52 protein-coding genes (2 of these 52 cut by a window edge) are annotated in these 56,585 nt (G+C 66.1%); 20 read left to right on the plus strand and 32 right to left on the minus strand.

What is annotated here, in order from left to right:
- The 3 genes in view from HMPREF2550_RS04120 to prpD are tightly spaced (at most 50 nt apart) and all read right to left on the minus strand, a layout consistent with a single transcriptional unit that may run on beyond the window.
- Positions 1–237, minus strand: the 5' end (the start) of a protein-coding gene (locus HMPREF2550_RS04120; protein ID WP_070789896.1) for a bifunctional 2-methylcitrate synthase/citrate synthase. Its footprint begins 903 nt before the window's first position; only the first 237 of its 1,140 coding nucleotides appear in the window; its start codon is at positions 235–237; its stop codon lies beyond the left edge, outside the window.
- A 50-nt stretch (positions 238–287) separates the two neighbouring features.
- The gene (gene prpB / locus HMPREF2550_RS04125) at positions 288–1,208 is read right to left on the minus strand and encodes a methylisocitrate lyase (protein WP_070789898.1); all 921 of its coding nucleotides are present in this window, start codon (positions 1,206–1,208) and stop codon (positions 288–290) included.
- Positions 1,209–2,720, minus strand: coding sequence for a 2-methylcitrate dehydratase PrpD (gene prpD, locus HMPREF2550_RS04130; RefSeq protein WP_070789899.1), 1,512 nt, complete (start codon positions 2,718–2,720; stop codon positions 1,209–1,211).
- A 196-nt stretch (positions 2,721–2,916) separates the two neighbouring features.
- Here prpD and HMPREF2550_RS04135 point away from each other — a divergent pair, with 196 nt between their 5' ends.
- Entirely contained in the window at positions 2,917–4,179 is a 1,263-nt protein-coding gene (locus HMPREF2550_RS04135; RefSeq protein WP_070789901.1) for a short-chain fatty acyl-CoA regulator family protein, read from the plus strand.
- Positions 4,180–4,191: 12 nt separating this feature from the next.
- On the opposite strand, the gene HMPREF2550_RS04140 is transcribed toward HMPREF2550_RS04135, so the two are convergent.
- From HMPREF2550_RS04140 to upp, 3 genes are read right to left on the minus strand one after another with little or no spacing between them, the layout of a single operon-like run.
- Positions 4,192–5,598 carry an NAD(P)H-quinone dehydrogenase gene (locus HMPREF2550_RS04140; RefSeq protein ID WP_070789903.1) on the minus strand — a complete coding sequence of 469 codons (1,407 nt, stop codon included), beginning with the start codon at positions 5,596–5,598 and terminating at the stop codon, positions 4,192–4,194.
- Positions 5,599–5,648: 50 nt separating this feature from the next.
- Positions 5,649–6,851: an amidohydrolase gene (locus HMPREF2550_RS04145; RefSeq protein ID WP_141760523.1), complete on the minus strand. Its 1,203-nt coding sequence runs from the start codon at positions 6,849–6,851 to the stop codon at positions 5,649–5,651.
- Positions 6,852–6,906: 55 nt separating this feature from the next.
- On the minus strand, positions 6,907–7,542 hold the full coding sequence (upp, locus tag HMPREF2550_RS04150; RefSeq protein ID WP_070789904.1) for a uracil phosphoribosyltransferase: 636 nt from the start codon (positions 7,540–7,542) through the stop codon (positions 6,907–6,909).
- Positions 7,543–7,636: 94 nt separating this feature from the next.
- Here upp and HMPREF2550_RS04155 point away from each other — a divergent pair, with 94 nt between their 5' ends.
- The 5 genes from HMPREF2550_RS04155 to HMPREF2550_RS04175 are packed head-to-tail and all read left to right on the plus strand — an operon-like array spanning position 7,637 to position 12,768.
- Positions 7,637–7,918 carry a hypothetical protein gene (locus HMPREF2550_RS04155; RefSeq protein WP_070789906.1) on the plus strand — a complete coding sequence of 94 codons (282 nt, stop codon included), beginning with the start codon at positions 7,637–7,639 and terminating at the stop codon, positions 7,916–7,918.
- A complete protein-coding gene (locus HMPREF2550_RS04160; protein ID WP_246819754.1) occupies positions 7,915–8,943 on the plus strand; it encodes a C40 family peptidase in 1,029 nt (342 codons plus the stop codon). The genes HMPREF2550_RS04155 and HMPREF2550_RS04160 overlap by 4 nt, the downstream gene beginning before the upstream one ends.
- Positions 8,944–8,994: 51 nt before the next feature.
- A complete protein-coding gene (locus HMPREF2550_RS04165; protein WP_070764643.1) occupies positions 8,995–10,233 on the plus strand; it encodes a hypothetical protein in 1,239 nt (412 codons plus the stop codon).
- 49 nt (positions 10,234–10,282) lie between these two features.
- Entirely contained in the window at positions 10,283–11,434 is a 1,152-nt protein-coding gene (locus tag HMPREF2550_RS04170) for a trimeric intracellular cation channel family protein (RefSeq protein ID WP_038588659.1), read from the plus strand.
- 50 nt (positions 11,435–11,484) lie between these two features.
- Positions 11,485–12,768, plus strand: a complete 1,284-nt coding sequence (locus tag HMPREF2550_RS04175; protein WP_246819755.1) for a D-alanyl-D-alanine carboxypeptidase family protein — start codon at positions 11,485–11,487, stop codon at positions 12,766–12,768.
- On the opposite strand, the gene HMPREF2550_RS04180 is transcribed toward HMPREF2550_RS04175, so the two are convergent.
- From HMPREF2550_RS04180 to HMPREF2550_RS04205, 6 genes are all read right to left on the minus strand, one after another.
- Positions 12,719–13,813: a YhjD/YihY/BrkB family envelope integrity protein gene (locus HMPREF2550_RS04180; protein WP_070764644.1), complete on the minus strand. Its 1,095-nt coding sequence runs from the start codon at positions 13,811–13,813 to the stop codon at positions 12,719–12,721. The genes HMPREF2550_RS04175 and HMPREF2550_RS04180 overlap by 50 nt on opposite strands.
- Positions 13,814–13,896: 83 nt before the next feature.
- Positions 13,897–14,901 (minus strand): tryptophan--tRNA ligase, encoded by a 1,005-nt coding sequence (trpS, locus tag HMPREF2550_RS04185; RefSeq protein WP_070789907.1) that lies wholly within the window; start codon positions 14,899–14,901, stop codon positions 13,897–13,899.
- A gap of 232 nt (positions 14,902–15,133) precedes the next feature.
- On the minus strand, positions 15,134–15,337 hold the full coding sequence (locus tag HMPREF2550_RS04190) for a biotin synthase auxiliary protein BsaP (protein ID WP_070764645.1): 204 nt from the start codon (positions 15,335–15,337) through the stop codon (positions 15,134–15,136).
- Positions 15,337–16,383 (minus strand): biotin synthase BioB, encoded by a 1,047-nt coding sequence (gene bioB / locus HMPREF2550_RS04195; protein WP_034997388.1) that lies wholly within the window; start codon positions 16,381–16,383, stop codon positions 15,337–15,339. Before bioB ends, HMPREF2550_RS04190 begins: the two co-directional genes overlap by 1 nt.
- Positions 16,384–16,502: 119 nt before the next feature.
- Positions 16,503–17,291: a trimeric intracellular cation channel family protein gene (locus HMPREF2550_RS04200; RefSeq protein WP_246819756.1), complete on the minus strand. Its 789-nt coding sequence runs from the start codon at positions 17,289–17,291 to the stop codon at positions 16,503–16,505.
- 2 nt (positions 17,292–17,293) lie between these two features.
- Positions 17,294–18,214: an exodeoxyribonuclease III gene (locus tag HMPREF2550_RS04205; RefSeq protein WP_070789909.1), complete on the minus strand. Its 921-nt coding sequence runs from the start codon at positions 18,212–18,214 to the stop codon at positions 17,294–17,296.
- 91 nt (positions 18,215–18,305) lie between these two features.
- Here HMPREF2550_RS04205 and HMPREF2550_RS04210 point away from each other — a divergent pair, with 91 nt between their 5' ends.
- Both HMPREF2550_RS04210 and HMPREF2550_RS04215 read left to right on the plus strand, forming a co-directional pair.
- On the plus strand, positions 18,306–20,480 hold the full coding sequence (locus tag HMPREF2550_RS04210; protein WP_070789910.1) for an NADP-dependent isocitrate dehydrogenase: 2,175 nt from the start codon (positions 18,306–18,308) through the stop codon (positions 20,478–20,480).
- A 176-nt stretch (positions 20,481–20,656) separates the two neighbouring features.
- A complete protein-coding gene (locus tag HMPREF2550_RS04215; RefSeq protein WP_070764650.1) occupies positions 20,657–22,135 on the plus strand; it encodes an RNA-binding domain-containing protein in 1,479 nt (492 codons plus the stop codon).
- A gap of 147 nt (positions 22,136–22,282) precedes the next feature.
- On the opposite strand, the gene ppc is transcribed toward HMPREF2550_RS04215, so the two are convergent.
- Complete coding sequence (ppc, locus tag HMPREF2550_RS04220) at positions 22,283–24,931, minus strand: phosphoenolpyruvate carboxylase (RefSeq protein ID WP_070789912.1); 2,649 nt, start codon at positions 24,929–24,931, stop codon at positions 22,283–22,285.
- 216 nt (positions 24,932–25,147) lie between these two features.
- Between ppc and HMPREF2550_RS04225 the strand changes: the two genes are divergently transcribed.
- Together HMPREF2550_RS04225 and HMPREF2550_RS04230 are read left to right on the plus strand one after the other, a co-directional pair.
- Positions 25,148–26,470: an O-acetylhomoserine/O-acetylserine sulfhydrylase gene (locus HMPREF2550_RS04225; RefSeq protein WP_070789915.1), complete on the plus strand. Its 1,323-nt coding sequence runs from the start codon at positions 25,148–25,150 to the stop codon at positions 26,468–26,470.
- Complete coding sequence (locus HMPREF2550_RS04230) at positions 26,471–27,619, plus strand: homoserine O-acetyltransferase MetX (protein WP_070789917.1); 1,149 nt, start codon at positions 26,471–26,473, stop codon at positions 27,617–27,619.
- Here HMPREF2550_RS04230 and HMPREF2550_RS04235 read toward each other — a convergent pair.
- From HMPREF2550_RS04235 to HMPREF2550_RS04265, 7 genes are all read right to left on the minus strand, one after another.
- A complete protein-coding gene (locus tag HMPREF2550_RS04235; protein WP_070789919.1) occupies positions 27,607–28,266 on the minus strand; it encodes a metallophosphoesterase family protein in 660 nt (219 codons plus the stop codon). The two genes, HMPREF2550_RS04230 and HMPREF2550_RS04235, sit on opposite strands and share 13 nt — an antisense overlap.
- A gap of 9 nt (positions 28,267–28,275) precedes the next feature.
- On the minus strand, positions 28,276–29,967 hold the full coding sequence (locus tag HMPREF2550_RS04240; RefSeq protein WP_070789921.1) for an ABC transporter permease: 1,692 nt from the start codon (positions 29,965–29,967) through the stop codon (positions 28,276–28,278).
- Positions 29,968–30,014: 47 nt separating this feature from the next.
- Entirely contained in the window at positions 30,015–31,076 is a 1,062-nt protein-coding gene (locus HMPREF2550_RS04245; protein ID WP_070789922.1) for an ABC transporter substrate-binding protein, read from the minus strand.
- Between the two features lie 60 nt (positions 31,077–31,136).
- Complete coding sequence (locus HMPREF2550_RS04250) at positions 31,137–32,135, minus strand: ABC transporter ATP-binding protein (protein WP_070789924.1); 999 nt, start codon at positions 32,133–32,135, stop codon at positions 31,137–31,139.
- Entirely contained in the window at positions 32,132–32,974 is an 843-nt protein-coding gene (locus HMPREF2550_RS04255) for a CYTH domain-containing protein (RefSeq protein ID WP_210400212.1), read from the minus strand. The genes HMPREF2550_RS04250 and HMPREF2550_RS04255 overlap by 4 nt, the downstream gene beginning before the upstream one ends.
- Positions 32,975–33,045: 71 nt before the next feature.
- Positions 33,046–33,363 (minus strand): DUF3017 domain-containing protein, encoded by a 318-nt coding sequence (locus tag HMPREF2550_RS04260; protein ID WP_246819757.1) that lies wholly within the window; start codon positions 33,361–33,363, stop codon positions 33,046–33,048.
- Positions 33,364–33,367: 4 nt separating this feature from the next.
- The gene (locus tag HMPREF2550_RS04265; protein WP_070789925.1) at positions 33,368–34,231 is read right to left on the minus strand and encodes a bifunctional methylenetetrahydrofolate dehydrogenase/methenyltetrahydrofolate cyclohydrolase; all 864 of its coding nucleotides are present in this window, start codon (positions 34,229–34,231) and stop codon (positions 33,368–33,370) included.
- A 23-nt stretch (positions 34,232–34,254) separates the two neighbouring features.
- Here HMPREF2550_RS04265 and HMPREF2550_RS04270 point away from each other — a divergent pair, with 23 nt between their 5' ends.
- Positions 34,255–34,725 (plus strand): tRNA (cytidine(34)-2'-O)-methyltransferase, encoded by a 471-nt coding sequence (locus HMPREF2550_RS04270; protein WP_070789927.1) that lies wholly within the window; start codon positions 34,255–34,257, stop codon positions 34,723–34,725.
- 1 nt (position 34,726) lies between these two features.
- On the opposite strand, the gene HMPREF2550_RS04275 is transcribed toward HMPREF2550_RS04270, so the two are convergent.
- A complete protein-coding gene (locus tag HMPREF2550_RS04275; RefSeq protein ID WP_070789929.1) occupies positions 34,727–35,371 on the minus strand; it encodes an MOSC domain-containing protein in 645 nt (214 codons plus the stop codon).
- A 103-nt stretch (positions 35,372–35,474) separates the two neighbouring features.
- Between HMPREF2550_RS04275 and HMPREF2550_RS04280 the strand changes: the two genes are divergently transcribed.
- Positions 35,475–36,449: a chymotrypsin family serine protease gene (locus HMPREF2550_RS04280; RefSeq protein WP_070789931.1), complete on the plus strand. Its 975-nt coding sequence runs from the start codon at positions 35,475–35,477 to the stop codon at positions 36,447–36,449.
- Here HMPREF2550_RS04280 and HMPREF2550_RS04285 read toward each other — a convergent pair.
- From HMPREF2550_RS04285 to HMPREF2550_RS04300, 4 genes are all read right to left on the minus strand, one after another.
- Positions 36,446–37,795, minus strand: coding sequence for a PH domain-containing protein (locus HMPREF2550_RS04285; RefSeq protein ID WP_070790206.1), 1,350 nt, complete (start codon positions 37,793–37,795; stop codon positions 36,446–36,448). The genes HMPREF2550_RS04280 and HMPREF2550_RS04285 overlap by 4 nt on opposite strands.
- A gap of 5 nt (positions 37,796–37,800) precedes the next feature.
- Complete coding sequence (locus HMPREF2550_RS04290) at positions 37,801–38,250, minus strand: PH domain-containing protein (RefSeq protein ID WP_070790204.1); 450 nt, start codon at positions 38,248–38,250, stop codon at positions 37,801–37,803.
- Between the two features lie 292 nt (positions 38,251–38,542).
- Complete coding sequence (locus HMPREF2550_RS04295) at positions 38,543–41,680, minus strand: error-prone DNA polymerase (RefSeq protein ID WP_070789933.1); 3,138 nt, start codon at positions 41,678–41,680, stop codon at positions 38,543–38,545.
- 33 nt (positions 41,681–41,713) lie between these two features.
- A complete protein-coding gene (locus HMPREF2550_RS04300) occupies positions 41,714–42,271 on the minus strand; it encodes a mycothiol transferase (RefSeq protein ID WP_070764664.1) in 558 nt (185 codons plus the stop codon).
- An 88-nt stretch (positions 42,272–42,359) separates the two neighbouring features.
- On the opposite strand from HMPREF2550_RS04300, the gene HMPREF2550_RS04305 reads away from it, so the two are divergent.
- The 6 genes from HMPREF2550_RS04305 to HMPREF2550_RS04330 all read left to right on the plus strand — a co-directional run bounded on the left by HMPREF2550_RS04305 (position 42,360) and on the right by HMPREF2550_RS04330 (position 47,918).
- The gene (locus HMPREF2550_RS04305; RefSeq protein WP_070764665.1) at positions 42,360–43,412 is read left to right on the plus strand and encodes a helix-turn-helix transcriptional regulator; all 1,053 of its coding nucleotides are present in this window, start codon (positions 42,360–42,362) and stop codon (positions 43,410–43,412) included.
- 70 nt (positions 43,413–43,482) lie between these two features.
- Entirely contained in the window at positions 43,483–44,376 is an 894-nt protein-coding gene (locus tag HMPREF2550_RS04310) for a MetQ/NlpA family ABC transporter substrate-binding protein (RefSeq protein ID WP_070789935.1), read from the plus strand.
- Positions 44,377–44,408: 32 nt separating this feature from the next.
- Positions 44,409–45,299 carry a MetQ/NlpA family ABC transporter substrate-binding protein gene (locus HMPREF2550_RS04315; protein ID WP_070789936.1) on the plus strand — a complete coding sequence of 297 codons (891 nt, stop codon included), beginning with the start codon at positions 44,409–44,411 and terminating at the stop codon, positions 45,297–45,299.
- On the plus strand, positions 45,299–46,330 hold the full coding sequence (locus tag HMPREF2550_RS04320; protein WP_070789937.1) for a methionine ABC transporter ATP-binding protein: 1,032 nt from the start codon (positions 45,299–45,301) through the stop codon (positions 46,328–46,330). The genes HMPREF2550_RS04315 and HMPREF2550_RS04320 overlap by 1 nt, the downstream gene beginning before the upstream one ends.
- Positions 46,327–47,007 carry a methionine ABC transporter permease gene (locus HMPREF2550_RS04325; RefSeq protein WP_038588584.1) on the plus strand — a complete coding sequence of 227 codons (681 nt, stop codon included), beginning with the start codon at positions 46,327–46,329 and terminating at the stop codon, positions 47,005–47,007. Before HMPREF2550_RS04320 ends, HMPREF2550_RS04325 begins: the two co-directional genes overlap by 4 nt.
- 131 nt (positions 47,008–47,138) lie before the next feature.
- Positions 47,139–47,918 (plus strand): HAD family hydrolase, encoded by a 780-nt coding sequence (locus HMPREF2550_RS04330; protein WP_083319775.1) that lies wholly within the window; start codon positions 47,139–47,141, stop codon positions 47,916–47,918.
- On the opposite strand, the gene HMPREF2550_RS04335 is transcribed toward HMPREF2550_RS04330, so the two are convergent.
- From HMPREF2550_RS04335 to HMPREF2550_RS04345, 3 genes are read right to left on the minus strand one after another with little or no spacing between them, the layout of a single operon-like run.
- Entirely contained in the window at positions 47,884–48,816 is a 933-nt protein-coding gene (locus tag HMPREF2550_RS04335; RefSeq protein WP_083319790.1) for a sucrase ferredoxin, read from the minus strand. The genes HMPREF2550_RS04330 and HMPREF2550_RS04335 overlap by 35 nt on opposite strands.
- Positions 48,817–48,845: 29 nt before the next feature.
- Positions 48,846–50,375 (minus strand): Y-family DNA polymerase, encoded by a 1,530-nt coding sequence (locus tag HMPREF2550_RS04340; RefSeq protein WP_070789943.1) that lies wholly within the window; start codon positions 50,373–50,375, stop codon positions 48,846–48,848.
- Complete coding sequence (locus HMPREF2550_RS04345) at positions 50,376–51,077, minus strand: hypothetical protein (protein WP_246819759.1); 702 nt, start codon at positions 51,075–51,077, stop codon at positions 50,376–50,378.
- Between the two features lie 114 nt (positions 51,078–51,191).
- Between HMPREF2550_RS04345 and HMPREF2550_RS04350 the strand changes: the two genes are divergently transcribed.
- A complete protein-coding gene (locus HMPREF2550_RS04350; protein ID WP_038588575.1) occupies positions 51,192–51,599 on the plus strand; it encodes a hypothetical protein in 408 nt (135 codons plus the stop codon).
- Here HMPREF2550_RS04350 and HMPREF2550_RS04355 read toward each other — a convergent pair.
- Together HMPREF2550_RS04355 and HMPREF2550_RS04360 are read right to left on the minus strand one after the other, a co-directional pair.
- Positions 51,596–52,264 (minus strand): response regulator, encoded by a 669-nt coding sequence (locus HMPREF2550_RS04355; RefSeq protein ID WP_070790209.1) that lies wholly within the window; start codon positions 52,262–52,264, stop codon positions 51,596–51,598. The two genes, HMPREF2550_RS04350 and HMPREF2550_RS04355, sit on opposite strands and share 4 nt — an antisense overlap.
- 10 nt (positions 52,265–52,274) lie before the next feature.
- The gene (locus HMPREF2550_RS04360; RefSeq protein ID WP_070789947.1) at positions 52,275–53,480 is read right to left on the minus strand and encodes an ATP-binding protein; all 1,206 of its coding nucleotides are present in this window, start codon (positions 53,478–53,480) and stop codon (positions 52,275–52,277) included.
- A gap of 122 nt (positions 53,481–53,602) precedes the next feature.
- On the opposite strand from HMPREF2550_RS04360, the gene HMPREF2550_RS04365 reads away from it, so the two are divergent.
- Positions 53,603–54,721 (plus strand): PspC domain-containing protein, encoded by a 1,119-nt coding sequence (locus tag HMPREF2550_RS04365; RefSeq protein ID WP_070763187.1) that lies wholly within the window; start codon positions 53,603–53,605, stop codon positions 54,719–54,721.
- 16 nt (positions 54,722–54,737) lie between these two features.
- Here HMPREF2550_RS04365 and guaA read toward each other — a convergent pair whose 3' ends face one another.
- Both guaA and HMPREF2550_RS04375 read right to left on the minus strand, forming a co-directional pair.
- Positions 54,738–56,291, minus strand: a complete 1,554-nt coding sequence (guaA, locus tag HMPREF2550_RS04370) for a glutamine-hydrolyzing GMP synthase (protein WP_083319776.1) — start codon at positions 56,289–56,291, stop codon at positions 54,738–54,740.
- 43 nt (positions 56,292–56,334) lie between these two features.
- Positions 56,335–56,585, minus strand: partial view of a Rib/alpha-like domain-containing protein gene (locus tag HMPREF2550_RS04375; RefSeq protein WP_141760524.1) — the 3' portion only. Its footprint extends 2,791 nt past the window's final position; 251 of the gene's 3,042 nt are visible here — the last part of the coding sequence; its start codon lies off the right edge, out of view — the gene reads right to left on this strand; it ends in the stop codon at positions 56,335–56,337.

Here is a 56,585-nt window from a genome sequence, read left to right on the forward strand (position 1 = left end):
CTCGTCGATGTCGCGGTTGGTCATGCAACCGTTGCGGAACTCCTCGCGGCCTGTCTCGTCCGGCAGCTCGCCGTGCCACAGCAGGTAGGCGACCTCCTCGAACGTGCAGTTCTCGGCCAGCTCCTGGACCGGGTAGCCCTGGTACAGCAGGGAGTTGGTCTCCGGGTTGACCTTGGAGATGGCGGTGTAGTCGGCGACGACGCCGGCGAGGCCCTTGCGGATTTCCTGATCAGACATGATGTGTGCTCCTTATGTGTGAAATGGGTTAGGGGTTGAGTGCTTCAGGCCTACTCGAAGGTGGACTTGTAGCTGTCCTTGGAGTAGGTGAAGACGGACTGGTCGAACTGGTTGTACTCGTTGTAGCGGACCAGCTCGTAGAGGCGCGAGCGGTGCTGCATCTTGTCCAACCATTCGGTCTGGATGCCGGTTTCTGCGATGTCGCGCAGCATCGCCTCGGTCTGGCCCATGGCGATGCGGAAGGTGGTCACCGGCCAGATCACCGCGTTGTAGCCGAGACCCTGCAGGGTGTCGGCCGAGAGCAGCTCGGTCTTGCCGAACTCCGTCATGTTGGCCAGAAGCGGCGTGTCGACGGCAGCGCGGAACTTGGCAAAGTCCTCCTCCGAGTACAGCGCCTCGGTGAAGATAAGGTCCGCGCCAGCGTCGGCGTAGGCTTTCGCACGTTCGATGGCCTCGTCGATGCCTTCGATGCCGGCGGCGTCGGTGCGGGCGCAGATGACGAACTGGTCGTCGGAGCGCTCGCGCACCGCGGCGGTGATGCGGCGGACCATCAGGTCGCGCGGCACGACTTCCTTGCCGTCGAGGTGGCCGCAGCGCTTCGGGTTGACCTGGTCCTCCAGGTGCAGCGCGGCCAGGCCGGCGGCCTCGAACTCGGCGACGGTGCGGGCGGCGCTCATGGGCTCGCCGAAGCCGGTATCCGCGTCGATAAGCACCGGCAGGTTGGTGGCGCGGGCGATCTGGCCGCCGCGGTTGGCCACCTCAGACAAGGTGGTCAGGCCGATGTCCGGCAGGCCGAGGTCGTTGGCCACCACCGCGCCGGAGACGTAGACGCCTTCGAATGCGCCGATGTCTTCGATCAGGCGCGCGGTCAGCGGGTTGAACGCGCCCGGCAGCTTCGTGATAGTCTCCGCCTCCAGCGAAGCCCGCAGTGCTTTACGACGCTCATGCGGTGTTTTTTCTGGCGCAAACATTTAGAAGATGCCTCCCGGGATCTCAGGTGCGTTTGCCTTCGCCTCGTCGCCCACCACAACGTTGAGCTCGGACAGGTCGGTGAGGTTTTCCAGGTCCTGCACGGCTGCGAGGAAGCGGTCCTGCTCCTCCGGGGTCACGATGCCCTCGGCCAGGGTGCGGAACTTCTGGATGTAGTTCTCGCGCTCGAACGGGCGGGCGCCGAACGGGTGGGCGTCGGCAACTGCCATCTCATCCTCGATGACGGTGCCATCTGCGAAGGTGATGACGGCGCGGCAGCCGAAGGCCTTCTCGTTCGGGTCCTGCGAGTGGTAGCGGCGGGTCCACTCCTCGTCCTCGACGGTGGAGACCTTGTGCCACAGTTCAACGGTCTCGGGGCGGCCGGCGCGCTCCGGGGTGTAGGAGTTGACGTGGTGCCAGGTGCCGTCCTCGAGCGCGACGGCAAACATGTACATAATCGAGTGGTCCAGGGTCTCGCGCGAGGCCTTCGGGTCCATCTTCTGCGGGTCGTTCGCGCCGGTGCCGATGACGTAGTGGGTGTGGTGCGAGGTGTGCAGGACGACCGACTCGATGTCGGTGGTGGACTTGCCGGCATCCGCGATGGTCTGCTTCATGCGGCGCGCCAGGTCGATCGGGGCCTGCGCCTGGTACTCGGCGGAGTGCTCCTTGGTGTAGGTCTCCAAAATCGCGCGCTTGGCCTCGCCGTCTGCGGGCAGCGGGACGATGTAGGTGCGCTCCGGGGAGTGCAGCATCCAGGCGATGAAGCCGTCCTCGCCCTCCCAGATCGGGGCCGGGGCACCCTCGCCGCGCATGGTGCGGTCAACGGCCTCGATGCCCATCTTGCCGGCGAACGCCGGGGCGGAGGCCTTCCAGGAGGAGATCAGGCCCTTGCGAGACTGACGGGTCGCGGTCGTGGTGTGCAGCGCCTGGCCGACGGCCTGGTAGATGGTGTCCACGTCCAGCTCGAGCATGGTGCCGATACCTGCGGCAACCGACGGGCCGAGGTGGGCGACGTGGTCGATCTTCCACTCGTGCAGGCAGATGCCCTTGACCAGGTTGACCTGGATCTCGTAGCCGGTGGCAATGCCGCGGATCAGCGCCTTGCCGTCGAGCCCCTTGTGCTGGGCCACGGCGAGCAGCGCCGGGATGTTGTCGCCCGGGTGGGAGTACTCGGCGGCGAGGAAGGTGTCGTGGAAGTCCAGCTCACGCACGGCAGTGCCGTTGGCGAAGGCGGCCCACTCCGCGGAGAAGGAACCGTCGATGCCGAAGACCTGCGCGCCGCTCTCGGCGACCGGGTGTGCCTCGGCCATCGCGCGGGCGGTGGCGACGGGGCGGCGGCCGTAGGAGGCGACCGCGACCGACGCGTTGTCGATGATGCGGTTGATGATCATCTCGCGGGTGTCTTCCGGGACCTCGACCGGGTCAGCGGCAACCTTGGCCACCTTGTACGCAAGGTGCTCTTCGATGGGGAAGTCGTCGGCGGACTTCCGGGTGCGAACTTCATGGTTGATCATTGTGGGTGCAACTCCTCGGCTTGTGTGGGGACGAGTGGGCGTCGATAAGCGAGCGCCCTGTTGTTGCAACTCATACTAGGGGCGCGAATGTGTGCCAGGTCATTCTCCAATGTGTGAAAATTAGTGTCACGGGCGAGTAAGCTTTGTAAACTTTGTAAACACACAGTTCAGGACAGGGAAGCAAAGGCAAAACGCGATGGCCAAGCACTACGCGGGGGCACGAATTCACACGCTGCGCGCGACCGAAGGGCTGACTCAGGTGGACATGGCGCGCAAACTCGGCATCTCCACCAGCTATCTCAACCAGCTCGAGAACGACCAGCGGCCGCTCACCGTCACCGTGCTTTTGCAACTCACCCAGGTCTTTGGCCTCGACGCCAGTTACTTCTCCCCCGCCTCCGAACAGCGCGTCGCCGGCGAGCTCGCCGAGCTGCTTCCCGACGTCCCCGACGCCGACCTCGCCGACATCGCCCTGCGCTACCCCGCCGTCGCCGAGGGCATCAAAGCACTGCCTGGGTTGCTCGCCGGCACCGCCAACAACCCGCACATCGTGGTGCGCGACTTCTTCCAGCAGCACAACAACTACTTCCACGACCTCGACAGCGCCGCCGAGGACTTCGCCGCCGGTGCGCACGCCCGCCAGCTTCGACTGACCCGCATCGCCGGCGCGCTCGACCGCGACTACGGCTACACCGTCCGCTTCAACCAGGCCACCGGCGGCGAGCGCTCACTCGCGGACGCCGCCAGCCGCGAAATCCGCGTCCGCACCGGCCTCACCGAAGCGCAGCAGTGTTTTGAGCTGTCCTACCACTATGCGCGCATCGCGCACCGCTCGCTTATCGACGCCCACGTCTCCCCCATCGCCGCCCCCCGCGCCCGCCAACTGGCCCGCCACGGACTCGCGCAATATTTCGCCGCCGCCGCCACCATGCCCTACTCGCTCTTTTTGGAGGCGGCTGAAGAGACCCGCTACGACATCGACGTCATCTCCGCCCGCTTCGGCACCGGCTTCGAATCCACCTGCCAGCGCCTCGGCACCCTGCAGCGCCCCGGCGCCGCCGCAATCCCCTTCGTATTCATCCGCACCGACCGGGCGGGCAATATTTCGAAGCGGCAGTCCACCACCTCGTTCCACTTCTCACAACGCGGCGGCACCTGCCCCCTGTGGGTCGTGCACCGCGCCTTCGAAACACCAAACCGCGTCACCCGGCAGGTCTCCGTCATGCCCGACGGGCGCACGTACATGTGGGTGGCGCGGATGGTGCAGGGCCCGGCCGTGGAATTCGGCGCGCCCCGGAAAGAAAACGCGGTGACGCTCGGCTGCGACGCAGCCCACGCCGACCGCATGGTCTACGCCGACGGGCTCGACCTCTCACCGGACTCCGCCACCCCGATCGGGCCCGGCTGCGAGACTTGCCCGCGGCACGAATGCCCGCAGCGGGCGTTCCCGGCGCTGTGAACTAGTCCAGGTCTAGTCCAGGTCCGACTTCTTCACCAGGCGGCGCGCCGCCTCCGTCACGGACCCGGACAGCGACGGGTAGACCGCCATGGAATTGGCCAGCTGCGCGACAGTGAGGTTGTTCGCCACCGCGATGGTCAGCGAGTGGATGAGCTCGGAGGCGGTCGGCGCGACAATCACGCCACCGACGACCTGGCCGGAGCCCTTGCGGGCGAAGATCTTGACAAAGCCGTGCTGCAGCGAGCGCATCTTCGCGCGCGCGTTGGTGGCCAGCGGTAGCTTGTACACGTCGGCGGCGATCTTGCCGTCCTTGATCTCCTGCTCGGTCACACCGACCGCCGCGATCTCGGGGCGGGTGAATACAGCGTTGCCGACAGTCTTGATGCGCAGCGGTTTCACGCCCTCGCCGAGCGCGTGGTCGACGGCGATGCGGCCCTGCTGCGCGGCGACAGAGGCGAGCGGCATGAGGTCGGTGCAGTCGCCCGCGGCGTAGATACCGGCGACGTTGGTGCGGGAAACACGGTCGACGTGGATGTGGCCGGACGGGGTGGTCTCCACGCCCGCAGCTTCCAGGTTCAGGTCGGCGGTGTTCGGGATCGAGCCAATCGACATCATCACGTGCGAGCCCTCGATGGCGCGCCCGTCAGTGGTGTGGACGACCACGCCGTCACCGGTGTTTTCCACGCGGTCGACGCGCGCGTCCTTCTCCAGCTGCACGCCCAGGTTGCCCAGGACGGTCTCGAGCACGTCGGCGGCGTCCGCGTCGTCGTGCGGCAGAATGCGGTTGCGCGAGGCGACCATGGTCACCTTCACGCCCAGCTCAGCGAAGGCGGAGACGAACTCCGCACCGGTCACACCAGAGCCGACCACGATCAAGTGGGTGGGCATCTCGATCAGGTTGTACATCTGGCGCCAGTTGAGGATGCGCTCCCCATCCGGCTCCGCCCCCTTGAGCACGCGCGGGCTCGCGCCGGTGCAGACGAGCACCATGTCGCAAGTGATTTCCTCGGTCGTGCCGTCGGCAAGCTCGACCTCGAGGCTGTGGGTGGTGTGTCCCTTCTGCTCGTCGGAAAAGCGCGCCCGCCCGTCGATAAACTGCACGCCCACGCGGTCGAGCTGCTCGCGGATGTCGCGCGACTGCTCTGCCGCCAGCGCCACGACGCGGTTGTTCAGCGCGCTCAGCGCCAGCTTCGCCTCGCCCAGGCCGTGGTTGAGCCCCATGTCGTCGGCGCGGCGCAAGTCCGTCTTAATGTTGGCACCCGCAATGAAGCTTTTCGACGGCACCACGTCCTTCCGGATCGCCGAACCGCCCGCACCCTGGTCTTCGACCACGACGATCTCCGCGCCGTAGTTCGAGGCGACCAGCGCCGCCTCGTAGCCCGCCGGGCCTCCACCAACAATGACGATCTTCTTCGACACCGAGTTCTTCTCCCCTTATGTACGTGAATCTAGATTTTTCCTGAGCCAGTCTACCGGCCAGGCGCAGGCGACGCTGATTGCGCGTTGAAGTACTGCTCCACCACCGAGCCGAAGAAGCGCACGCCGACGGCAATCGCGCGCTCGTCGATGTTCAGGTTGCCCTGGTGCAGGTCGTACTTCTCGCCCGCTCCGCTCCACGCACCGAGGCGCACCATCGCGCCCGGGACGTGTTCGAGGTACCAAGAGAAGTCCTCCCCGCCGGAGGACTGCGGGGCCGTGACGATCGCGTGCGGGTCGACTGCGCGGCCGGCGGCGACGGCGAGGGCGGTCGCCGCGTCGTCGTTCAGCACCGGCGGCACCCCGCGCACGTAGTCGAGGTGGTACGTGCAGCCAGTCGGGGCGACGACCAGGTCGATCAGGTCCGTGAGCAGGTCCTCGAGGCCGCGCCAGGTGGTGATGTCGGCGGTGCGGATCGTGCCTTCGAGCACGCCCGCCTTCGGGATCGCGTTCGGCGCGTCGCCTGCATCCACGTGTCCGAAGACCAGCACGGTGCCGGTTCGCGGGTCCACGCGGCGCGAGAGCAGCGCCGGCAGCTGGGTGATCAGCGCGCCAAGCGCGTAGACCACATCGGCCGTCAGCTGCGGGCGCGAGGTGTGCCCGCCCGGCCCCTCGACGCGCAGGCGCAGCACGTCCGAGGCCGAGGTGATCGCCCCGGCGCGCACGCCGACCTGGCCGACGCGCAGCTTCGGCTCCGCGTGCAGCGCGTAGATGGTGCGCACGCCCTCGAGGCCGCCCCACTTGATCACGTCGAGCGCGCCGCCGCCCATGACCTCTTCGGCCGGTTGGAAGATGATGCGGACGCCGTGGGGTAGGTCGACGTCGGCAAGCGCGCAGGCGAGCGCCAAAGCCACGGTGGTGTGCACGTCGTGGCCACAGGCGTGCGAGACGCCCTGCACGGTCGAGGCGAAAGGCAGACCGGTCTGCTCGGTGACCTTCAGCGCGTCGATGTCCGCGCGAAACGCGAGGCGATCGCCGGTCTCCGGGCCAATGTCGACGTACAGGCCGGTGCCGGGAAAGGGTACGGGCTGCAGGCCGTGGGCAACCAGCACGCCGTGGAGGAACTTGGTCGTCTCCACCTCTTCGTTGGACAGCTCCGGGTGCGAGTGCAGATGGCGACGCCACCCCAAAATCTCGTCGTGGTGCTGCGCCACCCAAGCGTCGACGGCCGCGGCGATTGATGCCGTTTCTGCCACTGCGCCTCCTTCTGCCTCGATCTAGGTGTTGAACGTGTTAAGTCTACGCGCACCCTTACACGTCAATGTTGCGCGGCCCGTACAGGCGATCGCCCGCATCGCCCAGGCCCGGCACGATGTAAGCCTGCTCATTGAGGCTCGGGTCAATCGCCGCAGTAATCAGTCGGACCGGCCCGCCATGGGCCTTGAGCTTCTCGACGCCCGGCTGCGCACTCACCATGCACACGCACGTAATATCGTCCGCCCCGCGCGCCACGAGCAGGTCGATCGCGTGGATGAGCGAGCCGCCGGTGGCCAGCATCGGGTCGACCAAGAACACCGGCTGACCGGACAGGTCCTCCGGCAGCGCCTCCAAGTAGGGCACCGGCTCGTGCGTCTCCTCGTTGCGCGCCATGCCGATGAAGCCGACCTGCGCGTCCGGGATCATCGACAGCGCCGGGTCAATCATGCCGAGGCCCGCGCGGATGATCGGCACGATGATCGGCGGGGTGCGCAGCCGCGAGCCGCGCGCGGTGGCCACGGGCGTGGCGGTGTCGAAGGTCTCCACCTCGAGGTCGCGGCAGGCCTCGTAGATCAGCATGGCACCGAGGTCAGCGAGGGCGGCGCGGAAGGCGGCGTTGTTGCTGCGCTCGTCGCGCATAATCGTCAGGCGGGAGGCGGCCAGGGGGTGTTCCACAATCGTGATGTCCATAGGCACCAATGGTAGACGAGGTGCTTTCCCGCCTTTGAAAAACTTTTTTGGCGCCCGAGGGAACCGGGCGTGTGTTGCGTGCGTCTAACAATGCATGGACGTATTTGAACTTGAAGCCTCGCTCGTAAACTCGCACACCGACTCGCTGCGCGCCGACGCCGTCGCGCTCAACCACCTCACCCACCTGCCCATCCCGGAATTTGGCCCCGTGGCCAACTTCGCCCGCGCCGTCGATAGCGCCATTGCCTGTGCCAACGGCAAGGCCGACGAGCTGCGCGAGGCCGCCCACCGCATCGCCGGCAACATGGACTTAACCGCGCAGGCGGCCTACCACGTCGACGAGACCACCGGACAGTGTCTGGAGGGAGGACTGTGAGCACACAGACACTCGGTGCCGCGCTGACCCAATTTGCCAAGCACCCCACGGTGGACGCCACGCTCAACGTGGTCAAAGGCTCCCCCATCGACCCGGTCTACGCCATGGGCAAGATCCTCGGGGCCTGTCCCGAGCCGATCCCTACCCTGCCGCCGTTTTCCACCCCGGGCTTCGACGACTTCGCCGCGCTGGCCGCCATGGTCGGCGGCGACCCGCAGCGTTTCCAGGAGGCCGCCGTGTCCCTGGCCGCGCAGCGCGACGAGATCAGCGACCTGGTTGTCGCCGGCGGCGTTTACGTCGCCACGGCGGTCGCGGAGCTTATCGCCACCGCCAATTCGATGGTCCGCAACGCGCTCGCCGCCGCCGGTGCTGCCACTGCGGGCGGCCCGCTCGCCCAGCTCGCCGCGGCCGCGCCCGTCGTCAGCGCAGGCCTGACGCGGGCCGGGCTCATCCTGGATACGCTCGGCAAGGATTTGGATAGCCTAGCCAACCAGCTCAACGAGACAACGGCGGCGCGTCAGGCACAGCAGGCGCTTAAGGCGTCGCCAATTGCCCAGCAGGCCGAGCATACGCTGCGCTCGCTTGCCGACGCCCCACAGGTCACCCCCACCGCCGCCTCCACAGATGTCGCCCCGCCGGAGCCGAACCAGCCGGTCTCCGACGAGCTGGGCGAGCGCCCCAACGCCGCGGGCAACGCCGCAGTGCAGGCCGCAAAGTCGCAGCTAGGCACCCCGTACGTGTGGGGCGGCAGCCAGCCGGGCGGCTTCGACTGTTCAGGGCTGACCTCCTGGGCCTACAACCAGGCCGGGGTAGACATCCCGCGCACCGCCGCGGAACAAGCCATCGGCCAGCAGGTCGCCTACGAGGACCTGCAGGAAGGCGACCTGGTGGTGTGGGACGGGCACGTGGCCATGTACGCCGGGGACGGGATGATGATCGAGGCGGGCGACCCCGTCCAGCTCAACCCGGTGCGCACCGAAAACATCGGCATGCCGTTCCGCGGCTTCTGGCGGCCGACTGCCTAGCGCGCGGGCTGGGTGTGGTGCGCGCGCTGGGTTTTAGTAGAGTTTGCGTTCATGAGCACGCGCGCAATCCTCCCCGTGAAAATCTCGCTGACCCAGGGCGACTTCTACACCCTGTGGGCTCCTACCTGGAAGGAACACGGCGCCGAATGGCAGGCGTTCCTGGGCGATGACGAATCCGTGTTGGTGTTCGACTCACCAGCCGAGCTGCTGGCGTACCTGAACACCCACGCCAAGCACGACCTGAGCGACCACCCGAAGTGGAAGGCCTTTAGCGCCCAGGGCGACGACCGGGTTGTTCCGGATGAGAAGCACACCTTCGACATCATCGGCGCGCCCGAGTACTTGGCTGGGCGCCCGAGCCATGTGAACGTGTCGTCGTTAAGCGGCGTGCTGCAGGTCGCGCGCTCCCTGGCTGATGTGGCGAGCGCCGAGCAAGCGCAGATCTTCTTCGCCTCCCACTCGGTGCTGGGCAACGTCGCCCGCGGCTCGGAGCACTACTCCGGCGACAACGGCATGGACGAGTGGTCCGGCGTCGGCCACGTCGTGCTGGCGAATTGGAAGGACGTTGTCGCCTCGCTGGATGACTCGGTGCGCCGCGTCCCAGCTAGCGAGCTCGACGCGACTGCGGTCAGCGCCGCTCAAAGCGCCATCGAATCCGCCGAGGCCGCCCGCGCGCAGGCGAAGCAGGCGGAAGAGTCCAAGGCGCGGGAGCAGGCCGCTGCCGCCGACCCGTACGACTCCACGCTGTGGGCCACCGCTGGCATCGACCCGGTGAAAATCTCGGTGCAGGGCAAGAGCGTCTACACGCTGCGCACCTACCTGGGCTCCACCCCGGTGTTCTTGGGCAAGTTCGGCGAGATCTTCACCTTCCCCACCGGCAAGCACCTCACCCGCTGGATCCTGGAGCACGACGACCACGACCTGGGTGGGGTATCCACCTGGCCGGATGTGGTCAGCGCGGCGAACGCGGGCACGCTGAAGGTGGAGGTCCACCCGGACAACTCCTATTCCTTCAACGGCCTGGCTGAGGACATTGCGAAGGGCGTCGACGCGGTGGACACCCAGCAGATGGCGAAGGCCTACGAGCTGCTTGCCGACGCCGCCGACTGGGCCAAGGACGACTCCCTCAACGAGTTCCTGCTGGCTAACCCGCGCTTCCAGGACTACCTGGCGTACATGCTCGGCTCCACTGAGGCCGCCGGTTACGTGCCGTCCGCACCGTTTACGGATAAGGCGCAGAGCTGGCGCGAGATGGAAGACCAGCTGATCAAGCGTTTCTCCAAGTTCTAGGTCGCACTCTTCGGCCGCCGCCACTGGTCATCTCTTAGAATGTGGTGTTATGACTGCCGACCAAGTCGATCCGCTCATCACGTCCATCTACCGCTGGTTTGACGTATCCGGTGTGCTGCTGATGGGCGTCATCGGCGGCACGCTCGCCCGCCACCGCGGCTACGACATCATCGGCTTCTTCTTCATCGCCATGCTGTCGGCCCTCGGCGGCGGCATGCTTCGCGACGTCCTGATCAACGAAGGCACCGTCGCCGCCATGAGCCAACCGGAGTACCTCATCCTCGCGTTCACGGGCGCGCTGATCGCCCGCTTCACCTACTTCAAGGGCAAGGCCTGGGAGTTCCTCCAGAGCCACGGCGACGCGCTGGTGTCCGCGCTGTGGGCGTCGACAGGCGCATCGAAAGCGATCCAGTACGGGCTGCCAATTCTGCCCACGATCATGATGGGCGTGTTTACCGCGACCGGCGGCGGCATGCTTCGCGACGTCGTCACCGGCGGCGTGCCCTCCATCTTCGGCGACAACCAACCCACCGTCATCCCCGCGGTCGCCTGCTCGCTGATCACGCTGCTCGGCAGCGCCACCGGGTATATGGCGCTCGGCATGATCCTGGGACCCGTGGTGAGTTTTGCGCTGTTCCTCATCGGTTACTACGGCAACTGGCGCGTGTCCACCAACTCCGAATACGCCCCGGTCAACCAGGGCGCGGCCCAGGTGGCCACGCTGGCGAAGAAGGCGGAGCACCGCTCCCGCGCCGTCGCCCGCGAGCTGGAGCCGACGCGCGTGCGCTCCTGGCGCCACCGCCAGATGGAAAAGGCGCTGCAACGCCGGATCGAAAACGAGGTAAAGAAGGGCAAGCGCCGCTCCACCGCGCAGCACGAGGCGAACGATTTCCTCGAGGATTTCACCACCGAGTTCGCCGCGATCGACCCGTCGATGCTCGCTGAGGCGGGCATCCCGCAGCCCGAGTACGCCAAAGAGGAAGAGAGCCTGTTCGACGGCCTCGGCGTCGACCTCGCCGGCGACTCCTACGACGACTACGACGCAGAAACCCACACTACCGGCCAGTTCGAGGCCGTCGATCCGGAGACGGTGGCGATGCACAACGACATGTTGGACACGATCCTCGCCGACGAAAAACTCACCGACGAACTGATCGAACGCCTCGCCGCCCGCTACGCGCAACGCGATAAGGAGGCGTAGCGCGTGCCGCGCCACTGCCCCGCGTGTCCGGCGGCGTAGCATCAGTCCCTGTGCCTGGAAACGCTCATCTTTCACTCTGTCTCTCCGCGCTGCTGCTCAGCGCCCCGCTCGCGCTCGCTTCCCCGGCTGCCGCACAAGAACCCGATCCGCTGACGGAGTGGCCCCTGGAGCCGGTTGAGGGCTACTTCGCCGACAACGGCGAATGGATCCCGCCTGTGCGCATCGAGGCACCCAACACCGATAATTGCCCGAACGCGCAGCACCCGCCCCGGGCCGTGTCCACCTCGGAGCGGCTCGCGCCGGGCGCGCCTACCCCGCCCCCACTGCCGCAGGACTACGAGGGCCCGTGCGGCGTCAGCGCCCCGGCGGGCTACGAGGTCCCCGACGACGTCTACGCCTCGGCCTGGCTCGTCGCCGATGCGGACACCGGCGAGGTCGTGGCAATGAAGGATCCGCACGGGCGCTACCGGCCTGCGTCGGTGATCAAGGTGCTCCTCGCGCTCGTCGCCATCAATGAGCTCCCGCTGGACAAGCAGGTCACCGTCTCGGCGGAGTCCGCGGACCAGGAAGGCTCGCGCGCAGGCCTCGGCGCGGGCGGCATCTACACCGTCGACGATCTGCTGCATGGTCTGCTCATGTCGTCCGGCAACGACACGGCGCACGCGCTCGCCCAGGAGCTCGGCGGCGACGAGGAAACCCTGCGCAAGGTCAACGCGCTCGCCCACGAGTTGGGCATGCGCGACACCTTCGTCGCCTCCTACTCCGGGCTCGACGCCCCCGGCATGTCGTCTTCCGCCTGGGACCTGGGCCTGGCCTACCGCGCCGCCTTCAACAACCCAGTCTTCGCGGCGACGGTCGACACGGAGTCCTACCCGTTTCCTGGCTTCGACGATGTGCCCGGCTTCGAGATGTGGAACGACAACCAGCTCTACCTGCAGGACCCGGACGGGATCGGCGGCAAGACCGGGTTCACCGACGACGCGAACCACACCTTCGTCGGCGCCGTCAACCACGACGGCCGCCGCCTTTTTGCCGTCGTCCTCGACACCACGATCGGTAAGCACCGCGCGTGGGGCCAGGCGCAGGAGCTGCTCCACGCCGCCTACCCGATCGCCGCAGGTGCGGGCGTCGCCTCGCTTATCGACGCCGCGCCAACCCCCACCCCCACGCCTACTCCCACCCCGACCGCTGCCCCTGCAATAGAAGAAACACCGGCAACAATCCCGTGGCTGTCCATCGGGATCGTCGCCGGTGTCACCGTGCTCGCGCTTGTGGCGCTTGTGCTTAGTCTCGGGTCAAGAGGGAAACGACCCCGACACCGAGCGCGCCAATAGCCGCGCCAACACCGACCGCCTTGCCGGTACCAGTGCTGCGCGTTTCCTGGCGGGCGGCACCCGCGCGCACGTTAATCACTGCGGGCTCCGGCACCTCTGCCGGTGCCAGGCGCAGGCTCTCCTCCGTCGTCGCCGTCCAGGCGGAGACGTAGAGCACCACGCGCCAGATCAGGTACATCACGACCATCAACGAGATCAACGGGCCGAAGATGGCACCGGCCGGGTTGCCCGTCAGCGAGCTGATGATCACGCCGGCGAACTGCTTGATCACCTCGAAGATGACCGCGCCGAGCAGTGCGCCCTTCATACCGGATTTCACCGGCACCTTCGTGCGTGGCAGGAACATGACCACCCACAGCATGACCAGGAAGTTCGCCAGCACGCCGACGAGCAGGCCAACCACCCACACCAGCACACGAGCGCCCGGTACCTCGTCGAGACCGACGTACTCAAGCAGGGTATTAGTCCAGCTGGACACGCCCAGCGCCGTGACCGCAAACGCGACGACGAACAGGACGATCAGGCCAATGAGGCCGAGCAGGTCCCACAGCTTCTTCGTCACGAAGTTGCCGCCCTCGTCCGCGTCCAGGTTCCACATGGCGGACACACCGACGCGCAGGTTATTCATCCAGCCCAGGCCGGACCACAGGGTGGTGAGCAAACCGATCCCGGCCACGGCCCCGCGCTGATCAATCGCAGAGGCGATCAGGTCGTTAACCATCTCGCCCAAGTCCCCGTCAATGCTTTGGGTGACCTGATCCTGAATCTGCTGCATTAAGTCAGGCCGCGCGTTGAGGAAGAAACCAAGGCCAGCGAACACCAGCATCAAAAGCGGGAACAGCGACAGCACGGAGAAGTACGTCACTCCGGCGGCGAACTGGTTACCGCCCTGCGTAGCGAAGCGCTCGTTCATGCGCATCAGGTGGCCGACGGCCGGGGCCTTCTCCGCGAGCTCGTCAGCGGCGCCCTCCTGCTGCTGCTTCGTTGCGCGTTCGATGCCATGGTCGTCGGTGTACGCCTTGGTTGGCGACGTCGATGTTGCCATACGGCAGTCCTTCCTCAAGTTCAGTGAGCTGGTGTCAGGAACTCAATCGTAGAGGAAAGACGCAGCCGTCGATAAGCGAGCGCCTAGGCGCGCTTGAGAAAACCGGTCTTCTCGTAGACCTCGGCGAGCAAAGGCGCAGCCACCTCGCGGGCGCGGGCCGCACCGCGGGCCAGGATCGCCTCGAGCTCCGCGCGATCCGCCATCAGCTCCTCGTAGCGGGCGCGCAGCGGCGTGGTGAAGGCCTCGAGCGCGTCCGCGGTGTCCACCTTGAGCGCGCCGTAGCCCTGCCCCTCGTAGCCGGCGACCAGGTCGTCGATGGACTTGCCCGTCAGCGCCGACTGGATGACCAAGAGGTTCGACACGCCCGGCTTGTTCTCCTTGTCGTAGGCGATCACGCCGTCGGTGTCGGTGACCGCGGAGCGGATGCGCTTCGCCGAGGTCTTCGGCTCATCCAGCAGATTAATCAGGCCCTTCGGGTTCGCGCCCGACTTGCTCATCTTGGAGGTCGGATCCTGCAGGTCGTAAATCTTCGCCGCGCCCTCCGGGATGAAGCCCTCCGGCACCACGAAGGTCTCGCCGCGCTTGGCGTTGAAACGCTCCGCCAGGTTGCGGGTCAACTCCAGGTGCTGGCGCTGGTCCTCCCCCACCGGCACCAGGTGCGGCGAGTAGAGCAGGATGTCCGCCGCCATCAGGACGGGGTAGGTAAACAGGCCCACCGAGGTGCGGTCCTGGCCCTGCTTGAGGCTCTTGTCCTTGAACTGCGTCATGCGGCTGGCCTCGCCGAAACCGGTCAGGCACTGCAGCACCCACGTCAGCTCGGCGTGCTCCGGCACGTGCGACTGCACGAACAGCGTGGACTTCTCCGGGTCAATGCCCAGCGCGATCAACTGCGCGCAGCCGGCGATCGTGCGCTGCCGCAGCTCCTCCGGGTCCTGCTCCACCGTGATCGCGTGCAGGTCGGGGATGAAGTAGAACGCCTCGTAGTCGTCCTGCAGGTCGATCCACTGCTTCAGCGCACCCAGGTAGTTCCCCAGGTGGTAGGAGTCGGCGGTGGGCTGGATTCCGGAAAGGACGCGTTGCTTCGACATGGCTCCTTAGTCTATCCGTAGCGCGGGCGGAAGAGCGGGTTTGGGTGGGAAAACTCCCGGAGGTTCAGTCTCCGCCGCCCTTCACTTTGGCTAGACGCACCACTAGGGTTTTGGCATGACAAACGCGCCGTTGGACAAATCAGGAGCGGAGCTGAGCTCGCGACCCAGAGTGGCGGAAAGAGGCTGCTGAACTGGACGCAGCCATCCGACTTCACTGAGCCCTCTAGGACCGCTACCGCTCCAGCCACTCCGAGCGCAGCAGCCCGTGGCGGGAGCAGCAGGCCTCCCACCCGAAGGGGCTGATCTTCACCACCATGCGGCGCTCGCAGACCGGGCAGATCCGCGGCGCGTCGTAGGGGCGGTTCGGGTTGACGGGCAGCTGGAGCTCGCCGGACAGGATGGCGTCGGCAAGTTCAGTGCTGTCGGGCACGCGCATTAGAGGGCCTTGATGGTGTCGTAGAGCGCGCCGTGGCCGGACTTCATCTTCTGGCCGACCGGGGTAATGCCCAGGTCGAGCACGCGGTCGACGGCCTCGCGATCCTGCTCGATCGGGCGGCCCAGGGTGGTCAGGTAGTTGCCGCCGATAATCGCGTTGGCGCCGCCAAGGAGGCCGGCTTCGGTGCCGTCGTCGCCAAGCGCGAGCTCGGTGCCGCCGGCAAAGCGCAGCTGGGCGGTCGGCATAGCCAGGCGGAACGCGGCCACGGCGCGCAGCGCCTCGCCCTGCGGAACCAGCGGGCGGTCCTCAAACGGGGTGCCCGGGCGCGGGTCGAGGAAGTTCATGGGCACCTCGTGCGGCTCAATCTCAGCGAGCTGGGCGGCAAACTCGGCGCGCTGCTCCAGGGACTCACCCAGGCCAATGATGCCGCCGCAGCAGGTTTCCATGCCCTCTGCCAGCACGTACTCGAGGGTGTTCTTGCGCTCCTCCCAGGTGTGGGTGGTCACCACGTTGGGGAAGAAGGACTTCGCGGTTTCGAAGTTGTGGTTGTAGCGGGACACGCCCATCTGCTTAAGCTGGCGTGCCTGGTCCTGGGTGAGGATGCCCAGGGAGGCGGAAATAGAGATGTCCACTTCCTCTTGGATGGCGGTGACCGCTTCGGCGACCTGGTCGAGCAGCTGCTGGGTCGGGCTCTTCACGGCGGCGACGATGCAGAACTCGGCCGCGCCCATCTTCTCGGATTGCTTGGCGGCCTCGACGAGCTCGTTGATGTCCAGGGTCACGGCGCGGACCGGGGACTCGAACAGTCCGGACTGGGAGCAGAAGTGGCAGTCCTCGGGGCAGCCGCCGGTCTTCAGGGAGATGATGCCCTCGAGCGAGACGTCCACGCCGCAGTGCTTGATACGGGTTTCGTGCGCGATCTCCAGCAGTTCCTTCAGGTCCTCGTCCGGAACTTGGAGGACCTGGAGGATCTCCTCCTGGTTCAGGCCTTCGCCCTTTTCCAGAGCCTTTTCGCGGGCGATATCAAGAATTGGTGCATGTGACATGGGTAATACTCCGTTCTCAATGTAATGACTGACAAAAGGCTACCGCATACCTTGAACACCGTTCAGTCAATCCCCGAAAAAAGCCCCGCTTCCCCAAATCTGGGGGCGGGGCGCGCGTCTTAGTTTTCTGAGCCGCGGCGCTCGCTGCGCGGAGGCAGCCGCATCTTCCGCAGGCCCCGGTACGCCGTCCGGGCACCCGGGATGCGTCGGGCACGCTGATACAAAAACGTGGTCAGCGCGTCGCGAGGATCATAGGCGGCCGCCGCCTCCTCGTCGTACTCGTAGACGGGCAGGCTCCAGCCCCGCTTCAGGGAGAGCAGGCGCACTCCGAGGACTGTCGCCAGTGTGGCCAAGATGACCACCCATTCGTGCGCGCCCAGCCAGTCAAGCCCCCACCACACCATGACGCCGATAACGGCGGCCGAGGCGTACATCTCCTTGTGGAAGACGAGCGGGACGCGGTCCGAGAGCACGTCGCGGAGCACGCCGCCGAACACGCCCGTGGTCACCGCCGCCACGCACGCGATGATGAAACCGTGCCCGTGGCTCACCGCAGTCTGGATGCCCAGCACGGCGAAAGTGGCCAGCCCGATCGCGTCGGCGACCAAGAAGCTGCGCCGCAGCCGCACCATCAGCCAACTCACCCGCACCGTCACAGCCGCGGCGATGATCACGGTGAGCAGGTAGAGCGGCTGCTCCACCCAGGTCACCGGGTAGGTCCCCAGAATGACGTCGCGGACCGTGCCGCCGCCAAGCGCGGTGAGCGCGCCCAGGGTGATCACGCCGAACAGATCCATGCGCATCCGCCCGGCCGCCACCGCCGCGGTCATCGCCTCGGCGACGATGCCGATGACGTAGAGAATGATCAGCAGGTGCTCAGTACTGAAGCTGGCAATCATATCGGTCATACTCAGCCCTCCGCGTACTCAACCAGCAGCGGCGAGTGATCCGACCAGCGCAACTCCACCGCCCCGGCCTTCTCCACCCAGCTGCGCTGGGCACGGGCGAGCATGTCTGCGGTGGCTGCCTGGTAGTCGATGCGCCACCCCGCGTCGTTATTAAAGGCCTGGCCGCGGTACGTCCACCACGTGTACGGCGCGCCCTCCGGCGACAAGCGACGGGCGACGTCGAACCACACCGGCTCGGTCGCGGCCGTGCGCAGGGCCGGTACGTCAGACACGCCGTACTCGACCGCGCCCGCCCAGCCGGCGGCCGCCTTGTCCTCTATATCCTGCGCCGCCTCGTCCGGGAACGCACCGAAGACCGAGTCCATGAACGCGCGCTCCGAAGGCAAAAAGCCGGACTTCTTCCGGTTCGTCTTCCAATTCTTCAGGTCCTCGCGGCGGTGGCAGATGTTCCAATCGCCACCGATGACCATCTGCTTGTGCTCCGCGGCCCACTCGCGCAGAAGCGGCTCGAAGCGGTCTAAGAACTCGTACTTCTCGTCCTGCTTCGCGGTCTCAGCCGCACCCGACGGCAGGTACAACGAGGCGACGCGCTCCCCGCCCGGCAGGGTGGCGGCGATGAGCCGGCCGGCGGTTTCGAAGCCGGGGAGGCCGATGTGGGCGTCGATAAGCGGGCGCTTCGACAAAATGCCAACCCCGGCCCGGCCCTTGGCCTCGGCGGGCGCGACGATGAGCTCCCAGCCCTCATCGAGCGCCGGGGCGAGCGCGGCGCGCGCCTGCTCCTCGGTCGCGCGGACCTCCTGCATCAGCACCACGTCGGCGGGCGTGTGCCGCAGCCACTCCAACATCCCGAGATTTTCCTCGTTGCGGACCTTCGTGGCGGCCCGAATCCCGTTGACATTCACAGAAGCGATAGTGAGACTCATGCCCCCGAGACTACCTATTACAGGACAAGCGGTATGCAAAAGCTGTACGCTGAAGAGTTGAATACTGCCAACCTGAATTATGAGGAGCACAATGGCTAAGATCATCTGGACCCGCACCGACGAAGCGCCGCTGCTGGCGACCTACTCTTTCAAGCCGATCGTGGAGGCTTTCGCTTCCCAGGCAGGCATCGATGTCGACACCGCCGACATCTCGCTCGCCGGCCGCATTATCTCCCAGTTCCCGGAGCGCCTCGGCGACAAGAAGGTCGACGACGCGCTCGCACAGCTCGGCCAGCTGGCGAAGACGCCCGAGGCCAACATCATTAAGCTGCCGAATATCTCCGCTTCCCTGGTGCAGCTGAAGAAGGCCATCGCTGAACTGCAAGCCGCGGGCTTCGACATCCCGGATTACGAGGACGCGCAGGAGAAGTACGACGCCGTCAAGGGCTCCGCCGTCAACCCGGTACTGCGCGAGGGCAACTCCGACCGCCGCGCCCCGGAGGCCGTGAAGAACTACACCAAGAAGCACCCGCACTCCATGGGCGAGTGGTCGAAGGACTCCAAGACCAACGTCGCCACCATGGATGCCGGCGACTTCCGCCACAACGAGAAGTCCGTCATTATCCCGGCCGAGGACACCCTCACCATCAAGATGACCGACGGCACCGTGCTCAAGGAGGGCCTAAAGGTCCAGGCCGGCGAGGTCATCGACGCGACCTACATGTCCGCCGCCGCCCTCGACGCCTTCCTGGAGGAGGCCGTCAAGCGCGCCAAGGAGGAGGGCGTGCTCTTCTCCGCGCACCTGAAGGCCACCATGATGAAGGTCTCCGACCCGATCATCTTCGGCCACGTCGTGCGCGCCTACTTCAAGCCCGTCTTTGACAAGTACGGTGCCGAGCTCCTCGAGGCCGGTCTCGACGGCGAGAACGGCCTCGGCGCCATCCTCGACGGCCTGTCCGAGCTGGAGAACGGCGAGGAGATCCGCAAGGCGTTCGAGCAGCAGCTTGCCGACGGCCCCGCGCTCGCCATGGTCAACTCCCACAAGGGCATCACCAACCTGCACGTGCCCTCCGACGTGATCATCGACGCCTCCATGCCCGCCATGATCCGCACCTCCGGCCACATGTGGAACGCCGACGACCAGGAACAGGACACCCTGGCCGTGATCCCGGATTCCTCCTACGCTGGCGTCTACCAGGCTGTTATCGACGACTGCCGCGCCAACGGCGCCTTCGACCCGACCACCATGGGTACCGTCCCGAACGTCGGCCTCATGGCGCAGAAGGCTGAGGAGTACGGCTCCCACGACAAGACCTTCAAGATCCCGGCCGACGGCACCGTCCAGGTCGTTGCGTCGAACGGCGATGTGCTCATCGAGCACGACGTCGAGGCCGGCGACATCTGGCGCGCCACCCAGACCAAGGACGCCCCGATCCAGGACTGGGTCAAGCTGGCCGTCAACCGCGCCCGCCTCTCCGGCATGAAGGCCATCTTCTGGCTCGACGAGGAGCGCGCGCACGACCGCAACCTTATTGAGCTGGTGAACAAGTACCTGCAGGACCACGACACCGAGGGCCTGGACATCTCCATCCAGTCCCCGATCGAGGCCACCAAGACCTCCGTCGAGCGCATCCGCCGCGGCGAGGACACCATCTCGGTGACCGGCAACGTGCTGCGTGACTACAACACGGACCTCTTCCCGATCCTCGAGCTGGGCACCTCCGCGAAGATGCTCTCCGTCGTCCCGCTCATGGCCGGCGGCGGCCTGTTCGAGACCGGTGCCGGCGGCTCCGCGCCGAAGCACGTCCAGCAGGTCCAGGAAGAAAACCACCTGCGCTGGGACTCCCTTGGCGAGTACCTCGCACTGGCGGAGTCCTTCCGCCACGAGAAGAACACGAACGGCAACGACCGCGCCGGCGTCCTCGCCGCCGCGCTGGACAAGGCCACCGAGCAGCTTCTCGACGAAGGCAAGTCCCCCTCCCGCAAGGTCAATGAGATCGACGACCGTGGCTCCCACTTCTGGCTCTCCCTGTTCTGGGCAGAGGCACTGGCCGCCCAGACCGACGACGCCGAGCTGGCCTCCGTGTTCGAGCCGATCGCCAAGGACCTGCGCGACAACGCCGAGACCATCGACGCAGAGCTCCTGGACGCCCAGGGCAACGCTGCCGACCTTGGCGGCTACTACTGGCCGGACGAGGAGAAGACCTCCGCGGTCATGCGCCCGTCCGCAACGTTTAACAAGATCATCGACGCGCTGGAGAAGTAAGCGTTAGGTCTTCACTGTCCAGGCCCCGGTCGCTGCGTTTTCGCGGCGGCCGGGGCTGTTTTCTTGCTCCGTAACCGGAAAAGGGTGCCAAAACGACCCCAGAACACCCCCAAAACCTTCGCTGCCTGCGGAAACGTTTTCTTGCCTCTTTCTTGCTTCTAGAGGATACTTGAGGCATGTCGCCACTTAATTCCACGTCGGAGCCTCAACTCATTGCCAGGATTAAACGATTCCTCGCTTTGCCTGCGGAACTCCCCTGGCTGGAGTTTAAGGAAAACAGCGCCACGACCGGCCCGGAGATCGCCAAATACGTGAGTGCGCTGGGCAACTCGGCACGCCTTCATGATGAACCAGCAGGCTATCTGATCTGGGGTGTAAGTGACGCTCATGAGATCGTAGGCACTTCGTTCCAATGGGAGACCACGAAAGGCAAGGGCAACGAAGACCTTTTCCCGTGGCTGCAGCGTGTAGTCTCCCCCACGCCAACTCTCTCCTTCGAGGCGGTCACAATCGAAGGCAAAACTGTGGTACTCCTCCGGATTCCGGCTGCACTCTCGGCCCCTTACGCCTACGACGGAACTCGGTACTTCCGACAGGGCAGTTACACCAAGAACCTGATGGACTTTCCAGATCGCGAACGCGAGTTGTGGAGGAAGCTCAACCAGTTCGAGTTTGAAACCAGCAATGCCGCAGAAGGCCTCGAGCCCGAAGAGATCACCGAGCTCCTCTCCTCCGACGCTTTCTTCAACAACCGGCCGGAATTGCCGCGCAATGTTGGCAGCGCCCTCGTCGACACAATGCGAGCGGCGGAAGCGATTACATATTCCCACGAATCGGGCTGGTGCATTCCCGCTTGGTCCGCACTGATGTACGCGCGCTCCCTCAAAGACTTCCCTCAGCTCGCCAGCTTGGCCCCACGCGTGATGCATTTCGACGACACGTCGAGGAAACAGCTGCAACGAGAGTGGGAGTTTGATGAGGGATACGCCACGTCGTTTAGCAAGATTGTCACCTTGGTGAACACAGTAAGGCCTGGTGGGGAGACCATCGATTCAAGCGGACGCCGAGTTGAAACTCCGCTGCTACCGACGGTGGCATTTCGCGAAGTGTTTGCGAATGCGCTCATGCACCAGGACCTAGAGCAGCGCGGTCAATACTTAACCGTTGAGGTGTTCAGTGATCGAGTCGAAGTGACCAACCCTGGAACCCCGTTAGTCGATCCCCAGCGTTTTATTGACTCGGCTTCTACAACTCGCAATCCACGCCTCGGCGAAGCGCTTCGCCTGGCACACTTCGTCGAGCAACGTGGAAGCGGTTGGGACAAGATCGTTGCATCGCTGGAAGCAGAGCACTTTCCGCCGGCGCTCATTCGATCAAATGGCACAACCACCGTCACGCTGAGTGCCTACCGCCCGTTCAAGCTGATGACTACGGATGAAAAGATCGAAGCTGTCTACCAGCATGCGTGTCTTGGCTTTCTGGATAATCGCGCCGTCACGAATGCATCGGTGCGAAGTCGCTTCGGTCTCAGGGATACGCAGACCGCCCAGGCGACCCGGCTCATTAACGCCACGGTGGATGAAGGCCTCATCCGGCTCTACGACCCGAATGCCGGAGCTCGCAACCGCCGTTATGTCCCTTTCTGGGCCGAATAGTTTTCTTGCTCGGTAACCGGGAAAGGGTGCCAAAGTAGCCCGAAAACCACTCCAAAAACTCTCCTACCTGGAGAAATGTTTTCTTGCCTCTTTCTTGCTTCTTGAGCGGGTTGCAGGGGCCCGCCCCGCGCCCCAGCCGCCAAAAACCTACCCCGCGTTGCGCAGCGCGGTGGCCAGCCCGTTCATGGTGACCTGGATGGTCTTGGAGACGAGGAAGGTCTCGTCGCCGGCGCGGTAGCGGCGCAGCAGCTCGAGCTGGACGGCGTTGAGCGGCAGCAGGTAGGGGTAACGGCGCTTGAGCGAGCGGGCCTGGCGCTGGTTCTCTGCAACAAGGTCAGCGTGTCCGGTGATGCGGAAATAGACCTGCTTGGTGCGCTCGAACTCGTCGGCAATGAGCGTGTAGATGCGCTCAGCCACCTCGCGGTCTTCCACCAGGTCGGCGTAGAGGCGGGCCAGCGACAGCTCGGCCTTGGCCATGACCTGGGCCATATTCGACAGTACGGAGCGGAAGAACGGCCAGTCGCGGTAGAGTTCGCGCAGGTCGTCCCAGCGCTCTTCGCTCTCGCCCGCCCAGCGCTCGACCGCGGTGCCGACGCCGAACCAGCCGGGCACGTTGGTGCGCGACTGCGCCCAGGACAGGACCCAGGGGATGGCGCGAAGATCAGAAATCGCGGTGGTCTGTTTGCGCGACGCGGGGCGGGAGCCGAGGTTGAGCTCGCCGATCTCGTGCAGCGGGGTGGATTGGGTGAAGTAGTCGATGAATCCGGGGTCGCCGATCAGTTCGTTGTACTTTTCGCCGGAGTAGGCGGCAAGGGTGCGCATGATGTCGTAGGCGCGGGTCGGGTCGGCGATCGGCTCGGTGTCCAGCAGAGAGGCCTCAAGGGTGCCGGCGACGAAGGCCTCGAGGTGGCGGCGCGCGGTCTCGGGAGAGCCGTACTTGGCGGAGATGATCTCGCCCTGCTCGGTGATGCGGATGGAGCCGGCGACGGCACCCTTGGGTTGGGCGAGGATGGCGTCGTAGGTGGGCCCGCCTCCGCGGCCGACTGCCCCGCCGCGGCCGTGCGCGAGCCGAAGGCGGATGCCGTGTCGGTTGCAGAGCTCGACGAGGGCGAGTTCGGCGTCGTAAAGCGCCCAGTTGGCCTGCAGGTAGCCGCCGTCCTTGTTGGAGTCGGAGTAGCCGAGCATGACCTCCTGGACGTCGCCGCGGGCGCGCAGGTGCTCGCGGTAGAACGGCAGCGACCAGAGGTCCTCGAGGATGCGGGCGCCGTGCGCAAGGTCCTCGATAGTCTCGAAGAGCGGGACGACGTTGACGCTGCCCAGGCCGACTTCTTTGAGTAGGACCATGGGCTCGAGGATGTCGGAAACCGTCCCGGTCATGGCGATGATGCACTGCGCGATCGCACCCTGGCCCAGGTCCCGGACGGCGCGGGCGGCGGCGGTGAGGATGCCCATTTCCTTGCGCGTGTCGTCGCTAAGCTGGGCTGAGGCGCGCAGCAGCGGGCGCGGGGTGCGCAGCTCATCGACGAGCACCTCCACGCGGTCCTCTTCCACAAGCGCGGTGTAGTCCTCACACACGCCGGCAACGCGGAGCACCTCGGCTACGACCTTCTCGAAGGATTCGGAGTTCTGGCGCAGGTCGAGCGTGTAGAGGTGGAAGCCGAAGGTAGTCACCGCGGAGCGCAGGCGCCCCAGCCGGTCGTCGGCGATGATGGCGCCGCCGTGCGCGCGCAGGGAGGCGTCGATCACATCCAGGTCGGCGAGCAGTTCACCGGGGTCCGCATACGCCGAGCCCGAGGTCACCGAACCGGCGAGCTGCTCGCGGGTGGCGGCGACGCGGTGGCGGATGCCGTAGATGGCGCGGCGGTAGGGCTCATCGACGCGGGACTCGGCTGTGTTGTTGGCGGCGTCGGCAAGCTGGGAAAGCTCCGCCGAGCAGGTGGAGTAACGGTCCGAGAGGGACAGCTCGCGCTCGAGTTCGCCCAGTTCGTCGAGGTAGTGGTTCAACACGGTGTCGGCGGCCTGGCGGGTGGCGTAGGTGAGCGTTTCGGCGTTGACGTAAGGGTTGCCGTCGTGGTCGCCGCCGATCCAGGAGCCGGGGCGCATCACGGGGGTAAGGGCGAGGTCGCGGTCGAAGGTGTCGCGCAGCTCGTAGCGGATCGCGCGGTTAAGCGCCGGGATCTGCTCGAGCAGGGAGAGTTTGTAGTAGCGCAGACCGACATCGATTTCGTCCTCCAAGCGCGGGCGCGCGATGCGGATGAGCGCGGTCTGCCACAAAAGGGTCATGCGCAGTTCCATCTCGCGCTCGATGGCGGCCGGGTCGGCGCCGGCGTGGAGTTCGCTGAGCAGGCGTTTGATGTGCGTCTGGGTGTCAAAGACGGTGCGGCGGCGAGTCTCGGTCGGATGCGCGGTGAGCACCGGGGAGACCTGCGCCCCGGCGATAAGTTCGGCGACCTTGTCGGCGTCCACGCCGCTGTCTTTCAGGTGCGCGAAGCTGGTGCGCAGCGAAACCGGCGCGGCCGCCTTCTCGTCGTCCAGGTCCTCGACCAGGTTAGTCAGCAGTGCGAAGTGGCTGAATGCGCGCGCAACCAGGTTCATCTTGGTGATGTCCATGTCACGGAAGACGGCGAGCAGGTCTTCTGGGGCGGCATCCCCGTGGGCGATGTCGAAGGCGGTGCGACGGGTGGATTCGACCAGGTCAAAGATCTCCTGGCCCTCCTGCTCGGCGAGCACGCGGCCGAGCACCCGGCCCAAAAGTCGGATATCTTCGCGGACGTGATCGGCGGGCTGGACGGACACGGGGGTCTCCTTCGGCTAAGGCGCAGCTCAAGCGGCACTCAAGCGGCGCGGACGTGACGTGCTAGCTAAAGTAGCTGAGATCACACCTCCTGTCTCGGAAACGGAGGTCACACCATCACAAGCAGGGGCATCTGCGGGATTTTTATTCAGCCCCTTAACTCGCAAAACAGACCGCTTGGTTCATTTTGCACCGACCGCACATTACGGTCGGATGCCATGAGCAACTACGACAACTCCAACGCCAACGAGTGGGCCTTCGCCACCCGCTCCATCCACGCAGGCCAAACCGTCGACTCCGATACCGGCGCGCGCAACCAGCCGATTTACATGACCACGAGCTACGTCTTCGACGACGCGCAGCACGCGGAGAACCGCTTCAACCTCTCGGACGCAGGCCCGATCTACACGCGCCTGACCAACCCGACCCAGCAGGCGCTGGAGGATCGCCTCGCTTCCCTCGAAGGCGGCGTCGCCGCCGTCGCCTTCGCCTCCGGCATGGCCGCGGAGACCGCAGCGATCCTCAACCTCGCCTCGGCCGGCGACCACATCGTCACCTCCCCGCGCCTCTACGGCGGCACGGAAACGCTCTTCGAGGTCACGCTGCCGCGCTTGGGCATCAACGTCACCTTCGTGGATGACCCGGACGACCCGGCCAGCTGGCAGGAAGCCGTCGAGCCCAACACCAAGGCCTTCTACGCGGAGACCTTCGGCAACCCGATCGCCGACGTGCTGGACATCCCGGCAGTCGCCGAGGTCGCGCACGCGAACCAGGTGCCGCTGATCGTGGACAACACGATGGCCACCGCCGCCCTGGTGCGCCCGCTCGAGCTCGGCGCCGACATCGTCGTGGTCTCCACCACGAAGTTCTACACCGGCAACGGCGCGGCCATCGGCGGCGCGATCATCGACGGCGGCAAGTTCGACTGGACCGTCCAGCGCGACGGCAAGGACGTCTTCCCCTACTTCACTACCCCGGACCCGGCCTACCACGGTCTGAAGTACGCCGACCTGGGCGCTCCCGCCTTCGCGCTCAAGGCTCGCGCTGGCCTGCTGCGCGACACCGGTGCGGCGATTTCCCCGTTCAATGCGTGGGTCGCCCTCCAGGGCCTGGACACCCTCCAGCTGCGCGTGAACAAGCACAACGAGAACGCCGCGGCCGTCGCCGAGTTCCTCGCCGGCCACGAGAAGGTGGCCAAGGTCAACTACGCCGGCCTGCCGGATTCCCCGTACAAGGCCGTCAAGGAGAAGCTCGGCATCGAGCACACCGGCTCCGTGCTTTCCTTCGAGGTCGCGGGCGATCCGGACGACCGCACCAACGCCTGGGCGTTCATCGACGCGCTGAAGCTGCACTCCAACCTGGCAAACATCGGCGACGTCCGCTCCCTGGTCGTCCACCCGGCCTCCACCACCCACTCGCAGTCCACCCCGGAGGGACTCAAGCGCGCGGGCATTAGCCAGGCCACTGTCCGCCTGTCGGTTGGTATTGAGGACATCACCGACATCATCGACGACCTCAAGCGCGGTTTCGCGGCGATCTAGATGCACACACTCGCCCCGGAAGGTCAGCTCGCGGTCGTCGATATCGGCTCGGTGCACACCGAGGCCGGTGCCCAGATCGACGAAGTGCAGATTGCTTATCGACGCTGGGGCGAACCGGCCGGCGACCCCCACGGCAGCAACAACATCCTCCTCGTCGAGCACGCTTTAACCGGCGACACGGACGCTGCCGACTGGTGGTCCGAGGCCATCGGCCCTGGCAAGGCCCTCGACACGGACCAGTGGTGCGTGATCTGCACCAACGCACTGGGCTCCTGCTACGGGTCAACCGGCCCGGCCTCGGCGCACCCGGACGCCGACGGCACGGTCTGGGGTTCGCGTTTCCCGGCCGTGTCCATCCGCGACATGGTGCAGGCCGAACACCGCTTCTTAGGCGAGCTCGGTTTCTCTCGCGTCCACGCCGTCCTCGGCGGTTCCATGGGCGGTGCCCGTGCCCTCGAGTGGACGCTGCTCCACCCGGAGCAGGTGGATTACGCCCTGGTCATCGCTGTATCCGCGCGGGCGAGCGCCTGGCAGATCGGCGTGCAGACCGCGCAGATCACCTCGATCACCCAAGACCCGGCTTGGCAGGGCGGCGACTACCACGACACCGGCCACTCCCCCGACGCGGGTCTGGCCGCCGCGCGCCGACTGGCACACCTGACCTACCGCGGCGAGATGGAGATCGACGAACGCTTCGGCACCGCTGCCCAGACCGGCGAGAACCCGCTCGGCCCCTACCGCGCCGACGGCGAGCGCTTCGCCGTCCAGTCCTACCTGGAGCACCAGGGCCGTAAGCTCACCGAGCGCTTCGACGCCGCCTCCTACGTCACGCTCACCGAGGCGCTCAACCGCCACGACGTGGGCCGCGGACGCGGCGGGCTGAACAAGGCGCTGGCCTCATCGACGGTGCCCACCATGATCGTCGGCGTGGACACCGACATCCTCTACCCCTATCACCAGCAGGAACACCTCTCGCGCAACCTGGGCAACCTGCTGGCAATGTCGAAGCTGTCCTCCCCCGTCGGCCACGACGCCTTCCTCGTGGAGGCGCGCCAGATGGACCGCGTGCTGCGCAACTTCATCGCGCTGACGCACGAAACCCCGTCCGCGCACGACGTCGCGGTCACTCGCGGGGACTACGACATATAGGAGACGGCCACGGTGGCGTCGTCAAGCGCGGCGCACAGGCTCGCGCTGCCCATCCCCACCCAGCTGATGGGCACCGACGCCTCGAGCTGCAGGCGCTCGTGGACGTGCCCGAGTGCCCACGCGTCGTATCCGCAGGCCTCGAGCTCCTCGACGCTGCAGGGCAGGCAAGGGTTGTTGGAATACTCGCCAGTGACGGAAGTGTGCAGGAGTCCGAGGTTTGGCGCGCCGTCGATAGGCTGCGGGAACGAAGGCACCAGCCGGCGCGGGTCGCGGTCGACCTCGACGGCGGCGGTGTGCAGCGCCCACTCGCCTGCCCGAAGCGTCTGCGGGTGCGGACCAGCGACCGTGACGCCACGCGGGATCACGTCGGAGAGGTCGTGGTGCACGTCGTGGTTGCCGGCGATGAAGACGGTCGTGCCGAAGAGCTCGCAGGCGCGGTTGAAGAAGCGGGTGACCTCGTCGAAGGTGGCGTCGGTGAACCTTTTGCGGTCGATGACGTCGCCAAGCATCACCATATGCCCCGCCCCGGCCTGCGCCCCGCGCTGCAGTGCACCGAGCGCCCAGTCAATGCCCGGGCCGGTTTTCTTCGCGCCCGCCTGCGGGCGGCCGAGGTGGATGTCTGCGAGGACGAGAAGTGGTGCGGTCATTACCCCAGGCTAACGCGCGTGGCGGGACTGCCACCAACGCACGCACACGAGCACGATGGTGGAGGTGCCCACGCCGATCAGCGTCATCGCCATCGCCTCCGCGCGATGGCCTTGGTCGTACTGGTTCATAATCCAGGGCGCGAGCAGGTTGATGTTGCTCGGTCGGATCAGCGAGGACATCACCAGTTCGCGGATGCCCACGAAGAACGCGAGCAGCCAACCGGCGAACAGCCCGGGCGCGAGCAACGGCACGGTGACACGGGCAAAGGTCTGCCACGGCGTAGCACCGCAGATCGCGGCAGCCTCGAGCATCGTGGGCGACATGGATGCCGCTGAGGTCTTCACGTTCTGCACCGCCATCGGGGTGAACAGGACCGTAAATGCCATGACCAGGATGAACTGTGTGCCGTACGGCGTCCACGGCAAGCTCGGCGAGTTCCACAGGAGGATGAAGCCGATGGCGAGGACAATGCCCGGCAGTGTGTCTGGGGCGACGGCGAGGAAGTCAGTCACCTTCACCAGTGCGCCGCGCTTCCGCATCGTCATGAGCGTGACCGCCAGGCCAAGCAGCACGGCCGTCGTCGCGCCGATCGCACCCAGCACGATGGAGCGGGTGAGCGCCTCCTGCGCGGACGGCATCACCAGCACGATCCCGAAGTAGTCAAACGTGAGGTTATCCAGTGTCGGTGCCTTAGACCGCAGGATCGTCATCGCCGCCAGGACGATCGAGATGTATGGAATGAACACGGAAAGCGCAAACACGACGAAGCTGTAGATCCACGCCAGCGCCATTGCGCTTCTCGACGCCCGCAGCCGCACCGGCCGCGCAGCCCGCCCACCACCGGTGAGGTCTTTCCGGCTCGCCCACTGCTGGATCGCCCACGCGGTCACGCCAAGGGCGAACAGCACGCTGGAGGTAGCCGCGGCGTTGGAGAAGCTGAGCGGGTCGATCGTGACGTCCTCGTAGATAGAGGACACGAGCACCTTGTAGCCAATCGCGTTACCCAAGGTCACTGGCGTACCAAACTCGCCAGCTGCCTTGATGAAGACGATGAGCGCGCCCAGCGAATAGGGCCCAATCACCATCGGAGCGATGATGCGCGAGCACTGCTGCCAGCGGGATGCGCCCGCCACCTGCGCCATCTCCAGCTGCGAGGCGGGGATGCCCGCGAAGCAGTTGCGCAGGATGAGGTACAAGAATGGAAACAGTTCCGCCGCCATGATGAACCCCATGCCCCACACGGAGTAGATCACGTCGTGGGCGAGGCTGCCGAGGGTCTCGCCCAGCAGCATCTCGGCCACGCCGCGCACGCGGGTGAAATCCATCCACGCCATCGCGGCCGCGAACGGCGGGGTCATAAACGGCACCATGATGAGCACCTCGACCCACTCCGCCTTGCGCATGGGCGTCCAGGCGCGGAAGAGCGCGAGCGGTGCAGCGAAAAGGGTGGCGAAGAACACCACGATCAGCGAGAGCACCACCGTGTTGCTGAGCACCCCGAGCATCTCGGGTTCCGCCAGCGTCCCCAACGCCGAGGGCTCCTCGCGATACCCGGTCACCGCGGTGACCAGTACCGATGCAAGTGGGGCGGCGACGAGCACGAGCAGGATCAGCAGCACCGGGTAGATGCCAGGACTACTGCGCCTGCGGCGCTTGGTGGGGCGGGCTTGGCTGGGGGCCGGCGCGGTGGTCGTCGTCAAGTGTCTCTCGCTTCTCGCACAGGCAGCGCATCACGCGCCGCAGGGTTTTACAGGTAGCGCTCCGCGAACTGCTCGCGGACGTTCTTGGACTCGGAGGAGATGGCCTCCCAGTCGTCAGAGATCTGCGCGATTTCGGCGAGCTTCGGGCTTTCCTTCGGCGCGACCTCCGGGTTCGCCGGGATCATGTACTTGGATGCGGAGATCTCCTGCGCTTCCTCGGAGAACATGAAGTCCACGAAGGCCTTCGCGGCCTCCTTGTTGTCGGAGGTCTTCATGATCATGACCGGGCGCGGGGACACAGTGGTGCCCGACAGCGGCAGGTTGATCTCCAGGGATTCTCCCTTGTCCTTCTTGGAGTAGCCGGAGTAGTCCACGCCGCCCAGCACGACGCCCTTGGAGCCGGAGGTGACCTTGTCCAGCGCGGGGCCGTTCGCACCCTCAACGATCATGCCGTTGTCAAAGAGCTTGTCGAACAGCTCCCAGGTCTTGTCCTCTCCCCACTCGGCGACCATGGCGGCAAGCAGGTCAGCCGCGGTACCCGACTCGCGCGGGTCCGGCATGATGACCAGGTCCTTGTACTTCGGGTCGGCCAGGTCCTCCCAGTCGGTCGGTGCCTCGTCGATGACGTCGGTGTTGGCGATGAGCGTCAGTGCGGAACCGTCGCGGCCGTGGAACGTGTCGTCCGGGGCGTTCCAGTCCGGGTTGGAGTTCTCGATGTTGGCCGGCTTGTAGGGCTCCAGCGCGCCATCTTCCGCCTGCTTGGAGGCCGCCTTCCAGGACGCGAGGTAGACCACGTCCGCTTGCGGGTTGGCTTCCTCCGCCTTGAGCTTGGCGGTGATCTTGCCGGTGGTGTCAGCAAACACGTTGACCTTGACGTCGGTGCGCTCCTCGAACGCCTCGACCAGCGCGTCAGTCAGCCCCTGCGGGTTCGCAGAGTAGTAGTCCAGCTCGCCGGAAAGCCCTTCCGGTGCCTCCCACTTGGCGGCGGAGGTTTCGCTCTGCGCAGCGCCAGTGGATTCCGCGGACTCGTCGACGGACTCGACGGAACCGCAAGCGGTCATGGTCAGCGCCGCAGCAACACCTGCGATAACGGCAGCAAACTTCTTCATCTTCTTCTCCTTGAGAGTTTTGGTCTTCGCAGGCAGACGCGCCTGTGAGGAAACGTGAATTTACGGGTTGGTCACGGTCAGCAGGACGGTGTCGCCGCGCCCAATCGGCGCGCGGGTGTACGCCAGCCACGGCTCGGGTGCCCCGTCGACAAGACAGCGGATTTCGTACCGGCCGCCGGTGTATTGGCGCTCGACGACCTCACCCAGGATGGAGTTCTCCGGATACGAGACCGGGCGCTTTCCATCTTCCAGCACCGTGACCTGGACGTTTTCGGGCCGGTTGTCCGGCAGCGTTGCGTGGGTGTTGGTCACGCCCACGAACCCGGCCACGAACGCATCGGCCGGGTGCTCATAGAGCTCCACCGGCGCGGCGAACTGGCGCACCTCGCCCGCGTCCATCACGGCGACGCGATCCGACATCGCCAGGGCCTCGGCCTGGTCGTGCGTGACATAAATGACGGTGAGGTTCAGGTCGTATGCCAGCCGGGTCAGCTCGCTGCGAATCTGAGTGCGCAGCGCCGCGTCCAGTGCGGACAGCGGCTCGTCCATAAGCAGCAAATCTGGCTGCGAGACCAGCGCCCGCGCAATAGCGACGCGCTGCTGCTGACCACCGGACAGCTCGTTCGGCCGCTGCTCGGCCTTCGAGGAAATGTTGACCATGTCCATGGCCTCCGCCACTCGCCGCTGACGTTCTTTCGCATCCACCCTGGCGGAACCGGTAGTGAGCGGGAACTCCACGTTCTTCGCCACCGTCATATGCGGCCACAGCGCCAGATCCTGGAACACCATCGACAGATTGCGCTTATTCACCGGGGTATTCGTCTTCTCACCGAACACCTCGCGGCCGGCAAACCTGATCGTGCCGGCATCCGGCGTCTCCAGCCCAGCAATGCAGCGCAACAGCGTCGATTTGCCGCAGCCGGAGGGCCCAAGGATCGATACAAACTCGCCCTTCGCAATGCTTATCGACGTCGCATGCAACCCCGTGCCATCAGCAAACTCACGCCTGACGTTCTCCAACTCAACCTGCGCGGTTGCAGTTTCCTTAGCGGCCGTCACTGTTGCCACCCGCTTGCAAGCACTGTGCCTGTCTTAAAAGCGTCCTCGTGCTCAAGCAGTCCGACTTTTTCAAGCTCCGCGATCAGCGTCTCGCGCTTGCGGATCGCGTCCTTTCGAGAAGAGTCCTCTTCTGAGATCTCTACCCACACCTGGTCACCGAACTTGGCCACCTCGAGGTCAGTCTTGATGCCTCCCACTTCAACCCGCCATGTCTGCTGGTTGACGATACGAGACATCTTCAGATCAACGTCTGCAAGCGTGGTACCCGTTGCCTTCTTCAGCTTCCCGGGCTCCAGGTCAGCCACAATCGCTACCGCGTCGTCTACCGAAGGAATTTCGCACTGTGAAGTGACACACGCGGCGCTTTTCTTGTTGCTGAAGTCCAACGTCGACGTTGCAAAGCTTGCGTTGACCTGGGCGTCGTAGTTCGTATCTGATGAGTCGAAGTTCTGCTTTCGTGCCCGGTCCAAGCCGTCCTCCACGGTGCTCTTGGACAGGGAGTTATCCCCCAGGGGAAGGCGGTACTTATACGTAATGTCGTAATTTTCCGCACTGTCTTTATGCCGCAGACGCGCCGTCCATCCATGGTTAGCCAGCATCCCGTCGGCAGTGTCGAAATAGACTGCTTGCTCCGATCCGGACTCGCTCAACACGTCAAAGTATGAACGGAACTGCGGAGACGGTGCACCTTGAGCATCAACTGCTGCATCGCTTAATCGCAGCTTGACCTGGTAGTCCGGAGTAGCTACCGCCGCAGCGCCCGCGTCCGGCACAGCGCAAAGCACCGACGCGATACATACAGCTAGCGCGGGGATTGCCCGTTTCTTCTTGAAAAACACCGGCATGACGTTAGGCAGCCAATGTAACCTTCACCCAAATTAGACGTGAAGCTTATGTAAATTCTTTCCGGTTAAGACCCCAGCGAGTCCACCGTCCACGCGAGCGTGACCATCCCTAGCCCGCACAGCGTGCAGAACGCCGCGTCGGCCTTGCGTGAGCGCACCGCGAGCAAGCCGAGGATTCGCGAGTCGCACAGATACCGCAGCGCCGCCAGCCACAGCATCGACGCCCCCAGCGTGAAGGTGGCGCGGCGCCAGTGCTCCGTGGCCGCGAACAGCCCGGAGGCGACAAACCCCACGACAAACAACGCCACCAGCGCCCACTGCACCATTTCTGGCAGGGGCGAGGGCGGGTTGCCGCGGTCGTGGGGGTTGTCGAGTGAGAGCACGAATTTAGGCCTCGGCCAGACCGGCGGCGCGCTCTGCACTTTCCACGATGTTGCGGACCAGGAAGGTGCGCGTCATCGGGCCGACACCGCCCGGGTTCGGGGAGACCCAACCGGCCTTCTCCCAGACATCCGGGTGCAGATCGCCGACGGTTTTGCCGTCAACGCGGGACACGCCGACGTCGAGAAGCGCGGCACCCTCCTTAATCATGTCGGCCGTAATCATGTGGGGCTTGCCCGCTGCCGCGATGATGACGTCGGCGCGGCGTGTCTCTGCGGCGAGATCCTTGGTGCCGGTGTGGCAGAGCACGGCGGTGGCGTTGACGTTGCGGGAGGTGAACATGAGCGAGATCGGGCGGCCGACGGTCACGCCGCGGCCGATGACGCACACGATCGCGCCGTTAAGGTCCACGCCGAAGCGCTCGAGCAGCTTGATGGAGCCGTTCGGGGTGCACGGCAGCGGTGCTGGCTCGTTGAGGACAAGCTTGCCCAAATTGACCGGGTGCAGGCCGTCGGCGTCCTTGCCCGGGTCGATAAGGCCCAGGATGCGGTTTTCGTCCAGGTGCTTCGGCAGGGGAAGCTGGACGATGTAGCCGGTCACGGCATCGTCCTCGTTCAGCTCGCGGATGACCTCCTCGAGCTGCTCCTGCGTGGTGTCCTCGGGCAGCTCCTTCATGATGGAGGCGATGCCGAGTTCCTCGCAGTCGCGGTGCTTCATGCGCACGTAGTTCTGGCTCGCCGGGTCCTCCCCCACCAGCACGGTGGCCAGACCCGGGGTGACGCCCCGCTCCTTCAGCGCAGCAACGCGCCCCTTCAGATCCGCGAAAATCTCCTCGCGGTAGAGTTTTCCGTCCAATTTGATCGCAGTCACGCACCCCATCCTAGACTGTCGGTGTGTGCGCACTTCACGTCATCTTTGATAACCCCGTCATCCCAGGCAACACCGGCAACGCGATCCGGCTCTGCGCGAATACTGGTGCGGTGCTGCACCTGGTCGAGCCGCTCGGCTTCAGCTTCGATGACAAACACCTCAAGCGTGCAGGCCTGGACTACCACGACCTCGCCGATGTGCAGATCCACCCGGATATCGAGGCCTGCTTCGCAGCCCTCAGCGACGCGCGCATCTTCGCGTTTACCACCAAGGCCACTTCCTACTACCAGGACGTGTCCTACCAGGACGGCGACGCGCTGCTCTTCGGTACCGAGCCGACCGGGCTGCCGGAGGCGCACAGCCACCACCCGAAGGTGACCGACCAGGTGCGCATCCCCATGTTGCCGAGCCGGCGCTCGATGAACCTGTCCAACTCCGCAGCCGTCGCCGTGTTCGAAGCCTGGCGGCAGATGGGGTTTGCGGGCGGGGTGTAACTCACCCGAACCGGGCGTCCAGGCGCTCCTGGTACAGCGGCGGCATGATGCGCAGCTCCCACAGGCGTCGAGAGAGATCCGTATCCCCCATTTTCGCGCGGAAGGCCTCTCCCATGGTGAATCCGTGGTCAGGCTCGTCGAGTACCTCGATCGTGTCTCCCGGCGCGATTGTGCCTTCCTTGTTCACGCGGAAGTAGCAGCCGCAGTCCCCGCTGCGGGTAAAGGCTTTGATCCACTGCGGCTCGCCGATCCACGCCGCGAAGGTACGGCACGGCGAGCGCGGCACGCTGACCTCGAGTTCCACCTCGCCGATGCGGAAGCGCTGGTTGATCAGCACCGAGGTCCAGTCGATGCCTTCGGTGGTGAGGTTTTCACCAAACACGCCGTTGTCCAGCGGGTAGCTCAATTGGTTACCCCACCAGTCGAGGCGTTCGCGGCTGAAGGCGTACACCGCCTTCTGGGCGCCGCCGTGGTGGGCGGTATCGCCGATAACGTCACCAACCACGCCGCTGCCGTCGCCGTAGTTCGGCCCCGGGGCCACCACGTCGAGGCGTGCGGCTGGCTGTTTATTAATGCCGCTTTGCCGCGCCGCCCCGCCGGGGTCCTGTTGCGGGCGGGCAATATTCACGCTCAGTACACGGTTCATGCTGGCCAAGGCTACCTGCGTTAAGCATTCCTCCATCGCTTTTCCATGCAACTGTTAAAATCTGTGCCTGTTCCTGGCCCGACACACCCAAGTGAGCCCCGCCATGCATTCTCCCGCGTCACGTTTCCGCCTGATCGCCGCACTTGCTGCCTCAGCGCTGCTTGTATCCTGCGGGGATTCCTCCGATGCTGACTTGGAGGCCTACCAAGCCGAGCAGGACGCTGCCGTGTCAGAAATTGCGGACATGCTGCAGGACTCCTACACGCCACAGCCCAGCACCTCTGCCACCAAGCAATCGCGCTACCAGACAGAGCCCGACTACCAGGACCACCGGAGCTACGAGAGCTACCCCAGCCAGCACGCGGAGCCGCCGATCCAGCGCGAGGTCATCGACCCCCGCAACGACTCCTCCGGACAAAGCGGCCGCGACGACAACCGGGGCGTGTACTACCACAACTCCGTGGACTGGGAGTGGCTGAAGCAGCCCGGCGGGGTCGTACCGGGCGGACGGATCTACAACGAGACGGGGAATATGAACTGCTCGACGGGCTTTTTGGCGTCCCGGGGCGAGCGCGTCTTCATCATCACAGCGGGCCACTGCGGTGGGCGCGGCGACCAGTTCTACGTGGAGGACGCCCAGGGCAACTGGGCGTACGCGGGCGAGATGGTGGAATCCTACCTAGAGCAGAGCGCCGACGGCAGCGTCATCGGCGCGGATATTGGGCTGATCGAGCTCACCGGCAACGCCCAGTATTCCTCCACGCTCCCGCTCGACCTGCCGCTACGCGGCTGGATCACCCCTCAGGAAGCGCAGGCTCGCGGCATGATGATCTGCCGCCTTGGCGCCACCACCGGCTACTCCTGCGGTGAGTTCGACAGCATCGGCAACAATGGACTGTTCTACTTCCGCAGCATCACCGACCGCGGCGATTCCGGCGGCGCGATCTTCGCCGTCGACAACTCCGGCGTGTGGGCCGTGGGTGTGAACTCCAACGTCTCCGACGCCAACAAGACCCTCGTGGGCGCGATGGAGATCGGCAGCGCCATCGAGTACTGGGGCCTCACCATCCACGGCTAGAAGTCAGGAACGTCCGCCGCTTCCAGGGCGGGCAGGGTGCGGGTGCGTAGGGCGTCGACAAGCGAGCGGGCCTGCGTGTCCTCAACATCGCGCGCGGTCATCCGCACCGCGCCGGGCACGAGGTCGAAGCGCACGTGCGCGAGGCCGAGTCGGCGCTGCAGCGGGCCCTGCTTGAAGGTGAGCTCCTGGATGTGCGGGATTTTGACCACCTGGAAGCGGCGGGTCAGCCGCCCAAACGTCACGCGCGCTGTGCCGCGGGTAGTGTCCACGGCGACGCTCTGGTGCCGCCAGTCCACCGGCGAGACCCAGCGGGCTTTGCGCGGGCTGCGCGCGGAAAACGTCGCGTCGGCTGCTACGGGCCCGGTGAGCTCGCGGGCGACAAGCGGGCCGATCGCGTCGATGACCTGCGCGGCCTGCGCGTAGGTGCCCACCGGCAAAAGCTTTGAAGTGCCCGAGGCCTTGTTCATCTCGGAGCCGTAGCCGGCCACTGTCACCGAGACCTGCCACCAGCCGAACACGCGCCACAGCATCGGTCGCTTGAGCTGGACTGCGTGGATGCGGTCGATGGGCACCGCTTGTCGACGTCGATTGGCCAACCCGTACGTCAAGTTGATCACCTCGCCGTCAACGGACGAGTGGAAGCGCCACGACTGGTCGATCGTGCGCCAGATCTGCGGCACGAAGCTCACCAGCACCGGCACGACCGCGGCGATGCTTAAGCCGGACCAGACCGGGATGGTCGCCCACGCCACCGTGAACAGGGTGGAAAACTGCAGCGCCGCCGCGGCCAGGGAACGCTTGATCGGAATCGGGTCGACGAGTGCGGGGGTTGCGGTGGGTACGTCGAAGGCGGCATCGTCAAGGTTGTCAAGCAGGTCCTGGCCCTGCATGCGCGCCAGGATCTCCTTGCGCAGCGCCTCGGCCTCGGCGCGCGGGAGGTAGGCGATCTCAATGTTGGCCTGCGCGCCGCCGGCCGCCTCGATACGCACCCCGGCCAGCCCGAACAGGCGCGGGGCGAAGGGCTCGACGATGTCCACAGCCTGGACGCGGTCGTAGCGCGCGGTACGGATCTGCGTGGTGAGCACGCCGCGGCGCATCTCGATTTCCTCGTCGTCCACGCGAAACCCAGTCCGCGCCCACCACAACTGCGAGACCCCGAAGAGCACGAGCAAGGCCAGCACTACGGCGCCGAGCGTCCACGCGGCCGCGGTAAGCCCGTAGTCGCCTTCTGAGAGCCAGTTGTAGATGGGCATGGTGAAGTTGAACGCGGCGATGGCGAGCAACGCAAGCAGCGTCGCCCACACGCGCAGCAGGGGACTTAAACGGTGGACGCGGCGATACTGCATCTCTTTCACAGGCCGCTCATCCGTTCGCGCGCCTTGACGGCCAGGCGGTCGCGCAGCGCGTCCGCCTCGGCTGCAGGCAGACCGGGCAGGCTCGCATCCGAGGTTGTCGACGCCGTGTTGACCTCCAGCTTTTTCAGACCCAGGGCGCGGGAGATGGGGCCGGAGGTGACGTCGACAAACTGCACGCGCCCGTAAGGCACGACCGTCATGATGTGCCACATCTTGCCCTTGCTCAGCACCAGGTCATCCTCTGTTTCCAGCCACCCCATATTGCGCACCTGGAAGGGGATGAGGAAGTACTGCCAGACGAAGTAGACCGCGCACACTCCGAGCGGGATGGCCCAGCCCCAGCCCCACTTCCACCAAGCGAAGCCCAAAAAGCCCAGCACAATCAGCGCCCAGATCGTGTTGGAGACTAGCTTCGGCACCATCAGTTTCGGCGAGACGCGGTGCATCTGCTCCACGGATGTCGGCAGCTGCGGGGCTGCGGGTTCTGGTGTGAGCGGGGTGGTTGACATGGTGGTCAACCTACCAAAGACCTCGCTTGGTCTTGCTGCGAGTCGGTGATGTTAGGGCTGATGGACTTTCAGCTGTACACACTGCACTCAGACTCAAGCTCATCTAGGGAAACAGTTTCGATCTCTCCTCGGCGTACTGCTTCTGCTTCCGCCTCGAGCGCAGAAATGTATTCCCGTGCATCCGGTCGCTGCCCCTGCTCCATATTCACGAGTTTACGACACCGCTCCTCTACCGGAAGTCACGCGAGCCGCGCGAGAACCACTCGGCCAGCTCGAGCGGCTCGAACTTGTCGGCCACCACGCTGACCGCGCCCGTCGCGTTTTGCACAATGCCGCGCACGATCAACGCCCGCGCCGTGCGCGCGAGCACCCGCTGCTTCTTCCACAGGCCTGGCGAGACCATCACGTTGAGCAGCCCCGTCTCGTCCTCCATGCCTAAAAAGGTCAGGCCCTGGGCAGTGTTCGGGCGCTGCCGGTGCGTGACCACCCCGGCGATGCGCACGCGCGTGCCGTCTTCGACGCGCTTCAAGTCCGCCGCGCGCACAATCCCCGCGGCCTGCAGCTGGTCGCGCAGCGCCTCCATCGGCTGCATCTGCGGGGTCACGCCGGTGGCGGCGACATCGGCGGCGAGCAGTTCGAAGGCGTTCATCCCCGGCAGCGCAGGCGCGCTGATCGCGGAGAGTCCGGGCAGCATCCCGTCGCGCTCGGTCGCGGCCACGCCGGCCTGCCACAGTGCTTGCCTGCGGTCCACGTCGAAGCAGTCCAGCGCCCCGGCGCGCGCCAGGGCCTCGACCTGTTCCACTTTCAAATCCGCCCGGCGCGACAGGTCCGGGATCCCGCTGAAAGGTTGGGCGGCCTCGATGCGCTCGGCGGCCGCCTCCCCTAAGCCGCGCACCAGGTTGAGACCCACCCGGATCGTCTCGTTATCCAGGCAGCGCGCCTGGCACCCGGACTCGTTCACGCTCACCGGCAGCACGCGCACTCCGTGGCGCCGCGCGTCCTGGATCAGCGACTGCGGTGAATAGAAGCCCATCGGCTGCGCGCGCAGAAGCCCCACGCAGAACTGCGCCGGGTAGTAGCACTTGAACCAGGCGGAGAAGTACACCAGCGAGGCGAAAGACTGCGAGTGCGACTCCGGGAACCCGTAGGCGGCAAAGGCGACGATCTTGGCCCACAGCTTCTCCGCCACCTCCTCGCCGATCTGGTTGGTCTCCCAGCAGCCGCGGAAGAAGCGGGCTTTGAGCGCCGCCATCTTCGTCGGCGAGCGCTTCGAACCCATCGCTCGACGCAACGCGTCCGCCTCCCTGCCCGAAAAGCCCGCGGCATCCACCGCGACCTGCATGAGCTGCTCCTGGAACAGGGGGATGCCGAGTGTTTTGCCCAGCGATTTCTCCAGCACGGGGTGGTCAAACTGCACCGGTTCGAGCCCATCGCGCCTGCGCAGGTAGGGGTGGACGGACCCGCCCTGGATCGGCCCGGGGCGGATCAGCGCGACCTCGACGACCAGGTCGAAAAACACGCGCGGTTTCAGCCGCGGCAGCGTGCTCAGCTGGGCGCGCGATTCCACCTGGAACACGCCGACGGCATCGGCGCGGCAGAGCATGTCGTACACGCGGGCGTCGTCAAGCGAAAGCTCCCACAGGCGCACCTCGCGGCCGGTGGTGTCGCGCACGAGGTCGATCATGTGATGCAGCGCCTCGAGCATGCCCAGGCCCAGCATGTCGAACTTCACCAGCCCGGCCGACGCGCAATCGTCCTTATCCCACTGCACCACCGAGCGGCCGGCCATGCGCGCCCACTCCACGGGCACCACATCGGCGATCGGGCGGTCACAGATCACCATGCCTCCCGAATGAATACCCAGGTGGCGGGGCTGGCCCTCGAACTGTGCCGCAAGCTTCTCGACGCCACGCGGCACCTCCTCAACCCCCTTCGCCCACCCATCCGCCGCCCCCTGGGCGTAGCCTAGCGCGCGGGCTGCGTCGCGCACCGCGCCTTTGCGGCGGTACGTAATCACGTTGGCCACCTGCGCGGCGTTGTTGCGCCCATACTTGGCAAAGACGTACTGGATGACCTCCTCGCGCCGGCCCGACTCGATGTCGATGTCAATGTCAGGCGGGCCCTCCCGGTCCGGGGACAAGAAGCGCTCGAAGAGCAGCCCGGCCGAGATCGGCTCCGCGTTCGTAATACCCAACGCGAAGCAGACCGCCGAGTTCGCCGCCGAGCCCCTGCCCTGGCAGAGGATGTTTTCGCGGCGGCAGAACTCCACGAAGTCGTGGACGATGAGGAAGTAGCCGGGGAAGTTCAGCTCCTCGATCACGTCCAGCTCGTAGCGGATCTGTGCCAGCGCTTGTGTGCGCACGTTTTCGGGCCAGGCGGCGTAGCGCATCTTCGCGCTGGCCAGGGTGAGCGCGCGCAGGTGCTCCATCTCGCTGCGCCCATCCGGGGTGGCAAAGCGCGGCAGCTCCGGGGCGACCAGGTTGAGCGTGAACGCGCACGCTCGAGCAAGCTCGAGCGTGTAGGCCAATTTCGACTCGCAGCCGGGGAGCATGCGGAGGAGCTGTTCGCCGGAGCGCAGCCAGTTCGCGCCCATCGGGTGCAGGTGCCCGTTCGCTTGCGCCAGCGAGTCGCGCCTGGCCAGCGCGCGCTTGGCCTGGGCGAGGCGTGCATCTTCCCGGGTCGCCGCACCCGGGGCAGCGGTGACGATGGCGGGTAAGTGCTCGTAGCGGTCCAACAGTTCGTGGCGCTCCGCGTCCTGCGGGGTCATGGAGACCTCGTACTCGCGCACGACGTTTTCAAGGCCGAAGGCGTCGACAAGGCGGTCGACTGCACCTTTTTCTTCCGCCCACTGCCAGCCGGCCAGCGCGACACACGTGCCGCCGAGTGCTTCCCCAATCAGCTCCAGCGGCGGGTAGGCCACCTTGTCCTTTTCCCGCGTGGCCATGTGCGCATCCGCCATCAGGTGAGACAGTCGCTTGTACCCTTCCGGCCCACGCGCGATCACGGGCAGGACGCGGTCGTCCAAGGTCAGCTCCGCGCCGAACACGGTGGCGATGCCGGCAGTTGCTGCAGCCTCGGCGAACTTCACCGCGCCGTAGAAGCCGTCCCGATCCAGCAGCGCGAGCGCGCCAATGCCCAGCTCGGCAGCTCGGGCCACCATCTCCTCCGGCTCGCTCGCACCCGAGAGGAAGTTGTAGGCGCTTACGCCGTGCAGCTCGGCGAAGAGAACGCGCGGTGCGCCTAGCGCGCACTGTGGCTTCTGGGTAGGCGCGGTATGCTGCACCGGCACGGGTGCAGCCGTCTCCTTACCGGAGAGGATCCGCTCCAGCTTGGACCACGAAAGTGGCGCGCCCCCATTGAATCGCATGTTCGAAATCTTAGCGCGCCCCGAACGTACGTGCTATTTACCCCAGGGGGTGACGTACTCGTTAGGCTCCCACCCCTCGGCTGCGGCAAGGAGCTCAGCCGCCTGCGCACCATCGAGTTCCTCGCGAATGATGTCCGCATGTCCCGCATGCCGCGCAAATTCTTCCACGTAGTGCACATAGAGGTAGCGCAGCTTCGCCGGACGCGCCTCATCCATGCCGTACCAAGGGAAGGGGCCGACAGGCAGCTCCGCTTCCACGTCGCCGCCACGACTCATCTCCATAAATTCAGTGCGCACCGCATCAAAACGTTCCAGCAACGCCTCCAGCGTCTCCCCCTCGGCTGGCACAAAGCTCGAGGCAAAATCAGCAGCCTCATTTTTGTACTCTTCGTTGCCGGCTCGAAAAAGCGACTGCGCCATCACAAACGTGACGTGCTTGAGAATGCCGCTGATGCTCAGACCGCTACGCAGGGGCGTGCGGCGCGCAGCAGCGTCGTCAAGCCCAAAGGCGCTGGCACGGACCGCATCAAGTTGCACGTCGAGGTAGTTGCACAGCGTATCCAACTCATTGTCCTTGCATGGGAAGTACATCAGGATTCCTTTCTGTCGAACGATGACACCGCTACCCTAGAGTGCTTTCCGGACAGTTTTTGTCCGGAGCGTGAAGCACAATAGAGCAATGGCGGATACAACACAGCGAGTCCTCCAGCTCCTCGGACTCTTGCAAGCGCGCACCACCTGGCAGGCACACAAGCTCGCAGCGGAACTCGGCGTCACGGAACGCACGATTCGCAGAGACATCACCCGTTTGCGAGACCTCGGTTATCCAGTCCATTCGAGCCGCGGCCTCGACGGCGGCTATCAGCTCGGCGCAGGTCGACATCTGCCGCCACTGCTACTCGACGATTCCGAGGCCATCGCGCTCGTCGCCAGCCTGCGCATGAAAGCACTTTCCGGCACCGACGAATTTGGCGAGGCCGCACTCCGCGCCCTTGCCAAGCTCGACCACGTCATGCCGCCGCGGCTGCGAGCCATCACACATACCCTCGAAGAGGCCTCGGCCTCGCTCCATCACGAGTATTCCGCCGCGCAACAACGAACAAGCGATCTCAAGCTACTCCAGCAGCTCACCAACGCGCTCCGGGATCGCGTACTGGTGCGCTTTACGTACCACAAGCCGTCGGCCAACCCGACGGAGCGCGAGGTTGAGCCAACCAAGCTCTTGACCCAGGGAGAGTACTGGTACCTCCAAGCATTCGACAGAGGCCGCAACGATTGGCGCACGTTCCGGCTTGACCGAATCACCAACCTCCACGTCACCACCTGGACGTTTACCCCTCGCGCAGCCCCACCCCCAGCCTTAAGCGTCGATATCGCACAAAGATTCCGCTGTGCGGCTCGCGTCCAGCTCGCAGCAGCACCGGAAGAGGTCGCCGCCCGTATCCCCTCCGCGTACCGCTCGGAGATAGAAGCTACCGATCACGGTTCGCGCTTCGTCACCGGTGCGCCGAACTGGGACGATCTTGCATGGCATTTGCTCTGGGTATGTCGCGATTTAGACACTCACCTACTTCTGGACGCCAGCCCCGAAGCAGACAATCTGCGCGACGCGCTGCGCCGCATTGCAGCAGACGCGCACGATGCCGAAGTAAACACTGCTCACGCAGGGACGCACGACCCCAATTCCAAAGCAGGGATAGACAGCTTGGTAAACAATATCCCGCAAAAATAGACTAAGCGGTACATCAGGTGCTAGGTTTTTACCCGTCAAAGGTTCCCTAAAAGTCTTAAAAGGAGACTCCATGCGTATCTCGCGCACCATCGCCACGATCGCGGCCTCCGCTCTCGCAGCCACCAGCCTCGTCGCCTGCTCCACCGAGTCGGACGACGCCACCAACAACGAGGCCGGCGGCGACGAGAACGTCACCGTCAAGATCGGCACCACCGACGCCGACCAGAAGGCCTGGTCCGTCTTCTCCGACCTGGCCGCGGAAGAGGGCATCGACCTGGACATCGTCCAGTTCTCCGACTACGCCCCGGTCAACGAGGCCCTCGCACAGGGCGAGCTGGACCTGAACAAGTTCCAGCACATCCTCTACCTGGCGTCCTACAACGCGGACTCCGGCAATGACCTGCAGATCGTCGGCTCCTCCGAGATCTACCCGCTGGCCCTGTTCTGGAAGGACCACGACTCCCTCGACGGCATCGAGGGCGAAGAGATCGCCATCCCGAACGACGACACCAACCAGGGCCGCGCCATCAACGTGCTGGTCCAGGCTGGCCTGCTCAAGCTGAAGGACGGCGCAGACGAGCTCGCCCCGGCTCCGGTGGACATCGACGCTGAGGCGTCCAAGGTCTCCGTCGTGCCGGTGGATGCCTCCCAGACCCCGTCGGCATACGGCGAGGGCCGCCCGGCGATCATCAACAACTCCTGGCTGGACCGCGCTGGCATCGAGCCGGGCGACGCGATCTTCCAGGACGATCCGGGCTCCGAGCAGGGCGAGCCCTACATCAACGTCTTCGCCGCTCGCGCCGAGGACAAGGACAACCCGACCTACACCAAGCTGGTTGAGCTGTGGCACGACCCGGCCGTGACCGAGGCCGTCCAGGAGGACTCCCGCGGCACCGCCGTCGAGGTCACCCGCCAGGCCGACGAGCTCAACGACATTCTGCAGCGCCTGCAGGAGCAGAAGTAACCCCCGCCCCTTTAAGCGAAGGAATCAACCACATGCGCTTCAACCGTATCCTTGCCGCGGCAGCGGCCTCCGTTGTCGCCACGACCAGCCTCGTGGCCTGCTCCTCCGATTCCGCCTCTGAGGCGGGCGGTGCCGACGGCGAGGCCGTCACCGTGAAGATCGGCACCACGGATGCTGACATGCTGGCCTGGACCGCCTTCGAGGACGAAGCTGAAAAGCTCGGCATCGACCTCGACATCGTCCGCTTCTCCGAGTACCCGCAGGTCAACCCGGCGCACGTCGAGGGCCAGATGGAGGTGTCGAAGTTCCAGACCATCAACTACCAGGCACAGTACAACGCTGACTCCGGCGAGGATCTGCGCATCATCGGTTCCGGCGAAATCAACGTGCTGGGCCTGTACTGGAAGGACCACGACTCCCTCGACGGTATCGAGGGCCAGGAAGTGGCCATCCCGAACGACCCGTCCAACCAGGGTCGCGCCATCAACGTGCTGGTCCAGGCTGGCCTGCTCGAACTGAAGGAGGGCACGCCGAAGCTCACGCCGACCCCAGTCGACATCGACGAGGCTGCCTCCAAGGTCAAGGTCGTCGCAGTCGACGCCTCCCAGACGCCGAACGCGTACAACGAGGGCCGCCCGGCCGTGATCAACAACAACTGGCTGCAGCGCGGCGGCATCGACCCGGCATCCTCTGTGGCCGCCGACGACCCGAACTCGGAGCTCGCGGAGCCCTACATCAACGTCTTCACCGTCAAGGCCGAGGACGTAGACAACGAGACCTACGCCAAGCTCGTTGACGCGTGGCAGTCCGACGCGGTGACCGAGGCCCTCAACGAGGACTCCAACGGCACCGCCGTGCAGGTCAAGCGCTCCCCGGAGGAGCTGAACAAGATCCTCGATGAGCTTGTGGAGGAGTACAAGTAATGCCAGCTACCGGCACCCGGATCGAGTTCCGGGACGTATCCAAGGTTTTCAAATCCGGCAACCGCGAAGTCACCGCCGTCGATGGCGTCACGCTCACCGTTGAGCCGGGCGAGATCCTCGGCGTCATCGGCTACTCGGGTGCCGGTAAATCCACGCTGGTCCGCTTGATCAACGGCCTCGACGCCCCCACGGGCGGGCAGTTGCTTCTCGACGGCACCGACGTCGTCGGCAAGTCCGAACGCCAATTGCGCAGCATCCGCCGCAACGTCGGCATGATCTTCCAGCAGTTCAACCTCTTCAATTCGCGTACTGCCGCTGGCAATATTGAGTACCCATTGAAGCTCGCGGGCGTCGAGAAGCAAGAGCGCGCACGTCGCGTCGAGGAACTGCTCGACTTCGTGGGCCTGGCCGAGCGCGGCAAGAACTACCCCGAGCAGCTCTCGGGCGGGCAGAAGCAGCGCGTCGGCATCGCACGCGCCCTGGCCACCAACCCCTCGCTGCTGCTTGCCGACGAGGCGACCTCCGCGCTCGACCCCGAGACCACCCAAGAGGTGCTCGAGGTGCTGCGGCGCGTCAACGAAGAGCTCGGCATCACGATCGTGGTCATCACCCACGAAATGGACGTCATCCGCTCCATCGCCGACAAGGTCGCCGTCATGGAGGCCGGCAAAGTAGTCGAATACGGCAGCGTCTACCAGGTCTTCTCCGACCCGCAGACCGCCGTGGCCCAGCGCTTCGTCTCCACGAGCCTGCGCAACACCCCCAACGAGGTCGAGGCACAAGAGCTTCTCGACGCCGCACCCGGCCGCCTCTTCACCGTCGACCTCTCCGAGGACTCCGGTTTCTTCGGGGCCGCATCCAAGGCCCGCGAGGCCGGCGTGAGCATCCAGCCGGTCCACGCCGGCATCGCCACCCTGCAGTCGCACTCGTTCGGCAAGATGACCGTGCGGCTCAACGGCAACGACGAAGCCATCAACGAGTTCCTCCACACCCTGCAGTCCACCACCGACATTGAGGAGATCACCCGATGAACGAAATGATCCTCGCCGAGCCCAACTGGGACCGCCTCGGCCCCACCTTTGTCGAATCCATCGGCGACACGCTGTGGATGGTGGGCATCACCATGGTCGTCGGCGGCATCTTCGGCCTGCTGCTCGGCATCTTCCTCTACACCACCCGGCCCGGCGGCATCCTGCAGAGCTCCCCGGTGTACTGGATCATCAACATCGCCGTGAACTTCTTTAGGCCGATCCCGTTCATCATCATGATCGCCATGCTCTACCCCATCACGCTGTCCGTGGTGGGCACGACGATCGGCCGCGGCGCCGCCACCTTCGTCATGTGCTTCTCCGCCACGTTTACCGTGGCCCGCATCGTGGAACAGAACCTGGTGGCGATCGACCCGGGCGTGATCGAGGCGGCCCGCTCCATGGGCGCAGGCCCGTGGAAAATCATCACCTCGGTCATCCTGCCGGAGGCGCTCGGCCCCTTGATCCTGGGCTACACCTTCATCTTCATCGCCGTGATCGACATGTCCGCGATGGCCGGCTACATCGGCGGCGGCGGTCTTGGTGACTTCGCCATCGTCTACGGCTACCGCCAGTTCGAGCCGCAAGTGACCTGGGCGGCCGTGATCGTCATCGTGCTCATCGTCCAGCTCGCGCAGCTGCTGGGCAACGTGCTGTCGAAGAAGGTCATGCGCCGGTAGGTGTCCGCCGGGCCCCGTAAACAGCGCAAGTTGCAGCTCGTTTATCGCCGATTTTCGGGGATAAACGCTGTCCAACTTGCGCTGTCTACGTTTCCCGAAGCCCGTTTCGCACACCCCGTAGACTGACCAGTATGAAGATCGCGGCCTTTGACTTCGACGGCACTCTCCACCACCCCGGCGACCCCAACGGCGGCTTCAACCCCGCAGACCTCGCCGCCATCCAGGCCTGGCGCGAGGCCGGCCACCTCGCCATCTCCGCAACCGGCCGCTCCCGCTCCGCCCTGGCGTACGGGCTGCGCGGCAGCGGGCTTTCCTTCGACTACCAGGTCCTTTCCAACGGCGCGTCCGCCGCCACTGGCGATAACCGCGAGCTCATCTTCGGCTACACCATCGACACGGACGTGCTCCACAAAGCGATCGACGCCTTCGGCGAGCGCGCCGGTCTGGCTGTCTACGGCACGACAATCGGCCCCATCGACGGCGTCTTCGCCGACAACACCGGCGGCATCAGCCACTTCACCGAGCACTTCACCCCCATGACCCGCGCCGACATCCCGGAGCACGAGTTCGCGGTCGTGCCGCTCTGGGTGCCAGACAACGAGTCGCTGCGCCGCGAGGTCGTGGCCTGGGCCGAGTCACTTGACGGGGACTACACCGTGGCGCAAAACCAGGAGTACGTGGACATCATGGCCCCGGGCCGCACGAAGGGCTCGGGCGTTATCGAGCTCATCGAGCGCCTCGGCTTCGACCGCGCCGACGTGGAGCTCTACACCTTCGGCGACTCGTGGAACGACATGTCCATGCACGCCATCGCGGACCACTCCTACAGCTTCGACCACTCTCCGGCCGACGTCCGCGAGGCCACGGACCACGTGATTAGTCGCGTGGCGGACGCGCTGTCACCGCGGTAGGCACCCAGCTCTCGTCGGTCTTCGCGGGCTTGCCACACGAGGGCACGACCCCGGCGACCTCTTTGCGCGCCAGTTCCACGGTGTATGAGGCCCCCTGCTTATCGACGCGCACATATCCCCCATCACCCGCCACCGCCACATCCGTGACTTCCAACTCGCCGTAGCGCACCTGCTCGCCCGCACGCGACAGTTCGGCGGCGACCGCTACCTCGGCGGCCTGGGCGGGCGCGCTGAGTGTGCCGCGGCCGCGGTTGCCGGGCACGAAGTACTCGCCGCGCAGCGCTGCCTCCAGCATGGCGTCGGTGGCCTCGAACGTCATCCGGCCGAAGCTGTAGGCCCAGGGCAGAAGCAGCATCGTCGGGGCGAAGCGGTGGCCCTTGATGTGCGAGGTCTCCCACACCACGTCGTTGCCCTGGCCGAATGGGTACTTCTCCACCAGCTTGTTCACCAGGCTGCGGCCCTTCACCGCGCAGCAGCGGTCACGCTTGGCGTGCGTGCACACGAGCAGCAGCGGCTTGGTGCGCGCTACCGCGCCTTCGTTTTTGCCGGGGCCAGACAGGTCGAGCGCCAACAGTTCTTCGGGCGCGTCGATGTGCATAACCTCGGTCGCGCCCTCCTCAGCGAAGACGAGGTAGACGTGGTGGTCCTCGATCTGGCGACCCTCGCGCGTTGGGTGGCGGATGAGCAGCAGGGAGGCGTCGTACTCGGCCAGGTGCGCCTTGAGTTTCTCGGTGAGCTCCTCCCCGAGCGTGCCGCCGTCGAGGACGTCGTGGGTCCAGGCGTGCGGCCACTCGAAAAGCACGTACGTCGAACCCGGCTTCGCGGTGCCGGGCAGCGACTCAACCTGGACGTCGGAGCAGAACACGTCCGGTGCGCTGGTCAAAGTTTCCTCACTCATGCCCACCACCATACAACCTTTAGGGTGCCCTAATACACAGCCTCGACGCGCCAGCTGCGCCGGGTCCACACCAGCAGCCATGCCTCCACCCCACGGTCCGATTCGCCCACGACCTGGAGGCGTGCCACGCGCTGGCCGGACGCGCCCCACCAGCCCTCGTCCACGGGCCAGGGGCCGGCCCAGCCCGTGACCAGATACTTGTGCGCGCCCCAGGCCAGCGCGTAGGGGTCGGCGGACAGGAGGGCTTCGGCGGTGACGGTGATGGGGTTCGCGTGGGCGTCGATAAGCATGATGCGCGAAGCCGGGTGGTCGATGCCGCCGCCGAGGCGGGCGGGCAGCGGTGCGGGGATCGCGCCCGGCCAGGGCTGGGCGGCGGTGGCGGGCGGCTGCTCGCCGAAGGGGGAAAACGCGATGCGCTCGGCCACGCCGCGGCCGCCGACGGCGCGCGGCTGCACCACCGCGTCGATGCCCAGCTGGGACTGCACGCGCTCGATGACGCGGCGGGCCCCGTCGCCCGCGCTGCTGCGGAAGAGCTCGCGCTCCTCGGGGATGGACAGCTCGAGTGGCTCCAAGATGAGCGAGGTGATCGCGCCGGCGCCGCCGCGGGTGAGCCAGCCGTCGAGCTGCCAGCGGACGCGGTCTGCGGTCGCGGACTCGGAAAGCGCCTCGCGGGTGCGCCAGACGCGTTCGACGCGCTCGCCGGTGGCCAGCTCCGCGATCACCTTCAGGCGCAGGCAACTGGCTCCGCGCTCGGCGAGCTTTTCGTGCAGCGTGGCGGCGAGCGCGCGGGCGGCGAAGGCGGCGGCGTCGACGCGTTCGATCGCATCCTCCGGGGTGAGCCCGACCGCGAGATCCGCGGCCGGGAGTTCGGGCGCGACGCGGCGATCCGGGGCAGCGCGCGCGATGCGGTGGATGCGCATCCCGCCGGCACCGAAGCGGGTGGTCACCGCCTGCGGCGGCAGCTGCGCGAGCTGGCCTAACGTAGCAATCCCCAGCTGGCCGAGCGCGTTGACGGTCGCGATATCCGCCCCGAGTGCCACCTCTGCAACCAGGACGCTCAGCGGTTGTTCGGCCAAGAACTGTGCGGAGGCCTCCGGTGCGACGAGCTGGGAGCTGCGGGTGGCGATCACGGCGGTGGCCAGCTCGTCGGCCGCGCCCGCGAAGGCCTCGATGCCGCTGCGCTGGGCGGCGTCTAACAGCATCTCCAGCGCCGTGTCCTCGTCCCCGTGGAAGCGGGCCGCGGCCTGCAGGTCCACCGCGACGAGTCCGGGGCGTAGGACCTCGACGGAGGCGGCGACGTCGTCAAGACTGCCGGCGAGCGCGGCGAACATGCGCCCGTCGCGGTCCGGGTTGTCGTCGACCACCGTCAGCTCGGGCGCAAGCGCCTGGGCGTTGCGCACCCGCATCCCGCGGCGCACCCCCGCCCGGCGCGCGGCCTGGGAGCAGACCTTGATCCGGTGCTGGGCGGCAATCGCCACCGGCTCGCACAACGCATCGCCTGCGTCCAGGGTGGCGGCTTGCACGGGCCAGTCGGGGAACCACAGCGCCGCCACCCGCATTTAGGGCACCGCCTTCAGGTGGCGCTCGACCACGGCCTCGCGCACCGGCCCAGTACCGAGCGTGAGCGTTGCCGTCGCGCCCGGCCAGCCCTTCGCGGTAGCGCGCACGCGCACGTCGATCCCCCGGATGCGCCCTGTGCCCCGACCGATGCCGTGGAATTGCGCGACCTGCCCGCTGATGCGCAGCGCGGGCGAGGGCACGGCCACGTTGACCGCCGCGAGTGCCGCATTACCCTTGCGTAGCCGCGCGAGCAGCGGCCGGGCACGCACGGGGCTTAAGCGCAGCTCCGTCCGGGTGCGCAGCACCACCAGGTCAAGGCCTTCGGCGAGCACACCGGCAACGGTAAGGTCCTCGATGCCCGGCTCCGGCACCGCGATGACCCGCTCGAGCGCGCCCGCCGACATGCCCGCATACGACAGTTCGGGCCACCCGATCACGCCCACGGTCCCGCCCTTCCCGGCGACGCGGTCGAGCAGCTCGACCACCAGCGCGGGCGTGTCGCTCACCTGTGTGACAGCGCGGCGCGGCAAGCCCCCACCCGGCAGCACCTGCGCCAGCCCGCCGTCCACGGAAAGTACACCCTCGCCCGCCACGACCTGCGGCGCAGCCTCGCCACCCAGCTCCGCCATCCGGGCGCGTAGCTGGGCGATCTGGGCATGCCGGTCTCCGCCAGCAGCCTGTCGAATAGGTGTTCCGTTCACACCGAACAGTATGCACCCCACCCCGAACACGAGCAACCACCAAGGTCGCAAGCACTTTCGAACGCGCGAGCTTTCGCTTATCGACGCCACGCCCACCTGCTACAGTAACTGCCCATGATGCCCGCCGACATCCGCTCCCGTGTCACCCCCATCCCGACCCCGCTTGCCGTCCGCGCCGCGGGCGCCGCCGGGGCGGCGGGCTCGGTCGCCGTCATGGCCTCTGCTGCCCCGATCGCGGTCCGGGCAGGGCTTGCGCTCGTGTGCATCGCGGTCGCGCTCGGGGTGACGTTTGCGCACCCCTACCGGCGCGAGATGCGTGAGTACGCGGCGCGGAAGGGGGCGTCCACGGTGGCGTCGATAAGCATGCTCGTGCCGCTGATGCTGTGGTGGCTGCTGCTCATGCTCGCGCCACTTGCGCAGTGGCCCACGTGGGGCGCGCTGGTTGCGTTCGTGGGGCTGTTCGCGCTCGCGTGGCTGCTGTTTCCGCACGTCGACGGGTCGCGGCGGCTCGCCTACGCTTAATCCAGATCGCGGTCCGCGGCCCAGCGGGTGAGCTGGTGGCGGTTGGAGGTCTGCGTCTTGCGCAGGATATTCGACGCGTGCGTTTCCACCGTCTTCACCGAGATGAACAGCTGCTTGCCAATCTCCTTGTAGGTGTAGCCACGCGCGAGCAAGCGTAGAACCTCGAGCTCGCGGCGGGTCAGCGCGTCGACGGCCGGGTCTTCCACCTTGACCGGCTCGCCCGCCGGGTCCTCGACCACCCCACCGGAGGCGAAGGCGTCGAGGACGAAGCCGGCCAGGCGCGGCGAGAAGTACGCATCCCCGCCGTGGACGCGGGCGACGGCCTCGGCAAGCTCCGCGCCGTCGATGTTCTTGGTCACGTAGCCGCGGGCACCGGCGCGGATGAGCGCGATCACGTCCTCGGCAGCGTCGGACACGCTGAGGCACAGAAACTTCACGCCCGCGTCTTCCTGTTGCACAGTGCGCAGGACCGCCAGGCCGCCGCCGTCGGGCATATGCACATCGAGCAGCACGACGTCCGGCGCGGTTTCACGGATGCCCTCGACCGCGTCGGCGACGGTGCCGGCCTCGCCGACGATGTCAACGCTGTCGGTCTTCTCCGCCAGCTCGGCGCGCACGCCGGCGCGGAAGACGGAGTGGTCATCAACGAGAAAGACGCGAACCATACCCATAAGGCTAACTGGGTGACAGCGTCAGCTCTACTTCTGTGCCCTGACCCGGCGCTGACGTGATCCGGGCGGCGCCGCCGGCGCGTGCCATGCGGCCGACGATGGAATCGCGCACCCCGTGGCGGTCCTCGGGGATCGCGTCCTGGTCAAAGCCCACGCCTCGGTCGCGCACGAACACGCTGAGCTCGCCGCCGAGGTGCTCGGCGTAGACGTCAATTGCTTCAGCGCCGCTGTGCTTGGCGGCGTTGACCATCGCCTCGCGCGCGGCCAACGCCAGCGGCTCGTTGTCCTCCGTCAGCGCCGGGTCCTCGCCCACCGTCACAGGCCTGATCACCACGCCGAAGGCGTCCTCGACCTCCCCGGCTGCCAGGTTGAGCGCCTGGAAGAGGGTGGACGGTTGGGCTGCGGCGTGCTCGGAGGCGTCGAAAAGCCAGGCGCGCAGCTCACGCTCCTGGCCACGCGCAAGGCGGGCGACCTCCTCAGGTCGATCCGCCTGCTTCTGAATCAGCGCGAGGGTCTGCAGCACCGAATCGTGCAGGCGGGCGGCGATCTCCGCGCGCTGATCCGCCACCGCCTTCGCCTCGCGCTCCGCAAGCAGCGAGGAGGTCAGGCGCATCAGCAGTGGGATGACCAGCACCGCCACGCCGCACACGGTGACCAGCACGGCGACTACCACGCCGGCGATCCCGGCGCTCTCGCCCAACACCGCTATTGCGAGCACCCCGCCCATGACCAGCAACGCGCCCACCGACAAGGTGAGCACGTTGGCAGTCGAGCTCATTTCCCGGTCGTAGGCTTGCAGCGCGAGCACCGCACCAACGATGAACAGGCCCACGAAGAACACGACCGAGGTCCCCACGCCACTCGACGCCTTCAACGAGACGAGCGCGCCCGCGATCGCCACCACCACCAGCACCAGGTTCACCACGCGTGCCCAGCCCTTCACCTTCGACGGCTCAGGCGTAACCACGGGTTCATCGTCCGCGGGCTTCGGCTCCAGCGGGGTGGTCATCCACAGCGCCGCGTAGGCCAGCGCGCCGACACCACCTGCAAACGCGCTGAGGATGAAGAAGAGGCGCACCCAGCGCTCCTCTACCCCGAAATAGCGCGCCAGCCCGGAGGCGATGCCGGCGACCATGAGGTTGCGGCGGCTCCGGGTAAAGCGCGGGTACAGCGCCGGTGGCTCGGCTGCATATGGGGCGGGTTTCGACATGTCCCTCATTGTTCCACCCACACCCACAAAGCGAATCGGGGACAACCCTGAGTTTTACGCACACGCAAAGTTCAGGGCTTTTCCCGATGGTCGCGCCCACGTTTCCCGGCGATAATGGAGGCATGGACACGACGAACACCTTCTCCAAGATGTGGGCAACCCGCCCGCCCCGCATCCCGAAGGACCAGGGCGGCAAAGCGGTCATCGCCGGCGTGGCAGAGGGCTTCGGCGCACGCTTCAACATCGACCCCATCCTCATCCGCATCGCCTTCGTCGCACTCACCCTCTGCTTCGGCGGCGGTATCTTCCTTTACCTGTTGTGCTGGATCAACATGCCCCGCTTCGGCGTCCCATTCAGCCCTTTGTCCGCCCTGGCGACCGGCGAAGGCAATGTCGCTCGCGAGTCGGAAACGGGCAAGGATGAACGCAGCCTCGCCATCTGGCTTCTGATCGGCTTAGTCGTCTTCTTCCCCTCGCTGTCCTACGCCAGCGACGGCACCACCATCTACAGCGCAGCACTCACCTTCGCGCTCTTCGGCCTGGGCTGGTACCTGCTCTACCAGCGCTGTCCCGAGCCGCCCGCAGGTCTGCTCGTGCCCCAGCAGGAGCGCCCGCTTAACGACGCCCACCCGTCCCCCACCACCGACTACGGCACCAACGCCGGCGCCCCATCCGAGAGCCCCTACGCACAGTCCGCCACCGCGAACCTGAGCACGCCGCCGGACTTCCCGCACCCGTCCACCCCGCCGGAGTGGGACCCACTGGGCGCGGCGCCAGGTCTGTGGCACCTGCCGGATCCGGCCGAGCCGACGCCGGAACCTGCGCAAACTAAGAAGCGCTACTGGCTTTGGATCCCTGTCGCTATCGTCGCGACAGCAGCGACCCTGTGGACGATGGCCGTACTTAACTCACTGCGCATCGGCGCAATCGGAGACTACGGGGTTGCAAATGTCTCCGCCTACAGCGCGGAGGCTATGCGGGAATACAAGCACAACATCGGCGAGGCTCGGATCGACCTTTCGCGCATCGAGCCGCTCGATGAGCCCGTGACAATAGAACTGCGCAACGGCATCGGCAAGATCGACCTCAAACTCCCTAACGACGTCCCGTTCGTGGTCAATTGCGATGCCACCATTGGTAGCGCCAACTGCCCAGAAGGAAAGCAAAACGCGGACAAGGACGGCGAGCTTCTCACGATTAACGTGAAGCAGCGCATCGGTTCCGTGTCCGCGGATTACTAAGGGAGGCTCGCGGGAGTTACTCCCACTCGATGGTCCCCGGCGGCTTGGAGGTCACGTCCAGCACGACGCGGTTCACATCAGCGACCTCGTTGGTGATGCGGGTGGAGATCACCTCGAGCGTCTCGTACGGCAGGCGCACCCAGTCCGCGGTCATCGCGTCTTCCGAGGCGACGGGGCGCAGCACGATCGGGTGGCCGTAGGTGCGGCCGTCGCCCTGGACGCCGACCGAGCGGACGTCGGCAAGCAGCACGACCGGGCACTGCCAAATCTGGTCATCGAGGCCGGCCTTGGTCAGCTCCTCGCGCGCGATCGCGTCGGCGGCGCGCAGGGTTTCCAGGCGCTCCTGGGTGACCTCGCCGATGATGCGGATGCCCAGGCCCGGGCCCGGGAAGGGCTGGCGGTTGACGATCGCCTCGGGCAGGCCGAGCTCGCGGCCGACGGCGCGCACCTCGTCCTTGAACAGGAGGCGCAGCGGCTCGACCAGCTCGAACTCCACGTCGTCCGGCAGGCCGCCGACGTTGTGGTGGCTCTTGATGTTCGCGGTGCCGGTGCCGCCGCCAGATTCCACCACGTCCGGGTACAGGGTGCCCTGGACAAGGAAGTCGACGCTTTGGCCCTCGAGCACACCCGCTACTGCCCTTTCGAAGGAACGGATGAACTCCGCGCCAATCGCCTTGCGCTTCGCCTCCGGCTCGGTCACGCCGGCGAGCTTGCCTAGGAAGGCCTCGCGCTCGTCCACGGTGACCAGCTTCGCGCCGGTGGCGGCGACGAAGTCGTTTTCCACCTGCTCGCGCTCGCCCTGGCGCAGCAGGCCGTGGTCCACGAACACACAGGTGAGACGGTCGCCGATTGCGCGCTGCACCAGCGCCGCAGCGACGGCGGAGTCCACACCGCCGGACAGGGCGCAGATCGCGTGGCCCTCGCCTACCTGCGTGCGGACCTGCTCGATGAGCTGCTCCGCGATGTTGGACGCGGTCCAGTTCTGCTCCAGACCAGCAACCTCGGTGAGGAAGCGGGTGAGCACTTCCTGGCCGTGCGGGGAGTGCATGACCTCGGGGTGGTACTGCACGCCAGCGAGCTTCTTGTCCACGCACTCGAAGGCTGCCACGGGCGCGCCTGGGGTGGACGCGGTGACGGTGAAACCCTCCGGTGCCTCGGTGACGGAGTCGCCGTGCGACATCCACACCGGGTGCGTTTCCGGGGTGCCGGCGTGCAGCACGCCGCCGGAGATGTCCATGTTGGTGCGGCCGTACTCGCGAGCGCCGGTCTCAGCGACCTTGCCGCCGAGCGCCTGCGTCATGATCTGGAAGCCGTAGCAGATGCCGAAGATCGGCAGGCCCAGCTCGAAGATCTCCGGGTCCAGCTGCGGGGCGTCTTCGGCGTAGACCGAGGACGGGCCGCCAGAGAGCACCAGCGCGGCCGGGTTCTTCTCGCGCACCTCAGCGGCGGAGATTGTGGACGGGACGACCTCGGAGTACACGCGCGCCTCGCGCACACGGCGGGCGATGAGCTGCGCGTACTGGGCGCCGAAGTCGACGACTAATACGGGACGTGTTTGCGGTGTAGTCACGGGACAGATTCTAGCCCACTGTCCACTCGCGCGACGACGCAGCCTACTCCGCGGCCGTCGATCCTATCTGCCCCTGCGCCTGGCCCGCCGCAAGCACAATGCTCAGCGCAACAATGCTGCTGGTCACCACCGCGCCGGCGGCGGCAGCCCCGCCCAGGTTGAAACCTGATCCGGCCAGCGCCTGATCCAGCGGGCGCACCGCCTCGGGAGGCAGCGCGCGCAGCTGCGCGTCCAGCTGCTCCAATGCAGGCGTGAGCCCCGGCACCGCGGTCTGCTGCGCCAGCGCAATCGGGA

Source organism: Corynebacterium sp. HMSC074A01 (assembly GCF_001831515.1).
Taxonomy (GTDB): Bacteria; Actinomycetota; Actinomycetes; order Mycobacteriales; family Mycobacteriaceae; genus Corynebacterium.

Coding starts and splice junctions, on each gene's coding strand:
- HMPREF2550_RS04205 (WP_070789909.1), bottom strand. CDS start 18,214: ATGAGTCTCACTATCGCTTCTGTGAATGTCAACGGGATTCGGGCCGCC.
- HMPREF2550_RS04305 (WP_070764665.1), top strand. CDS start 42,360: ATGGCGGATACAACACAGCGAGTCCTCCAGCTCCTCGGACTCTTGCAA.
- HMPREF2550_RS04320 (WP_070789937.1), top strand. CDS start 45,299: ATGCCAGCTACCGGCACCCGGATCGAGTTCCGGGACGTATCCAAGGTT.
- HMPREF2550_RS04165 (WP_070764643.1), top strand. CDS start 8,995: ATGAGCACGCGCGCAATCCTCCCCGTGAAAATCTCGCTGACCCAGGGC.
- HMPREF2550_RS04300 (WP_070764664.1), bottom strand. CDS start 42,271: ATGTACTTCCCATGCAAGGACAATGAGTTGGATACGCTGTGCAACTAC.
- HMPREF2550_RS04355 (WP_070790209.1), bottom strand. CDS start 52,264: ATGGTTCGCGTCTTTCTCGTTGATGACCACTCCGTCTTCCGCGCCGGC.
- HMPREF2550_RS04210 (WP_070789910.1), top strand. CDS start 18,306: ATGGCTAAGATCATCTGGACCCGCACCGACGAAGCGCCGCTGCTGGCG.
- HMPREF2550_RS04315 (WP_070789936.1), top strand. CDS start 44,409: ATGCGCTTCAACCGTATCCTTGCCGCGGCAGCGGCCTCCGTTGTCGCC.
- HMPREF2550_RS04200 (WP_246819756.1), bottom strand. CDS start 17,291: ATGACCGATATGATTGCCAGCTTCAGTACTGAGCACCTGCTGATCATT.
- HMPREF2550_RS04155 (WP_070789906.1), top strand. CDS start 7,637: ATGGACGTATTTGAACTTGAAGCCTCGCTCGTAAACTCGCACACCGAC.
- HMPREF2550_RS04295 (WP_070789933.1), bottom strand. CDS start 41,680: ATGCGATTCAATGGGGGCGCGCCACTTTCGTGGTCCAAGCTGGAGCGG.
- HMPREF2550_RS04190 (WP_070764645.1), bottom strand. CDS start 15,337: ATGCGCGTGCCCGACAGCACTGAACTTGCCGACGCCATCCTGTCCGGC.
- prpD (WP_070789899.1), bottom strand. CDS start 2,720: ATGATCAACCATGAAGTTCGCACCCGGAAGTCCGCCGACGACTTCCCC.
- HMPREF2550_RS04225 (WP_070789915.1), top strand. CDS start 25,148: ATGAGCAACTACGACAACTCCAACGCCAACGAGTGGGCCTTCGCCACC.
- HMPREF2550_RS04170 (WP_038588659.1), top strand. CDS start 10,283: ATGACTGCCGACCAAGTCGATCCGCTCATCACGTCCATCTACCGCTGG.
- HMPREF2550_RS04245 (WP_070789922.1), bottom strand. CDS start 31,076: ATGAAGAAGTTTGCTGCCGTTATCGCAGGTGTTGCTGCGGCGCTGACC.
- HMPREF2550_RS04365 (WP_070763187.1), top strand. CDS start 53,603: ATGGACACGACGAACACCTTCTCCAAGATGTGGGCAACCCGCCCGCCC.
- HMPREF2550_RS04135 (WP_070789901.1), top strand. CDS start 2,917: ATGGCCAAGCACTACGCGGGGGCACGAATTCACACGCTGCGCGCGACC.
- HMPREF2550_RS04280 (WP_070789931.1), top strand. CDS start 35,475: ATGCATTCTCCCGCGTCACGTTTCCGCCTGATCGCCGCACTTGCTGCC.
- upp (WP_070789904.1), bottom strand. CDS start 7,542: ATGGACATCACGATTGTGGAACACCCCCTGGCCGCCTCCCGCCTGACG.
- HMPREF2550_RS04330 (WP_083319775.1), top strand. CDS start 47,139: ATGAAGATCGCGGCCTTTGACTTCGACGGCACTCTCCACCACCCCGGC.
- HMPREF2550_RS04275 (WP_070789929.1), bottom strand. CDS start 35,371: ATGAACCGTGTACTGAGCGTGAATATTGCCCGCCCGCAACAGGACCCC.
- trpS (WP_070789907.1), bottom strand. CDS start 14,901: ATGTCGAAGCAACGCGTCCTTTCCGGAATCCAGCCCACCGCCGACTCC.
- prpB (WP_070789898.1), bottom strand. CDS start 1,208: ATGTTTGCGCCAGAAAAAACACCGCATGAGCGTCGTAAAGCACTGCGG.
- HMPREF2550_RS04310 (WP_070789935.1), top strand. CDS start 43,483: ATGCGTATCTCGCGCACCATCGCCACGATCGCGGCCTCCGCTCTCGCA.
- HMPREF2550_RS04180 (WP_070764644.1), bottom strand. CDS start 13,813: ATGGCAACATCGACGTCGCCAACCAAGGCGTACACCGACGACCATGGC.
- HMPREF2550_RS04290 (WP_070790204.1), bottom strand. CDS start 38,250: ATGCACCGCGTCTCGCCGAAACTGATGGTGCCGAAGCTAGTCTCCAAC.
- HMPREF2550_RS04350 (WP_038588575.1), top strand. CDS start 51,192: ATGATGCCCGCCGACATCCGCTCCCGTGTCACCCCCATCCCGACCCCG.
- HMPREF2550_RS04335 (WP_083319790.1), bottom strand. CDS start 48,816: ATGAGTGAGGAAACTTTGACCAGCGCACCGGACGTGTTCTGCTCCGAC.
- bioB (WP_034997388.1), bottom strand. CDS start 16,383: ATGTCACATGCACCAATTCTTGATATCGCCCGCGAAAAGGCTCTGGAA.
- HMPREF2550_RS04235 (WP_070789919.1), bottom strand. CDS start 28,266: ATGACCGCACCACTTCTCGTCCTCGCAGACATCCACCTCGGCCGCCCG.
- HMPREF2550_RS04230 (WP_070789917.1), top strand. CDS start 26,471: ATGCACACACTCGCCCCGGAAGGTCAGCTCGCGGTCGTCGATATCGGC.
- HMPREF2550_RS04340 (WP_070789943.1), bottom strand. CDS start 50,375: ATGCGGGTGGCGGCGCTGTGGTTCCCCGACTGGCCCGTGCAAGCCGCC.
- HMPREF2550_RS04215 (WP_070764650.1), top strand. CDS start 20,657: ATGTCGCCACTTAATTCCACGTCGGAGCCTCAACTCATTGCCAGGATT.
- HMPREF2550_RS04285 (WP_070790206.1), bottom strand. CDS start 37,795: ATGCAGTATCGCCGCGTCCACCGTTTAAGTCCCCTGCTGCGCGTGTGG.
- HMPREF2550_RS04360 (WP_070789947.1), bottom strand. CDS start 53,480: ATGTCGAAACCCGCCCCATATGCAGCCGAGCCACCGGCGCTGTACCCG.
- HMPREF2550_RS04325 (WP_038588584.1), top strand. CDS start 46,327: ATGAACGAAATGATCCTCGCCGAGCCCAACTGGGACCGCCTCGGCCCC.